This is a genomic window from Comamonas sp. C11, from assembly GCF_024496285.1.
Classification (GTDB): Bacteria; Pseudomonadota; Gammaproteobacteria; order Burkholderiales; family Burkholderiaceae_C; genus Comamonas; species Comamonas testosteroni_F.
Window position 1 is genome coordinate 5196703 of sequence record NZ_CP101743.1, and the last position, 56526, is coordinate 5253228.

Below are 56526 nucleotides of genomic sequence, written 5' to 3' on the forward strand. Positions count from 1 at the left end.
GGCAGCACCTGTGGCATTGCTACCGCAACCCCTTCAATCTGCTGCTGACGCTGCTGGCCGTGGTCTCCTATGTCACCGAGGACGAGAAAGCCACCATCGTCATCGCCAGCATGGTGCTGCTGTCCACGCTGCTGCGCTTTGTCCAGGAGGGCCGCTCCCGGCGTGCGGCCGCGCGTCTGCAGGCCCTGGTGAGCAACCGCGTCACCGTGCGCCGCAAGACCGATGCATCGGCCGCAGACTTTCGCGACAGCGGCGGAGGCCATGACACCTCGCTGTCCGAGCTGCCCATGCGCGAACTGGTTCCCGGAGACATCGTGGCCCTGTCGGCCGGCGACATGATCCCGGCCGACTGCCGCCTGCTGTCCGCCAAGGACCTGTTCGTGAGCCAGGCAGCCATGACCGGCGAATCGCTGCCCGTGGAAAAGGATGCGCGCACCTTGGCTGCCCTGCAGGCGGGCCAGTTGCTGGAAGCCGGCAACCTGCTCTTCATGGGCAGCAATGTAGTCTCGGGCACGGCCATGGCCGTGGTCGTTGCCACGGGCAACCAGACCTATTTCGGCACGCTGGCAGCGCGCATCACCCACCAGGACCGCACGGCCACGGCCTTCGAACAGGGCGTGAACAGCGTCAGCTGGCTGCTGATCCGCTTCGCGGCCGTGATGGTGCCCGTGGTGCTGTTCATCAACGGCTACACCAAGGGCGACTGGGGCGAGGCCTTTTTATTCGCGCTGTCGGTGGCCGTGGGCCTGACGCCCGAGATGCTGCCGATGATCGTCACCTCCACGCTGGCCAAGGGCGCCGTGGTGCTGTCGCGCCAGAAGGTAATGGTCAAGCGCCTGGACGCGATTCAGAACTTTGGCGCCATGGATGTGCTGTGCACCGACAAGACCGGCACGCTGACGCAGGACCGCATCGCGCTGGAGCGCCATACCGACGTGCAAGGCCGTCCCAGCGACGAGGTGCTGCAGTTCGCCTACCTCAACAGCTACTACCAGACCGGGCTCAAGAACCTGCTGGACCGTGCCGTGCTCGAGCATGTGGAGCTGCACACGCGGCTGCATGTCAACGAGGACTACCGCAAGGTCGACGAAATCCCCTTCGACTTCCAGCGCCGGCGCATGTCCGTGGTGGTAGCCGAGCGCGACCACCACCACGAGCTGATCTGCAAGGGCGCGGTCGAGGAAATCCTGCAGGCCTGCACGCATATCCGGGACAGCGGGCCAGACAGCGAGACCGTGCAGGCCCTCACGCCCGAGCGCCGCGAGCAGGTGCGCGCAGTCACCGAAGGCCTGAACAGCGAGGGGCTGCGCGTGGTGGCCGTGGCCATGAAGGAAGTGCCGCCCGACAAGAACACCTACGGCATCGCCGACGAGTCCGGACTGACCCTGATCGGCTATGTGGCCTTTCTCGACCCGCCCAAAGAATCCACCCAGGCCGCCATTGCTGCGCTGCTGCAGCATGGTGTGACAGTCAAGGTGCTGACGGGCGACAACGAGCTGGTGGCACGCAAGGTCTGCCGCGACGTGGGCCTGCAGGTGGACGAGGCGATTGTCGGCAACGACATCGAAGCCATGGACGAGGAGCAGCTGCGCCGCACGGTGGAGTCACACCTGCTGTTCGCCCGCCTGACGCCGCTGCACAAGGAGCGCATCGTACGAGCACTGCGAGCCAACGGCCATGTCACGGGCTTTATGGGCGACGGCATCAACGACGCGCCCGCGCTGCGCGCCGCCGATATCGGCATCAGCGTCGACAGCGGTGTGGACATCGCCCGCGAAGCGGCCGACATCATCCTGCTGGAGAAAAACCTGATGGTGCTGGAGCAGGGCGTGCTCGAAGGACGCCGCACTTTCAGCAATATGCTCAAGTACATCCGTATGACGGCCAGCTCCAACTTCGGCAATGTGTTCTCGGTGCTGATCGCCTCGGCCTTCATCCCGTTCCTGCCCATGCTGCCCATGCAGCTGCTGATGCAGAACCTGCTCTACGACCTGTCGCAGATCGCCATTCCCTTCGACAACGTGGATGAGGAAATGGTGGCCAGGCCGCTGCGCTGGGACCCTCAGGACCTGGGCCGTTTCATGCTTTTCTTCGGCCCCATCAGTTCGCTGTTCGACGTGCTCACCTTCGCGCTGATGTGGTTCGTCTTCCACGCCAGCACGGCCGCAGAGCAAAGCCTGTTCCAATCGGGCTGGTTCGTGGTGGGACTGCTGACGCAGACGCTGATCGTGCACATGATCCGCACGCCCAGGATTCCCTTTGTGCAAAGCCGTGCCTCCTGGCCCTTGCTGGCCGCCACGGCGGCCATCATGGCCACTGGCATCTTCCTGCCCATGGGCCCGCTGGCGGAGAATTTCAAGCTGCAGGCCCTGCCGCTCGGCTATTTCCCCTGGCTCATCGTCATATTGCTGGCCTATGCTGTGCTGACCACGCTGCTCAAGCGCGTCTATATCCGCAAGTACGGCTGGTGAGCTCCGAGCCGCTTCGCATCTGCCCCGCAGGGGGATGCAGCAGCCCGGGCCGCATGTTTCATGAACCCAGGCATTGATCAACCGGCAATAACAATCACAACTTCATGCAATCCCTACAGAACTTCAATCTGCTCGCCACGCTGAACACAGTGCTGTGTCTTCTCGTGGCCTTTGTCTGCGGCAGCATCATCGGCCTTGAGCGCCAGATACGCCAGCGCACGGCTGGCCTGCGCACCAATACCCTGGTGGCCGTGGGCGCTGCCGTGTTCGTCGACCTGGCCATGCGCGTCTCGGGAGCAGACGGCGCCACGCGCGTCATCTCCTATGTGGTTTCGGGCGTGGGCTTTCTGGGCGCGGGCGCCATCATGAAGGAAGGCGCCAACATCACGGGGCTGAACACCGCCGCCACGCTATGGGGCTCGGCCGCCGTGGGCGCCTGCGCGGGCGCGGGCCTGCTGCCCGAGGCCGGCCTTGCCACCTTGTTCGTGCTGGCCAGCAACACCTTGCTGCGCCCCGTGGTCAACTACATCAACCGCCATCCCGTGGCCGAGCATGCCAGCGAGGCCACCTACTATGTCTATGTGATCTGCGGCCAGCAAGCCCAGGCCGATGTGCGCGAAGGCATGCAGGAGCTGCTGGAAGCGGCCAACTACCCGGTGCGCACGGTGGAAAAGCACGAGATCCCACCGCACAATACCGAAATCGAGGCCGAGCTGTTCGCCACGGCCGTGCATGCCGAGGAGCTGGACCAGGTGGTCACGCAGATCGAAGCCTTGCCCGGCGTGCTGCAGGCCTTCTGGAACGCCGGACCGCAGAATAATTGACCCCATGAGCCGCTACGCGGCTTCCCGCTGCACCTCGCCCCCAAGGGGGACGACGCCCTCGCCTCGTGGCGGCCCCGCCTGGGCGGCCCCGCCACGAGGCGGCTCTTGCTCGGCGTCTCTGGCATTGGCCGTGCCAGTTCTTGGCCACGCCGGTTTTAGCGGCAGCGCTTACGTGGCCGAATCGTCTGCGGGGACCTGCAAGCCCAGATGGCGGTAGGCTGCCTGCGTGGCCATGCGCCCGCGCGGCGTGCGCTGCAAAAAGCCTTGCTGGATCAGATAGGGCTCGATCACATCCTCGATGGTGCCCGATTCCTCGCCGATACTCGCGGCGATATTGTCCAGGCCTACCGGGCCGCCGTCGAAGCGATGCACCACGGCCTCGAGCAGCTTGCGGTCCATGATGTCAAAGCCCTGGGGGTCCACATCGAGCATGGCCAGCGCCTTGTCGGCAATCTCGCGCGTGATGCGGCCGTCGCCCTTGACGTCGGCATAGTCGCGCACGCGGCGCAGCAGGCGGTTGGCGATACGCGGCGTGCCGCGCGAGCGGCGCGCAATCTCGAAGCAGCCTTCCTCGTCAATCGGCGCATTGAGCAGGCCTGCGCTGCGCTTGACGATGCGCGAGAGTTCCTCGGAGGTGTAGAACTCCAGCCGCGCCACGATGCCGAAGCGATCGCGCAGCGGGTTGGTGAGCATGCCGGCGCGCGTGGTCGCGCCCACCAGCGTGAAGGGCTGCAGGTCAAGCTTGATGGAGCGTGCGGCCGGGCCTTCGCCGATCATGATGTCGATCTGATAGTCCTCCAGCGCCGGGTAGAGGATTTCCTCTACCACCGGGCTCAGGCGGTGAATTTCGTCGATGAACAGCACATCGTTGGGCTCGAGATTGGTGAGCAGCGCCGCCAGATCCTTGGGTTTTTCCAGCACCGGGCCGCTGGTCTGGCGCAGGTTCACGCCCAGCTCCGCCGCGATGATGTGGGACAGCGTGGTCTTGCCCAGGCCCGGCGGGCCGAACAGCAGCACATGATCAAGGGCCTCGCTGCGCTTCTTGGCGGCGCCAATAAAGATCTCGAGCTGCTCGCGCGCCTTGGCCTGGCCCACATATTCGTCGAGCTGCTTGGGACGCAGGGCGCGCTCCAGCGCCTCTTCGCCCTGGGACGAATGCCCGGCCGAGACCATGCGCGGCGCAACCGCCTCGGGGTCGGCGGCCGCGCTTCTGGCCTTGCGTGCAGGTGCGGGGCTGGCCGCAAATTCGTCCACATGAATCGTCATGGCGGCAATTGTGCCCCAAGCCAGGTCGGAGCACTGATTAAAAATACAGGGGAAAACAAAATCCCACAGTTGCAGCTCCCACGTTGATGGCCGGCCCCGGGCTTTGCGCACAATGGCGGCAAAGACCTCAGGAGCTTTTTCATGCGTATTCACACCCTGGCCTGTACGGCCGCCCTGTTTTGCCTGTCCGTCTCGGCCCAGGCCGCGCTCAAGCCCGGCGATGCGGCCCCGAGCTTCAAGACGCCCGCCGCCGTGGCCGGCAAGGCCTTTGACTTCGATATGGCCGAGGCGCTCAAGAAAGGACCGGTGGTGCTGTATTTCTTCCCCAAGGCCTTCACCCAGGGCTGCACGCTGGAAGCCCATGCCTTTGCCGAAGCCACGCCCCAGTTCGCTGCCATGAAAGCCACGGTGGTGGGCATGTCGCATGACGATATCGACACCCTCAAGCGCTTTTCCACCGAGGCCTGCCGCGACCAGTTTGCCGTGGCATCGGACCCGAAGGCCGTCACCATCAAGGCCTATGACGCGGGGGCTGCCGCCAACCCGGCCAGGGCCGACCGCATCTCCTATGTGGTGGGCCAGGACGGCAAGGTGAAGTTCGCCCTTGTCAGCAGCGACCCGCTGGCCCATGTGGTGCAGACCAAGGCAGCCGTCAAGCAGCTGCAGGGGAAATAGGCCCGGCCCTCGATCACTGTGCCAGCCAGTTCCCGATCTGGCTGCTGAAGGTCCGGTCGAAGCGGCTGTAGACGTCGGAGCCGCCGCTGACCGTGCACGAGCTGCTGCCGCCTGACAACGTGCCCACGACGCGTCCGCCCGCAAACATGGCCGAGCCGCTGCTGCCGCCTTCGGTCACGCCCTTGCTCCAGCCAACGTTCACAAAATCGCTCTGGGCATTGCCTGGGTTGCAGGTGATGCTGCCGGCGCTCAAGCTGCAGTTTCGGTAGCTCTGCACCTGGCCTTCGCTGTATTTGAGCAAGTCTCCCTGCGGGTGATGCAGGCCGTATATGGCCGTCCCCGTCACCGCCGTTCCTCTCGCATCCCAGCCGGCCAGAGTCGCACCGGCGGGCGCTGCGTCATTGAGCCGCATCAGCGTGGCATCGTGCGCCGCCGTCGCATACAGCAAGGTGGCACCGCGCTGCAGCGCCGTGGTCTGGGCAGTGGGCTCGAAGCTGTTGCAGCTGGCCGAGCGGAAGAACCAGTCCGTGCGCAGCGAGGTGGCCGATGCCTGGGTCGAGATGCAGTGATTGGCCGACAGGAAATACGGCGTTAAATCGCGCCGCGTGTTGTTCAGCAGAGTGCCCGTGCAGTAGTAATAGCGATTGTCGGAGCCCACATAGGTCATGCGCGCCACGGCATTGCGCTCGGTGGCGTACTGATCGGCGCAGCTGGCATCGAGCTCGCAACCCGCGGCATCGCCCACATTTCTGGGCACGAGGCTGTCGCGCAGCTCCAGCTCCGTGGGCAGGGCCAGGTTGACATAGGCATGGGTGAGCGTGGGAATGGCAATGCGCAGCTGCGATGTCGACAATCCTGCAGGCAGTCCAATCTCCAGCGTGACCTCATCGGCTCCCAGATCGGGGGTCCACCAGATGCCGGCCGCCCGGGTGTCGCCGTCGGCGCGGCGGTTGCGCGCAATGGCCTCATTGATGGCCTGGCCCGTGGTCTCGAACCCGGTCTTGCTGCGATCCTTGCGGTACAGCCTGAGTTCGGCGGCATCGGGCATGGCATCGACCACCAGGCCCAGCCGCAGGCCATGGGCGCCGGCCGAGGTGATGCTGATCGCCGCCACCTGCCCTCCATCCGGGGTCTGGGACCAGTGCAGCGCGCGCGCCATATCGCCTGTGGACTGCAGCGAAGACAGCTCGCGCGGCGCCCCGATCTGCATGGGCAGGCCGGGCATGGGCATGACCGGCGAAGGTGCGTCACTCCACTGCGGCAATGCCAGGCTGACGGCCTTGGGCCGCACCGCCACGGATGCCACCGCCACGCCTTTGGTCGCCGCCGCAGCCTGGGCAGCAGGTACGACCAGTGAATCCAGCACATTGGCCGTGGGCGGACCCGAAGGGGGACTGGCCTCTGGCGAGCCGCCAATGATCGCACCATTGCCGCCTCCGCTCCCTCCGCCAGGGCCGGGCCCGGGGTCCGGAGCACTGCCTCCCCCCCCACCGCCTCCGCAAGCGGTCATCAGCACCACCAGCATCAAGCTGGCGCATCGAGAGGGAATGCGCCTACCCTGTGTCCACCCATGCATAACGTGTTCTCCAAGACCGGCACAGGGCCAGCGATGCTATTTGGTCAAAGCCTTGAGCGCGAGCTTAATGCCCTCGCTCACCCCTACGTCGGGTGGGAGTTTCTTGAGGGCTGCCGAGGCTTCCTTGTCCGAGTAGCCCAGCGCCATCAGTGCCTGCAGGATATCGTTCTGGTCGTTGTTGTTGGCAAACAGCGACTGCGCACCGGTATCCGCGCCGATCTTGCCCTTGAGCTCCAGCAGCAGGCGCTCGGCGGTCTTCTTGCCGATGCCGGGCACCTTGACCAATCGCCCTGCTTGCTGCTGCGATACCGCGTCCGCGAGATCATCGATGCTCATGCCGCTGAGCACGGCCAGTGCCATGCGTGGTCCTATGCCGGTGATCTTGATGAGTTCGCGGAAAGTCTGACGTTCGCGGGCCGTTGCGAAGCCGAACAGCAGCTGGGCGTCTTCCCGCACCACAAAATGGGTCAGCAAGGCTACCTTGGCACCATTGGCGGGCAGGTTGTAGAAGGTGCTCATGGGCACCTGGACCTCATAGCCCACGCCGGCGCAGTCCACCAGGACTTCGGGCGGGTTTTTTTCCAGCAGCGTTCCAGTCAATTTGCCTATCATTGAAATCCTTTGCCGCACCGTGCGGCGATTCTTTTGAGAAATTATCCGCGTGATCCTGCGCCATACCTTCACACCCCATAACAATACGCGCCTGACCCATCTCTGCGGCCCGGCAGATGCGCATCTGCGCACCATCGAGATCGCGCTGGGCGTCAAGATCGCTCACCGTCACGAGCAGTTCAAGATCGACGGCCCCAAGGCCAAGGCCAATGAAGCACTGGAGCTGCTTCAGGCTCTCTATGAGATCGCCGACTATGTGATTGCCGAGGATACGCTGCAGCTCATGCTGGCCGGCGATGTCGAGATGCTGGAAGCCGACCTGACGGCTCCGCAATTGACTACGCGCCGCGCCGATCTGCGCGCCCGCACGCCCAATCAGGCGCTGTATCTGGAAAATATCGCCAATCACGACATCAGCTTCGGCATCGGCCCGGCCGGCACGGGAAAGACCTATCTGGCCGTAGCCTGCGCCGTGGACGCGCTGGAGCGCAGCGCCGTGCAGCGCATCGTGCTGACCCGACCCGCCGTGGAAGCCGGCGAACGCCTGGGCTTTCTGCCCGGCGACCTGACGCAGAAGGTGGACCCCTATCTGCGCCCGCTGTACGACGCGCTCTACGATCTGATGGGTTACGAGAAGGTGCAGAAGGCCTTCGAGCGCAATGCGCTGGAGATCGCACCGCTGGCCTTCATGCGCGGACGCACGTTGAACAACGCCTTCGTGATCCTGGATGAGGCGCAGAACACCACGCCCGAGCAGATGAAGATGTTTCTGACCCGCATCGGCTTTGGCGCCAAGGCCGTGGTCACGGGCGACGTGAGCCAGGTCGACCTGCCCAAGGGAGCGCCCAGCGGACTTGTCGATGCCGAGCGCGTGCTCAGGCGCGTCAAGGGCATCTCCATCAACCACTTCACCAGCGCCGACGTGGTGCGCCACCCGCTGGTGGCGCGCATTGTGGACGCCTATGACGCACGCGGCCGCGTGTCCGAAGGCACTTCGGCCCCCAAGCACCGCAGCAGCCCTCGCACGGCACGTCCGCTGCCAACAGCAGACGAGCTTTAATCAAAATTAATAGCTACTAGCGCTTACTATATAAGGGCTAAAAGCCAAAATGACCTTGAATCAACTGCAACTATCGCTGCAATTCGGCCCCAGCGCCGAGGCCGCCGCCCACCGCGAACTGCTGAGCCGCAGCCGCGTCACGCGCTGGATCCGCCATGCGCTGGCCGTGGATGCCGAGATCACGGTGCGCATCGTCGATGCCGAGGAAGGCCGCAAGCTCAACCGCGAGTACCGCCAGAAGGACTACGCGACCAATGTGCTGACCTTCGACTATCAGCAGGAGCCGACCGTGATGGCCGATCTGGTGCTCTGCGCCCCCGTGGTGGAGCGCGAGGCACAGGAGCAGAACAAGAGCCTGGAAGAGCATTACGCCCATCTGCTGGTGCATGGCACGCTGCATGCCCAGGGCTGGGATCACGAGACCAGCGAGGAAGACGCGGAAGAGATGGAGGCTTACGAGACCGACATCATGAAGGAGATGGGTTACGAAGACCCTTACGCCAAGTAAGTCACGACAACTCCGGCCATGATCATCCCCCACTGGAGCCGCCCCCTGGCCTGGCTGCTGGCCTGGGCCCTGGTAGCCATTGCGGGCGCAGGCTGGCTCGTGCATGCGCGGTTGCTGGCCTTGGAGGATGCATTCGTGACGGATGCGCGCATCGTGCACCGGCTGCTGAGCCAGCGCGCCGTGCAACACGATGCGGTGATGGCCATGCTGCCCCTGCTGCAGCCACCTGCGGAAGACCAAAGTGCCAAGGTAGCCCTGCCGCTGCCGCGCCTGCCTGCTGCCTATCCGCAGATCATCGAGGTACTGCGCCGCCTGCCGGACAGCAGTTGGCCGGCTGACTGGCCCCATGACCTGGGTGCCGCGCTGGATATGGCCGAGGCGCGCTCGCTGCAAAGCGGCCATGCCGAACTGGCCCGGGCCGACCTGCCCAGAGGCCGGGTATGGCTGGCGCTTGCTGGCCCAGCCGCCGACCACGCCCTGCTGCTGGATCTGCATGCCACCATTCCCTGGGACGAGTGGCCCATGGATGCCCAGACCAGTCCAGTGCGCGTGCGGCTTCAGTATCAGGGACAGGTCTTTACCGTGCAGGCCGGGCGGCAACTGGAGCGCGGCTGGCATTACGACTTTCACAAGCTGCTGGCCTCGCAGAGCCAGCCTTTCGATGTGATGCTGGAGCGCGACGTGGGCTGGAGCGAGCTGCCCTGGGCCATCATGCTGGCCTGGGCGGCGGCCAGCGCTGCAGCAATGGCCGCGCTGCGCACCCTGCGGCGCCAGCGCGTGGCCACACGCCGGGCAGAAGAGCTGTTGCGTCTGGGCCAGGTCGCCCGCCTCAACCAGCTCGGCGAACTGGCCGCGGGTATGGCACATGAACTCAACCAGCCGCTGACCGCGCTGCTGGCCAATACCCAGGCGGCGCAGCGCCTGCTGGGCGATGAGGAGCCAGATCTGGGCATGGCGCGCCATGCCATGAATCAGGCCGTGGCCCAGGCAAGGCGCGCCAGTGCCGTCGTGGGACGCCTGCGCCGCGTGGTCGAGCGGCCCGATCTGTCAGGTCAGGTCCAGACTCTGCCCCTTCCCACCGCCGTGCATGATGCACTGCACCTGCTGGAGCCCGAACTGCGCCGCCGCAGCATTGCCGTGCAGGTGGATGCACCCGCAGACCTGCCAGCCGTGCGCGCCGAGCCTGTGGCCTTGCAACAGATCATCCACAACTTGGTGATGAATGCGCTGCAGGCCATGGAGCAGACCGAGCCCGGCCAGCGCCGCTTGCGCCTCACGCTGAGCCCCCAGGGCGCGCGAGTCCTGCTGAGCGTGCGCGACACCGGCCCCGGCGTCGCGCCCGAGGCGCGAGCGCGCTTGTTCACGCCGTTCTACACCACACGCTCCGGGGGCCTGGGATTGGGCCTGTCGCTGTCGGAAAGCCTGGCGCAGGCGATGGGAGGCGAGCTCACGCTGGCGTCCCCCTCTCCTTCGCCAGCCGACTGGCCTGGAGCCGAATTCCATCTGCTGCTCCCGCTGGCCCACCAGCCTTGAACGCGCCATGACCTCTTCCCTCTCGCCCTTGATTCACCTTGTGGACGACGATGCCGCCGTGCGCGACAGCCTGGCTCTGCTCATAGGTACGGTAGGCCTGCGCGTCCAGACCTGGGCCGATCCGCATGCCTTTCTCGCCGAATTCGACCGCAGCGACGTGGGCGCCATCGTGCTCGACGTGCGCATGCCTGGCACCAGCGGGCTGGCAGTGCTGGACAGGCTGGTGGCACAAGGGGTGGATCAGCCTGTGATCATGCTCACGGGCCATGGAACCGTGGAGATGTGCCGCCGCGCCTTCAAGGCCGGGGCTGCGGAATTCCTTGAGAAGCCGGTCGATGACGAGCTGCTCATCGAGGCGCTGCAAGCCTCCGTGCGCCAGCATGTGCGCTCGCGCGATCGCCACCAGGCCGACCGGCAGGCGCGCGAGCGTTATGCACAGCTCTCGAGCCGCGAATGCGAGGTGCTGGGGCTGATCGTGGAGGGCCTCACCAACAAGGAGATCGGCCGCGCGCTGTCGCTCTCGCCGCGCACGGTGGAGACCCACCGCGCCAACCTGTTCGCCAAGCTGGAGACCGACTCGCTGGCCATGCTCATCCGGCGCTACGCGGCCCTGGTCGAGGACGCCGCTCCGTAGTTCTACGGAGGTAGGCGCGTAGCCTGCCGCATGGACGCCCGGGTGGCGTTTTTCTACAGTTGCGTTCATACCCATCCACCCGGAAAAACGCATGAAGCACACTCTGACACTTGCCGCCCTGACTCTGGCCACCCTGACCGCCGGCACCGCCAGCGCCCAGGCCGTGCGCACGGAAAAGACTATGTCGCTGGAGCTGGCCAACCAGATCGCCGCCCAGTCCGTCGCGGCCTGCACCGCCAACAGCTATGCCGTGACCGCCACCGTGGTCGATCGCGCCGGCGGCGTGCGCGCCGTGCAGCGTGCCGACAATGCCGGCCCGCACACCGTGGAAGCCAGCCGCGAAAAGGCCTTCACCTCGGCATCGGCCAAGGCGCCAACGCTTGCCATCATGGAAAACTCCCAGAAGAACGCCGGTGCAGCCAACCTCAAGGACATCCCCGGCTTCCTGCTGCTGGGCGGCGGCGTGCCCGTGAAAGTGGGCAATGAGGTGATCGGTGCCGTGGGCGTGGCCGGTGCACCCGGCGGCCATCTGGACGACCAATGCGCACAGGCAGCCCTGGCCAAGGTGCAGGACCTGCTGAAGTAATCGGATCTAGGATTTTTCGTGAAATTTCAACGTATTGTCCCCCTGCTGATCCTGACTGTCGCTGGCAGCGCTTTTGCCGACGATAGCTACTACGGAGCCCTGCGAATCAATTCCGCACGCTATCAAGCCCACGACATGGACTCCAGCGCCCGCCCCGGCCTGGGCCAGTTCGTGCCTGGCGACGAGGCGAATACCGCAACAGGAGGCTCCCTGGCCCTTGGTTATCAGCTCCCGTCGAACTGGCGCGTGGAAGCCGAGTACACCCTGCCCAAGAACAATGAGTTCACCAGCGGCTCCACCCGCTTCCCCACCAGCTTCAACCACCACCAGATCCGCTCGCAGCGCCTGATGGTCAATGCATACAAGGATTTCCCCCTGAGCGCCCGGTTCTCGCTGTACGGAATGACCGGCCTGGGCCTGGCCCGTGTGGAGTCAAGCGGCTGGCAGGGCAATCCGGGCCGTCAGTACATCAGCGACACCCAGAACAATCTGGCGTACTCCGTGGGTTTTGGCGTCAGCTATTCGCCTATCCAGACGCTCAGCATCGACCTGGGCTGGCGCTATGTCGACATGGGCCAGGCCAAGAGCGGAGCCAACAACTTCGCCAACGTCCGCGGCCTGCAGGACGAGCAGATGCGTGCCAAGCTGACGGCCAGCGAAATCTCGATCGGCCTGCGTTACAGCTTCTGACCCGGTCCTCTCGAGCAAAAGAAAAGCGGCCTAGGCCGCTTTTCGCTGGTGCCTGACACCGTTACTCCACGCTCAGGCCAATGCTGCGCACCAGTTGGGCAACGCGCACATCTTCGGTCTTGATCTGTTTGGCAAACACTTGTTGGCCCTCACCCACGGGGGTGATGCCTTGCTGCAGCAGGCTCTTGCGCAGCTCGGGGTCCTTGAGCGCCTTGTCCGTATCCTGGGCGATGGCCTGGACCACGGCAGCGGGCGTGCCCTTGGGTGCGAACAAACCGAACCAGGCACCAGCCTCAAAGCCCTTGTAACTCTCGGCCAGGGCCTGCACCTGGGGCAGCAGGGCGTGTCGCTGCAGACCGGACACGGCCAGCGCCGTGAGCTTGCCGCTCTGGATCTGGGTGAGCGCCGGAGCGATCGCAATCAGCATCACATCGACCTGGCCGGCCAGCACATCCTGCAGGCCCTGAGGGCCGCCGCGATAGGGAATATGCGTGGCGAAAAAGCCTGCGCGCTGCTTGAACTGCTCCATGGCCAGATGCTGGGCGCCGCCCGTGCCCGAGGAGGCATAGTTGATCTTGCCCGGGTGGGTCTTGGCATAAGCCACAAAGTCCTGCAAGGTCTTGAAGCCCTTGCGGGGATTGGCCACCAGCACGAAGTCGGATTGGCCCAGCTTGGTCACCGGCACCAGGTCGTTCTTGACGTCATAGGGAAGGTTGCGCTGCACATTCGGCATGATGGTGATGGCGCTGTCGCCGCCCACCAGCAGGGTGTAGCCATCGGGCTGGGCCTTGACTACGGCATCCACGGCCGAGACACCGCCGGCCGCGCCCTTGTTTTCCACCACGATGGCCTGCTTCCAGTCCCTGCCCACCAGATTGCCCACCTGACGGGCCAGCAGATCCGGGGCGCTGCCGGGGCCGTTGGCCACCACCAGCCTGACGGAGCGAGCCGGAAACTCCGGCTGCTGAGCCATGGCTGCGCCCGATACACAGCTTGCAGCCAGCATGGCCCAGGCGGTGCGGGAAAGGAAACGGGGCAGATTCACGGCAAAACTCCTTAACTAAGGAGTTGATTGTCAAAACAATCACTTATTCCTCAAAATACCGTTTTCACATTCTTTTATTTCCAAAAATAATTAACTGCGCAAGAAGCGATACAGGCCATCGCCTAAGATCACGCACACAACAAGGCGCAAAGCCGATTCCCGGAATCAGGAGACAAGAACATGGAGAACCTGGGCCACCTCGCCCTTTTGCTGGCCGCAGCTTTCACGGCCGGCGCGCTCAACGCGGTCGCCGGTGGCGGCAGCTTTCTGACCCTTCCCGCGCTGGTCTTCACCGGCGTGCCGCCCGTGATTGCCAATGCCACGGGAACCGTGGCCCTGCTGCCGGGCTATATGGCCGGCGCCTGGGGCTTCAAGGACGATATGCAGTCCCCGCCGGGCCTGTCCATGAAACAGGTGGTGGCTCTGTCCCTGATCGGCGGCTCCGCCGGTGCGGCGCTGCTGCTGTTCACGCCCGACGCCACCTTCCGCAAGGTCGTGCCCTGGCTGCTGCTGGCCGCCACCGCCATGTTTGCCTTCGGGCCGCAGCTGCGCGCCTGGGCTGCGGGCAAGAACGCAGCCCATGCCACCCCATCGGTGGCCAAGGCCGCTGCAGGCATGCTGATCGTGGCCATCTATGGCGGCTACTTCAACGGTGGCCTGGGCATTTTGCTGCTGGCCTTGTTCGGCCTGCTGGGCCAGACCTCGCTCAACGCCATGAACGGCATGAAGAACCTGGTCTCAGCCCTGCTGACGGCGATTGCCGTGGTGATCTACGCCGTGGGCGGCATTGTGGAATGGAAGCAGGCCCTAGTCATGATGGTGGCCGCCACCCTGGGCGGCTATCTGGGCGCCCGCGTGGCGCGCAAGATTGCACCCCATGTCCTGCGCTGGGGCATTGTGGCCACGGGGCTGGTGATGGCAGGGCTGTTCTTCGCCAAAGGCTGAAGCGCCGCCCAAAGCAAAAAGCCTTCTCGTGACCGAGAAGGCTTTTTTGTGAGCACGCAGCGCTTGATAGATAAACGCTACAGGCCAACTTGACTGATATTTTCAGAGCAGACGAGCCTTGACCGTCTTGCCCTTGACCTTGCCTGCATTGAGCTTTGCGCAGGCCGCCGAAGCAATCTTGCGATCCACGGCCACATAGGTGGAAAAGTCGTTGACGCTGATCTTGCCGATCTGCTCGCGGCTATAGCCGAAGTCGGCGCACATGGCGCCCATCACGTCGCCGGCGCGGATCTTTTCCTTGCGCCCGCCGATGATCTGGATGGTCATCATGGGCGGCAGCAGCTCGCCACCGGCGGCAGGCGTGAGCTCGTCCACGGGGAAGAATTGCGAAGCACGGCCTTGCAACTGCTCGATCTTGCCAACGCTGCCCATCTCGTCCATGCTGACCAGATTCAGCGCCAGCCCTTCGGCATCGCCACGGCCGGTGCGGCCGATACGGTGGATATGGACCTCGGGGTCGGGGGTGACATCCACATTGATGACGGCAGACAAGTCGGCAATGTCCAGACCGCGCGCCGCCACATCGGTGGCGACCAGCACGCTGCAGCTCTTGTTGGCAAACTGCACCAGCACCTCGTCGCGCTCGCGCTGTTCCAGCTCGCCGAACAGGGCCAGAGCGCTGAAGCCCTGGGCCTGCAGCTCGCTCACCACATCGCGGCATTGCTGCTTGGTATTGCAAAAGGCAATGCTTGATTCGGGACGGAAGTGCGCCAGCAGCCTGGCCACCGTGCCCACTTTTTCTCTAGCACCGACTTCGTACCAGCGCTGCGCGATCTTGCCCGCGCTGTGCTGGGTCGCAACCTTGACGGTCTGCGGATCGCGCATGAAGCGGCTGGCCAGCGAGGCAATGCCATCGGGGTAGGTGGCCGAGAACAGCAAGGTCTGACGATCCGCCGGACATTGGCGCACCACGGTTTCGATATCGCCGAGAAAACCCATGTCCAGCATGCGATCGGCCTCGTCCAGCACCAGGGTCTTGAGGTTGCCGATGTTGAGCTTGCCGCGCTCCATCAGGTCCATCACGCGTCCAGGCGTGCCGACGACGATGTGAGCGCCGTTTTCCAGCGAGGCGATCTGGTTGCGCGAGGGCACGCCGCCATAGACGGTGACGACCTTGATATTGTCCTGCGCACGCGCCAGGCGGCGGATTTCGGTGGCGACCTGGTCGGCCAGCTCGCGCGTGGGGCACAGCACCAGGGCCTGGACGGCAAACCAGCGCGGGTTCAGGCGGTCGACCATAGGCAGGCCGAAGGCAGCCGTCTTGCCGCTGCCGGTGCTGGCCTGGGCGATCAGGTCCCTGCCCTGCAGGGTCAGCGGCAGGCTGGCGGCCTGGATGGGCGTCATCTGCGCATAGCCGAGCTGCTGGAGGTTGGCCAGCATTTCGGGGGACAGGGGCAGCGCCGAGAAAGCGGTGGAATCAGAGGCCTGGGCGGCGCTGGTGGAGGTATTCATGGGAGCGGATTATCCCGGGCCTGCGCCACAAAAGCCTTGAGCCATCGCTATTCACGGTGCCATTTGCGGGTTGCCCCTCTTCAATCCGGGGCAGACATGCTCCTAGTCTGAAAGCGCGGTCTTCATGGGCCGCCTCTGTTTGAAGCCAACCACAGACCCTCACATGCACCCTAGCCTTACCCGCAAGTTCTGCGTCGCCGCCGCGCTGGCCGCCAGTCTGACCTCGACCCAGGCCGCAGAGCTGGATCCCCAGCCGCTCAAGCCCCAGCTGCAGCAGCTGATCGCCAAGATATATCCGCAGCTGCGCGGCATCTACGAAGACCTGCATGCCAACCCCGAACTGGGTTTCCAGGAAACGCGCACCGCCGCCAAGCTGGCTGCCGAAATGCGCAAGCTGGGATTTGAAGTCACCGAGGGCATTGGCAAGACCGGCCTGGTCGCCATCTATCGCAATGGCGCGGGTCCCACCGTCATGGTGCGCACCGAGCTGGACGCCCTGCCCATGGAGGAAAAAACCGGCCTGCCCTATGCGAGCAGGGCCAAGGCCCAGTACAACGGCAAGGAGAGCTTTGTCGCCCATAGCTGCGGCCACGACATGCATATGACCAGCTGGCTGGGAACGGCCCAGGCGCTGCTGGGTCTGAAGAATCAATGGAAGGGCACGCTGATGTTCGTGGCCCAGCCGTCCGAGGAAACCGTGACCGGTGCCAAGGCCATGCTCGCCGATGGCCTGTTCCAGAAGTTCGGCAAGCCCGACTATGCCTTTGCGCTGCATACCGGCTCCATGCCTTATGGCATGGTGGGCTATGTGGCAGGGCCGGCGACCTCCAATTCGGACTCGCTGGACATCACTTTCCATGGCCGTGGCAGCCACGGCTCCATGCCGGACAAAGGCATTGACCCGGTGCTCATGGCCTCGCGCTTTGTGGTCGATGTACAGGGCGTGATCAGCCGCGAGAAAGACCCCATGGAGTTCGGAGTGGTCACCGTGGGCGCCTTCAATTCGGGCAGCGCGGGCAATATCATTCCCGACCAGGCGCGGCTGCTGGGAACGATCCGCAGCTACAAGAGCGAGGTGCGCACCAGAATGCACGAAGGCATAGAACGCACAGCCAAGGCCGAGGCCGCCATGTCGGGGGCTCCTGCGCCCGAGATCAAGCTGGTCAAAGGCTCGGATGCCGTGGTCAACGACGCGGCACTGGTAAGCCGCACGGTCAGGCTGTTCAAGGCCGCGCTCGGCGACCGCAATGTGATCCCCATCTCGCCCATCACGGCCAGCGAGGATTTCTCGGACTTCATCAATCAGGGTGTGCCATCCATGTTCTACACCCTGGGCGTGTACGACCCCAAGAAGGTGGCCGAGGCCAGTCAGCCCGGTGGCAAGCCCCTGCCCTTCAATCACTCACCCTTCTTCGCCCCAGAACCCGAACCCACGTTCAAGACCGGCGTGGAAACCATGACGCTGGCCGTCATGAACGTGATGCAGTAACCGCAAGCCAGCCCCGCCATCGGGGCTGCCGTCACTGCATTTGCTGCAGATTGCCGATGCGCACCAGCATCTCGGTGAACATCTGCATGTCCGTGCGCAGATCCGGCAGCTCCTGATACTCCAGCGCATTGTGGGCCGTGTACTTCTTGCCGGGCATCGCCGGACCGAAGTTGATGGCGTTGGGCATGAGCTTGGCCGTGGTGCTGCCTGCGGTAGGCACGGGCCTGGCATCCAGCCCCGTGGTGTCGCCAAAGATATTGAGCAAGGTGCCCAGCCACGCGCCCTTGGGGTCGCGGGCCATCCAGTTGCCCTGGGTGTACTGCACGCTGACCGGCACCTTGGCCGTATCGCTCCAGCGGGCAATGCCCTGCTCCACCTCGGCGCGCAGCTGCTCGGGCGTCTTGCCCCGCGGCATGCGCGCATTGGCCGTCACCTCCAGCCTGCCATCAACAGGCTTGATGAGATTGGGCGATAGCGTGAGCGGCCCCATGAAATCATCGGCATAGGCAATGCCCAGTTGCCGGCCCAGATAGTCCAGGCCAAACACGCCATTGATATAGCGCACGGCCTGACTGTACTGATTGGGCTGCAGCAGCGCCGCGCCCTGCTCCGGCATCAGGCTCTGCTGCAGGAACAGCGCCAGGCGCGGCACGGGATTGACCCCTTCTTCAGGACGAGAGCCGTGGGCCGACGCGCCGGTGACCTTGACCGTGACCTGGCCTTCTGCGCGCTGCACGTCGATGGCGAACTTGCCCTGCGCCTCATGCCGATGCACAAAATCATCCTTCTCCTTCGAGAGCCGCTGCGCGATCAGATCCAGCGCAGCCGCATCGGTGGCGGAGACAGTGGCGGAGGCCGTCTGCGCAATCGAGTTGGCCGAGGCGGCGCCGCTCATGGCGGTGATGGCAGGCTTGGCGGCATCCACGGCGGCATCCGCAAACAAGGCCTTGAGCGCGCCCGTGCCCTTTTCAGCGACCACGGCCGGATACTTGCTGTCCAGCACGATGTTGTACTGGGGCAGCGCAGTCTTGCTCTGGTAGTACTTCATGGCATCGCCGCCGGTTTCCTCGGTGGTCTCTATCATCAGGCGAATGCTGCGCGAGAGCGGCAGACCGCTGTCCTTGACCGCCTTCATCGCATACAGGACGGTGGCGATAGAGCCCTTGTCGTCAATCGTGCCGCGCCCATAAAGCCGATCACCCACGCGGGTGACCTGGAAAGGGTTGATCTGCTTGCCGTCCAGTACCCATTCGGCAGGCACCACCGGCACCACATCGGCATGGGTCAGAATGCCGAACTCGGTCGCCTCGCTGGCGCGATTCGCCGCATTGGCCGGCAGCGTCACCTCAAAGATGCGGTTATCCACATTGCGAAAGCGCAGCCCGAATTCGGCAGCCATGGATGCAACGAGCTTGCCGAAGTCCAGGATGGCCGGACTTTCATGCGGAGGCACCTTGGGATCGCGCACCGTGGGCAGCGCCACCATGCGCTGCAGGCTCTCCAGTACCGCTGTCTCCTGCGTCAGACGGTTGTATACCCCCAGCAATCTGGCGATATCCGCGAGCTCGCCATCCGACAGCGTCTGGCCGCGCGTATAGCGCTGCACGGCCGTCGCCACGCCAGGCTCGACCCTGACAGCCTGCTGCACAAAGGCCTTGAAGGATTCGTGCGGGGTCGCAGCGGACGATGCAATCAGTGCGTCCAGCACGGGTTTCTTCAAGGTCTGCGCCTGGACGGGCAGGCTGGCGCCTGCCAGACCCAGAATCAGACCGGCGGCGATGAGGGACAAAGAGGGCTTGCAGGATTTCTTCATGGACAGCTTTTTTTGATCTCGTGGTGATGAATGTGGTCTCAGGCCGGCTTCGCCTATTCCTGAGGCTCCATGCGCATGGGGATGGTCACGGGCCCGTCATTGACCAGATGCACCTGCATGTCGGCGGCGAACTCTCCGGTCTGAACCTGAGCGTGGGCCACCCTGGCCTGGTCCACAAAGTATTCGTAGAGGCGTCGGCCTTCGTCGGGCGCGGCGGCGGCGGTAAAGCTGGGGCGATTGCCGCCTCTGGTGTCGGCCGCCAGCGTGAACTGGCTGACCACCAGCAGTCCTCCGCCAATGTCCTGCAGGCTTTTGTTCATCTTGCCTGCCTCGTCGCTGAAGATGCGCAGCTTGAGCATCTTGGCCAGCAACTTGTCGGCCTCGGCCTCGGTATCGCCGCGCTCGGCACAGACCAGCGCCAGCAAGCCCTGGTCGATCTGGCCCGTAATACGACCGTCGACCTCCACGCGCGCCTGCTTGACGCGCTGAATCACACTCATCATGTACTGAAACCTTCCTTGGCCGTGCCTTGTGCTGCGCCGCCCAGCTCTCCGTCAGCCACTTCGCTGACCGTGTTCATGCCCATGGGCAGCAGCTCGATGCGGGCATAGAGGCCGGGAATGGCCTCCAGCAGCGCGACTTCAATCTCCGAGCGCAATTGTGCCGCCCGCTGCACGCTCCACTGGCCGGGAACATGCATATGGAAGTCCACAAAGCTGCGCTCCCCCGCCTGGCGGCTGGAGATGTTGTCAAAGCTCACACCCTCGTTGCGCTTGGCATAGCCGTCCAGCAACGTGTCAATCCTGAGACGCCGCGGCGCGTCCAGCGCCTGATCCATCAGTCCTTGCGAGGACTGCCAGACCAGTTGCACGCCCTGCACGCAGATATGCACGGCCACTGCCAGCGCCACCAGTGCATCCATCCACAGCCACCCCGTCAAGGCTGCGGCCAGCAAACCCACCACCACGCCCACCGAAGTCCAGACATCGGTCAGCAGATGCCGCGCATCGCCCTCCAGTGCCATGGAGCGGTATTTGCGTGAAGAGCGCAACATGACCCAGGCCAGCAGCCCGTTGAAGACCGTGCTGAGCACCGACAGCATCAGGCCCCAGCTCAACTGCTCCAGTGGTTGCGGGTTCCACAGCCGCGACAGCGCCGCCCAGGCAATCGCCAGGCTGGCGCCTATGACCAGCACTCCTTCGAAACCGGCCGAGAAGTACTCCGCCTTGTAATGTCCATATGGGTGCTCGGTATCCGCGGGTCGCTTGGCCACGGTCACCATGGTCAGCGCAAACATGGCACCGGCCAGATTCACAAAGGACTCCAGCGCATCGGACAACAGCCCCACCGACCCGGTCAGCCACCAGGCCAGTGTCTTGAGCACAATGGTGAGCAGCGCCACCACTACGGAGAGGCGCAGCAAGTTGTGCGGCTGCAGCCATTGTGAATGTGTTGAAACGTCAGATTTGGACATGTTCAGGTTCTAGGGCCTCTATATAACCAAGCGCTTTGATGTATCAATAGTCTTTGCAAGTTGTCTATAAAGCAATTCAGAATCCCTTATCGTGATGGACATCTCATGTTCGAGGCTGACCTGATTCCTATATAAATACTCCCAGAAAAAAGGGAGGCGCATGCCTGATACGTTGATAGCACAGCAACCGAGGGATGAGGACGCCATTCTTCGACTGGTGGCCGATACAGCGCCCGCTATGCTGGCTTATTTTGATGCCGACACACGCGCCTGTCGCTTTGCCAACGCGCGCTATGCAGAGCACTTTGGTCACACCATGCAAAGCATAGTGGGCATGGATGTGCGTGACATTGTGGGCGAGCTGGTCTGGACACAGATCGAACCTTATCTGGACTCCGTGACCGTCGACAACACACAGACGCTGCGCTACACCCGTCAGGTCGAAAACGAGATTGGCCGGCTGCAGCACATCGAGGCAGTACTGCGCCCCCATGAAGAAAAAGGCGTACTCAAGGGCGTTGTGGCGCTGATGACCGATGTCAGCCACCACCATCTGGCGTCACAGCAGATACGCGACAGCGAAGAGCGCATGCGCAAATTCGCAGCGATCACCACCGAGGCCATCGTGCTGCATCGTGACGGAATCATCACGGACGGCAATGACGCACTTGCCCGGCTGGTTGGCTACTCGCTTGACGAGCTGCGCGGCACGCCGGTTCTCGACTACGTGGCACCTGAAGCGCGCCTGCGGGCGCTGCAGAACATGCGCAGCGAGCGAGAAGATCGCCTCGAGTCCGTGATCATTCACAAAAACGGCCAGCTCATCCCCGTCGAGATAGAGGCTTCCACCATGCCAGGAGAAAAGGACAGGCATCGCATCGTCCTGCTGCGCGACCTGACCGCAAACCTCCAGACCCGCCAGCGCATGGACTATCTGACCCAGCATGACCTGCTGACACATCTGCCCAACCGGGCACGCCTCAACCATTTGCTGGCCGACGCCATCGCCAGGGCTGCCGGCGAGCAATCGCGGCTGGCGGTGCTGTCGCTGGACCTGGACCAGTTCAAGGCAGTGAATGATTCGCTCAGTCATCAGGCAGGGGATCTGCTGCTGTGCGAGCTTGCAAAGCGGCTCCGAAGCACTGTAGGTGCTCAGGACATCGTGGCCCGCACCGGCAGCGACGACTTTGTGGTCGTGCTGCCCGACAACCCCGGCCTGCTGGAGACGGAGGCCCTGCTGACGCGGCTTCGGGCCACGGCAGAGGCTCCCTACCTGATCGAAGGGACTCAACTGGTGATCTCCGTGAGTGTCGGCATCGCCATGTATCCCAAGGACGGGAAATGTCCGGCGTCCCTGCTGAGCAATTCCGAGGCCGCCATGCAGATGGCCAAGAGTCACGGCCGCAGCTTCTCCCAGTTCTACACTCCTGCGCTCGAAAGCCGGGCCACACGCATGCTGATGCAGGAGCAAATGCTGCGCAACGCCGTGGAACGCGGTGAGTTCGAGCTGCATTACCAGCCGCAGACCCTCATGCAGACGGGCAAGCTTTCAGGCTTCGAAGCCCTGGTGCGCTGGAAGCACCCGCACCGTGGGCTGGTCTCGCCCGACGAGTTCATCGGCTTTGCCGAAAACCGGGGGCTGATCGCAGCAGTGGACCGCTGGGTGCTCTATCAGGCCTGCCGTCAAGCCCGTGCCTGGCAGCAGCAAGGATTCCCCCCCATCCCTGTGGCAGTCAACCTGTCGGCGCAGGAATTCCGCCAGCGCGATGTCGTCAAGGAAGTGGCGCAGGCACTGGCCGACACGGGGCTGGACGCCAGCTATCTGCATATCGAGGTCACAGAAACCACGCTGATGCTCTCGGGCAACCAGATGCAGCAGACTCTGCATGCCCTCAAGGCACTGGGCGTGGGACTGGCGATCGACGATTTCGGCACCGGCTACTCGTCTCTTGCCTATCTGCGCAAGCACCCCATAGACCGGCTCAAGATCGACCGTTCGTTCGTGACCGATCTGCCCCACAACCCGGATGCAGCGGCCATTGTCAATGCCATCGTGCAGATGGGCCAGAGCCTGCATCTGGAGATTCTGGCCGAGGGTGTGGAAAGCACTGAACAGCTGCAACTTTTGAGAGAGATGGGCTGTGCCATGATGCAAGGGTTTCTCGTGTCAGCGCCATTACCTGCCGAGCAGGCTTCGGCATGGATGTCGCAACACTGTCAACTGCTACAAAGACAATAGTGCATGGCCTCGAATACACCGACACCCTCTCATAAAAGCAGCAGCATGTTTCATACAGATGCCCCTCAGGCATTGGCCCATGTTCAGCAGCTGTACCGCGAGCAAATCGACCATCTGCGAGCTGCCATGCAGCGTTTCGTGGCGGGTGAAACTCCGGCTGCGCCCATCCATGCCTACTACCCGTTTGTACGCATCAAGACCACCACGGTGGCGCAAGCCGATACCAAGCTGACCTACGGCTTTGTGGAAGGCCCCGGCACCTACGAGGCCACGCTGACCCGGCCCGACCTGTTTGCCAGCTACTTCGGCGAGCAGCTGCGCCTGCTGATCCTTCACCACCAGGTCCCCATCGAAGTAGGCCTCAGCGACAAACCCATCCCCATCCATTTCTCGTTCGCCGACAACGACCATATCGAAGGCTCGCTCTCGCTAGAGCGCCGCATGCTGATGCGCGATGTGTTCGATCTGCCGGATCTGGAATCCATGGACGACGGCATCGCCAACGGCACCTGGCGCGCGGCGGCCGGCGAGGCCCTGCCTCTGTCGCTGTTCACCGCGCCGCGCGTGGATTACTCGCTGCACCGCCTGCGCCACTACACAGGCACGGCCCCCGACTGGTTCCAGAACTTCGTGCTGTTCACCAACTACCAGTTCTACATCGACGAATTCATCCGCCTGGGCCATGCCGAAATGGCCAAGGAGGACAGCGAATACATCGCCTTTGTCGAGCCCGGCAATGTGGTGACCCGCCGCGCGGGCCTTCCCGCGGAAGCCGTCGACGAGCTCGGGAATGCGCCGCCGCGCCTGCCGCAGATGCCGGGCTACCACCTGGTGCGCGCGGACAACAGCGGCATCACCATGGTCAATATCGGGGTGGGCCCGGCCAATGCCAAGACCATCACCGACCATATCGCCGTGCTGCGCCCTCATGCCTGGATGATGCTGGGCCACTGCGCGGGCCTGCGCAACAGCCAGCAACTGGGCGACTATGTGCTGGCTCACGCCTATGTGCGTGAAGACCATGTGCTGGACGAAGAACTTCCTCTGTGGGTGCCGATCCCGGCGCTGGCCGAAATCCAGGTCGCGCTGCAGCAGGCCGTGGCCGACGTGACGCAGATGGAGCGTGTCGACCTCAAACGCATCATGCGCACCGGCACCGTGGCCAGCACCGACAACCGCAACTGGGAGCTGCTGCCCGACAACCTGCCTCAGCGCCGCTTCAGCCAGAGCCGCGCCGTGGCGCTGGACATGGAATCGGCCACCATTGCCGCCAACGGCTTCCGCTTCCGCGTGCCCTATGGCACTTTGCTGTGCGTCAGCGACAAGCCGCTGCACGGTGAGATCAAGCTGCCCGGCATGGCCAACCATTTCTATCGCGAGCGTGTGGATCAGCACCTGCGCATCGGCATGCGTGCCGTCGACATACTGCGCGAAGGTGGCTCCGACCGCCTGCACAGCCGCAAGCTGCGCAGCTTTGACGAAGTGGCCTTCCAGTAAAGCCCAGCCATGCCGGAGACCGACCAGTTTTCCATGACATTGATGGTGGCCGTCAATTTGATGACGGTCGCTTTTGCACTGCCATGGTTTATGGGTCAGCAAATGAGCCGGGCAACCAGAAATGCTCAGCAATTCCTGCTGTTGCAGGGGCTGGCCTGGCTGCTCGTCTTCTGCGCCGGGCATGTACTACCCTTCACATGGAATGCGCTGCTGTCGATCTCCAGTGCCGCTGTTGCAACCAGTGCGCTGTGGCAGCTGCACAAAGCACTCAAGGGCTGGCTTGGACCTCGCAACAAGATACTCACCCGTTCCCTGGCCGTGCTGTGCCTGCTGACACTTGCGGGCGTGCTGGTTCTGATTGAGAGCAAGCCCTACCGGCTGGCCTGGTTCAATGTCGGCTACGGCTTGAGCCTTGCCACTCTGGTCTGCCTGAGCTTATCGCCGCAAACCAACTCCGCCACTGCCTGGCGATACCTGCTACTGGGTGCAGGCCTTTGCGTCGCAAGCATTCTGGTTATACGCGGCTACTTCACCTTGCACGCTCCCTGGCTGCACAGCTTTGCAGAGGAACCCAGTCCACATATATTGCTTTCGTGGCTGATCCCCATGGGTTCCGCCATTCTTTTCGTATCGATCCTGATGGCCTGCCGTGACGAAGAAGTCCGTCAGCGATCCGCAAACTCACCAGAGGACAGCCTGACCGGCCTGCCGCTGCGCCAGGCCATCAAGAACCAGGCCCGCGTCATGCTTAACAGAGCTCGGCGCGAAGGCCTGCCGCTGGCCTTGATTCTGATCGACATGGATCACTTTTCCCAGGTCAACAGCCGCCATGGCTATCAGGCTGGAGACGCGGCGCTGCAGCTCATGTCACGCACTCTGCGAAAGCAGATGCGCGGCGACGAGGTCGTAGCCAGATGGAAGGGGGAATCCTTTTGCCTGCTGATTCATGCCGACCAGTTGGGTGTCATGTCGCTGCTGACTCGCATCCAGTCCGCATTCCAGATCGGCGCGCAGTACGAACTGCAGATGGATCTGGACTTCAGCGCGGGTTGTGCCCTGGTCCCCTCCGCCTGGAAGAGCCTGAGCCTCAACGAGCTGGCCAGTCATGCCGGCGCCGCCCTGCAACAGGCCAAAAATCAGGGCCGGGGAAGGGTGGAATGCTCCACTCTGACGCCTCCGCCCGACGAGGATCATGCACCCTCCGACCTGGCTCCGCTGACCTGATTCAGCACTCGGCCTTGATCAGATCGGACGCCTTCTCGGCAATCATGATGGTCGGCGCATTGGTATTGCCGCTCACGATGCGCGGCATGACCGAGGCATCGACCACGCGCAGCCCTTGCACCCCATGCACCCGCAACCGTGCATCGACCACATCCTTCGCGCCAGGCCCCATGCGGCAGCTTCCCACGGGGTGATAGATGGTGTCGGCGTAATTGCGGATGAACTGCTCGATCTCCGCATCGCTGCGCGCCTGTGCCGAATGCTCCAGCTCCCGCCCCTCGAAACGAGCCAGCGCAGGCTGCCCGAGAATTTCGCGCATGCGGCGTACACCGCACACCATGCGCTGCATATCGTCGGCCTCGGCAAAGAAGGCCGGGTCTATGAGCGGCATGGCTCTGGCATCGGCACAGGCCAGCTTCACGCTGCCCCGACTTCTTGGCTGCAGCAGACATACATGGCAGGAATAACCGTGGCCCAGCACCGTCTTGCGACCATGGTCGACCAGCTTGCCCACCACAAAATGCAGTTGCAGATCGGGCGCGTGCTCCTGCGGCCGGCTGCGGATAAAACCGCCTGCCTCTGCAAAGTTGCTGGTCAGCATGCCCCTGCGCTCATGGCGCCAGCGTCCTATGCCCTGCCAGACATTCCTGAGGCCGGCAAGCGACAGACCAAAGCTGTCCGTCATCTGCGGGCCGTCCACCACTTGCACCACATCGGGGTGGTCATGCAAATGCTCGCCGACACCGGGAAGGTGATGCACGACATCAACGCCTGTTTGCTGCAGATGCTCGCCCGGCCCTATGCCCGAGAGCATCAGCAACTGCGGCGACTGCAGTGCGCCGGCACAGAGCAGCACCTCGCGCCGGCAGCGCAGTTCCCGGGTCTGACCACCCTGCACATACTCCACTCCGACAGCTCGGCGACCTTCCATCAGCACCCGCAGCACCTGCACTCCGGTCAGGATTTCCAGATTGGGCCTGCTGCCTCGCACCGGGGTCAGATAAGCCTTGGCCGCACTGCAGCGCTCGCCATTGCGGTGCGTGACCTGGTACAGGCCTACTCCCTCCTGAATTTCACCATTGAAATCGTGGTTGTGCGCATGGCCGGCCTGCACGCCCGCCCGCACAAAGGCCTGCGCCAGCGGGTTCGGATCGCAGAGATCGGAGACATGCAAAGGGCCGCTTGCGCCATGCAGAGCATCTGCACCGCGCGTATTGCATTCGGCCTTCAGAAAATAGGGCAGAACATCGCTCCAGCCCCAACCTGGATTGCCCTGAGCGCTCCAATATTCGTAGTCCGCAGGCTGGCCACGCAGATAGATCATGGCATTGATGGAGCTGGAGCCGCCCAGCACCTTGCCGCGCGGCTGGTAGCCTCGCCGACCATTGAGACCGGCCTGCGGCACCGTGCTCATGGCCCAGTTGAAGTTTTTCTGCTTGGCCATCAGCGCCAGCCCTGCCGGGCAATGGATCAGCACGCTTTTGTCTTCGCCACCAGCCTCCAGCAAGGTCACGGTGACCTGCGGGTTCTCGCTGAGTCTGGCGGCCAACACCGCACCAGCGGAGCCGCCTCCCACCACCAGATAGTCACGCATGTCGGCACTCCTTTTGCCGCGAATTCTGACCAGCGGTCTGCAGCAGCGAAACGAGAAATAACACGGTCGTGCAGAAAAACCTGTCACCGTTATGACTCCTAACACGCCAACCATGCCCGACTAGGGTCAAACCCGGTCAGAACCGGGATAACATTTTCCAGTTCAATCGCACTTATCTGAATGGAGACAAAAAATGGCAATCCAAACCGTAGGCATCATCGGCGCCGGCACCATGGGCAACGGCATCGCGCAGGCTTGCGCCGTGTCTGGCATCGACGTGGTGATGGTGGACATCTCCGACGCCGCCGTACAAAAAGGCCTGGCCACCGTGGCCGGCAGCCTGGACCGCCTGATCAAGAAGGAAAAGATCAGCGAAGCCGACAAAAACGCAGCGCTGGCACGCATCAAGACCTCGACCAGCTACGACGATCTGAAATCGGCCCAGTTGGTGATCGAAGCCGCCACCGAGAACTACGAGCTCAAGGTCAAGATCCTCAAGCAGCTCGATACCCTGCTGGCACAGGACGTAATCGTTGCCACCAACACCTCGTCCATCTCCATCACCCAGCTGGCGGCCGCCACCCAGCGTGCCGACAAGTTCATCGGCATGCATTTCTTCAACCCCGTGCCCATGATGGCCCTGGTGGAGATCATCCGCGGCCTGCAGACCAGCGACGCCACCCACGATGCGGTCAAGGCCTTGTCGGAAAAACTGGGCAAGTCGCCCATCACCGTCAAGAACGCTCCCGGCTTTGTGGTCAACCGCATTCTGGTGCCCATGATCAACGAGGCCTTCCAGGTGCTCAGCGAAGGCACGGCCTCGGCCGAGGACATCGACGCCGGCATGAAGCTGGGCTGCAACCAGCCGATTGGCCCGCTGGCCCTGGCCGACATGATCGGTCTGGACGTCTGCCTGGCCGTGATGGAGGTCTACCTCAAGGAATTCGGCGACAGCAAGTACCGCCCCTGCTTCCTGCTGCGCGAAATGGTGGCCGCCGGCCGTCTGGGCCGCAAGACCGGCCAGGGTGTTTACACCTACTAAATCGCCGGCCTTCAGGTCTTGTGCGCGACTGCAGCGGCTGCGACAGCCGTCTAAGGTTGCAGCAGGAGACCTGCCATGCAAATCGACCAGCCCAGCCCTCCACCCGAGGGCTGCATTTCCTGTGAAGTCCGCGGCCATGTGCTGCTGATAGGCATCAACCGTCCGGCCAAGCGCAATGGCTGGACGCCGGCCATGTTCCAGCAACTGGGAGAGGCCTATACCCGACTCGACGACGAGCCTGAGCTGCGCGTAGGCCTGCTCCATGCTTTCGGCGATCATTTCACGGCGGGGCTGGATCTGCCCGTCATCGCCGAATTCATGAAAAGCGGCCAGAAGGTCATCCCTGCAGGTCTCGTGGAGCCTCATGACTATGGCCTGCCCGGCTATCGCCGCCGCACCAAGCCCATGGTCGCCGCCGTCAAGGGCATCTGCTTTACCGTCGGCATAGAACTGATGCTGGGCGCCGATATCGTCGTCGCTGCCGACAGCAGCCGCTTCGCACAGATGGAAGTGCAGCGCTGCATCATGCCCACGGGCGGCGCCACGCTGCGCATGCCCGAACGCGCCGGCGTGGGCAATGCCATGCTGCATCTGCTGACCGGCGACGCCTTCGATGCGGCCGAGGCCCTGCGCTGCCACTTTGTGCAAAAAGTCGTGCCTGCTGGCAAGGAACTGGACGAGGCTTTTCGCATTGCCGAGCGCATCGCCGCCCAGGCGCCGCAGGCCGTGGTGGCCACGCGCCTCAATGTCCTCAAGGCCATAGAGCTGGGCCAGGCCGCTGCCGTGGCCGATTTCATTCCCGTGCAGCAGCGCCTGGCCAACAGCGAGGACGCCGCCGAAGGCGTGCGCTCCTTCATCGAGAAACGCCCAGCCCGTTTTACCGGTCGTTAACCCCAAGTCCAAGAGGTGATGATGAGTTTGAAGTCTTTTACGCGCAAAACGCTCGCCCCGCTTGCGCTGACAGCTATGGTTTCTGCAGTCCATGCGCAGGCTGCCGCACCCGCGTTGCCCGACCCGGCCAGCACCAGCGTGCAGGCCATGGGCTGGATGCAGGGCTTTCCGCCCGCTGCCGACAAGCTCATCACCTTCGACAATCCCGTGGGCAATACCTTTCCCCGCATACGCTGGACCTTCTCGCATATCCGCGAAATCACGCCCACGGCCAATGTCTGGCGCGGCCCGGGCGCTCCCAGCGCCCTGCGCTCGGCTCCGGTCGACATCGAGCAAGTGCGCTTCAAGGTCATGGGCACAGGCGAGGAGCTGACGTTTGCCCAGGCACTGGAGCGCAACTACACCGACGGCATTCTGGTCATGCACAAGGGCCGCGTGATCTATGAAAAATATCTGGGCGCGTTGGAGCCGCAGCGCCCGCACCTGGCCATGTCGGTCACCAAGTCCTTTGTCGGCACCCTGGCCGCGCTGCTGGCCCATGAAGGCACCATCAAGCCCGAGGCACCGGTGACCGACTATCTGCCCGAGATGAAGAACACCGCCTATGGCGACGCCACGGTGCGCCAGGTGATGGATATGACGATCGGCGTGAAGTACTCCGAGAACTACGCCGACCCCAAGGCCGAAGTCTGGGACTACGCCCGTGCCGGCGGCATGATGCCCCAGGGCAAGGACTATGCCGGCCCCAGGAGCTTCTACGAATTTCTGCAGACCCTGCAGAAAGAGGGCGAGCATGACCAGGGCTTTGCCTACAAGACAGTCAACGCCGAAGTCCTGGCCTGGATCGTGCGCCGCGCCAGCGGCAAGCCTCTGGCCCAGCTGCTGTCCGAGCGCATCTGGAGCCGCATCGGTGCCGAGCAGGACGCCTACTTCATGGTGGATCGCATAGGTACGGAATCGGGCGGCGGCGGCCTCAACACCACGCTGCGCGACCTGGCCCGCTTCGGCGAGCTGATGCGCAACGAAGGCCGCGCCGCCAGCGGCCAGCAGGTGCTGCCCAGGGCCGTGGTTCAGGACATCCGTCGCGGCGCCGACCCGGCCAAGTTTGTCAAGGCCGGTTATGCCACGCTGCCTGGCTGGTCGTATCGCAATATGTGGTGGGTCTCGCACAACCCCAACGGGGCCTATATGGCGCGCGGCATTCACGGTCAGGCCATCTACATCGACCCCAAGGCCCAGATGGTGGTGGTGCGCTATGCCTCCCACCCGATTGCGGGCAATGCGGGCATAGACCCGACCAGCCTGCCCATGTACCAGGCGCTGGCCGATGCGCTGACCGCCCGTTAGGCACGAGACAGCTTCAGCCGCGACAGGCTCCGCTCACGGAGCCTGTTTGCATTGCTCCGAACCTCTGCACTGTCTCCTGCGGCTTGGCGATCTGCAAATTAAATTGCACACAATTTAATTGTCTGCAATAATTCACCCCATGCGATCCGATGACGACCTTCTCCCCGACAGCTCCGAGCTGTTGCGCCTGGACAATCAGGTCTGCTTTGCGCTGTACTCGGCATCGCTGGCCATGACCAAGCTCTACAAACCCTTGCTGGATGCCATAGGCCTGACTTACCCTCAGTACCTGGTCATGCTGGTGCTCTGGGAAGGCGACCAGCTCACGGTCTCGGAACTGGGCGAGCGCCTTTACCTGGATTCAGGCACGCTGACGCCCTTGCTCAAGCGACTGGAAAGCACAGGCCTGCTGGCACGCCAGCGCGATGCACAGGACGAGCGCCGCGTGCGCATTGCCCTCACGGATACCGGCCGGGCACTTCGCGCCGAGGCCGAAAAAATACCTGCCTGCGTGCTGCAGAGCACGCAGTGCACCCTGCCCGAATTGCAGGCTCTTACGGGCCAGCTCGGCACACTGCGCGCAAGGCTGGCACCACGCCGCAGCCACTCCTGACGATTTCCTCCACCCGCCCGCATTGCCGGGCACTCTCGCAAAGGAAGACACCATGGCCCAACTCGACAAGGTTCTCTACACCGCCCACGCCCACACCACCGGCGGCCGCGAAGGCGCTTCGCGCACCGATGATGGCCGCCTGGACATCCAGCTGAGCTCGCCCGGCGGCGCCGGCAAGGGCACCAACCCCGAGCAGCTGTTTGCCGCCGGTTACTCCGCCTGCTTTATCGGCGCCATGAAGGCCGTGGCCGCTCGCCAGAAGCTGGCCCTGCCTGCCGACCTGTCGGTAGACGCAGAAGTCGATCTGGGCCCCGTGGGCGAAGTGTTCGGCATCGCCGTTCGCATGAAGATCAGCCTGCCCGGCATGGACAAGGCTGCGGCCCAGCAACTGGTGGACGCCGCTCACAAGGTCTGCCCCTACTCCAACGCCACGCGCGGCAATATCGGCGTGACGCTGACCATCGCCTAAAGCGACTCAGGCCACAGGGCACCGGGCGCTGCCGCATAGCGCCCGGTGTCCAGTTCGAAGACGCCTTCCAGCGTCAGCGGCCCGGCAATATCGGCCGTCTCATAGCGGGCCAGCGCCAGCTGCCTTGCCTCGAAAACCGGCAAGTCCTGGGTCAGTGCCAGCAACTTGTCCACAGCCTCTCGCAGCGGTAGCCGCCTCGCATAGTGGCCCAGGGTCACATGGGGAACATAGCGCCAGCCCGGCGCGGGCTCCAAGGGCACCAGCGCCGTATGCAGGCGCTGCAAGCATTCTTGCCCCCGCCCGATACCGAGATAAGGCACGGTAGTGAAGCTGCCTGCTCCCGCGAGCTGCACGGAAAACGGACTCATTCCTAAACTTTGCAGCACGGCGACATCGGCGCGCAGCGCCAGCCGGTCATATTCCCGCGCCGCATGCTCGTCCCCGCCCCGGCACAGCCCCCTATAGGCCAGCGTGACATGCGGCTGGCGCGCATGGCGCGGCAGCAAGGCATCACCGAGTCTGGATCTGGCCTGCTGCAGCAAGGACTCCAGACCATGGCCTTGCAGCATCACCACCCAGACGGCGCACCACGGGCAGCCTTTGTGCCACTCGGCAAAATCCCGGTCCTCGCAGGGCTGTGAAAGTGCTTCGCTCTCTTGCATGCGGGCAGTGTGCCAGCTTAGGCAACATGCGCGGCACCCGCACTGTTTTCCAGGGATTTCCGGCCGCCAAGATCAACCTGAGAGTCGGCAGCAGCTATCAAATCAAAAGCAATTTTGCCGACGTATGCGCTATGCCGTCCGGTTCGCAAGAGCCTGTTTGAGCCTGACAATGCGGGGATGAGCGATACCCAAGACCCTTCTCACCCCTATGCAGACCTCACGCCGGACTGCGTGATCGATGCGCTGTGCAGCACGGGCCTTATGCCGGACGGGCGGCTGACGGCGCTGAGCTCCTATGAAAACCGCGTCTATCTGGCCCACCAGGACGAGGGCGACAAGGTCGTCGCCAAGTTCTACCGCCCGGGACGCTGGAGCCGTGCCCAGATCGAGGAAGAACATGCCTTCTCCCAGGAACTGGCGGCTGGCGAGGTTCCCGTGGTGGCGCCACTGGCGCTGCAAGGGCGGACCGTGCATGAGCATGCGGGCTTTCTGTTCAGCATCAGCCCCTGGCGCGGGGGGCGCCGCCCCGAGCTGGACGACTGGGAGGTACTGGAATGGATAGGCCGGTTTCTGGCCCGCATCCACACCGTGGGGGCAACCCAGCCCTTCACGCATCGACCGGCGCTGAACCTGAAAAGCTTCGGCTACGAATCCATGCACTATCTGCTCGAGCATGAGGTCGTCGCGCTCGAAGTGCGCAGCCGCTGGCAGCAGGCTTGCGAAAAAGCTCTTTCATTGATAGCGCCATCCGCAGATGGATTAAGCGCTGCAGGCCATTTTGGCTTGCATTCTGCGACGCAGATTCGGCTGCATGGCGACTGCCACCCGGGAAACATTCTCTGGACGCCGCTGGATGACGAAGGCCACGGCGGCCCTCATTTTGTCGATCTCGACGATGCACGCAGCGGTCCCGCCGTGCAGGATCTGTGGATGCTGCTCTCGGGCGACCGCGGCCAGCAGACCCAGCAGCTGTCGGCCCTACTCGAAGGCTATGAGCAGTTCCGCAGCTTCGACCGGCGCGAGCTGGCATTGATCGAGCCGCTGCGCACCCTGCGCCTGCTGCATTACAGCGCCTGGCTGGCGCGCCGCTGGCAGGACCCGATCTTTGCCATCAACTTCCCCTGGTTCGGCAGCACCGACTACTGGCAGGGTCAGGTGGACATGCTGAACGAACAGATAGAAGCCATGCAGCAGGAGCCGCTTTACGCGTAAGGCGGCCGCTAGCAGCGCCCCTGCAAGCGGCATTCGGGCACGAGCTGCCCGCGCGCATCGCGCCATTGCACGGCATCGCCGCTCTGCACCGGGGCAGCGGGTGGCACTGGCTGCACCTCTGGCGTCTGCGGGCGATTGGGATCATGCAGCACGGTGGAGGATCCCACCCCGACACCCACGCTGGCACCACCCACGCCGGTGGAAGCGCCGACACCGGCGCTTCCCAGTACCTGCCCGCGCTGGTTGACGCCTACGCCCACACCGACAGGCCCGACGCCCGTACCGACGCCTGCGCTGAGACCGCCGCTGCCAAGGCCCACGCCCACGGAAAACGGCCCCACCGGAATCCCGACGCCCACGCCAGCTCCTACGGAGCCGCAGGCGGGCAAGGCCAGCACCAGAGCTGCGGCGCAGACCGTGCCCAGGATTCTGTGATGACCGGGCTTGATGGTGACTGGCATGGAATTCATCTCACTGACTCTCACTGACGTTTGACAGCCGCATTGTCACCGGCCGTGCCCGCAAAAAGGTTATCAATCAGCAGCTCGACCAGCGGCTTGAGGGCCAGCTTCTGCGAGCCCTCGGAGGCCAGCAGGTTGTTGTGCACCAGCGCCATCCAGAACGGGCTGGCCAGCAGCTGGGCACTGCGGCTGACCGAGCGGGTCCTGAGCTCCCCCTCTTTCACGGCCAGCGCCAGCAAGTCCTGCACATAGTTCTGCCAGGCATCAAAAGCCAGCTCTTTGTACAGTCTGGCCAGCTCGGGCGCATGCCGTGCCTCGCTGAGCACCAGACGTGCCAGCATGCCGCGCTCGCTGCTGTCCACCGCCTCCAGCGTCGGCAGCAGACTGCGGCGCAGAAAGGCACGCACCGTCTCGCCCTTGCGTCGCCTGAGCGGCTGATAGACGGCCGAGTGCCGCAGTGCGTGCTCCACCACGCCCCGCAGCAGCTCGTCCTTGGATGGGTAGTAGAGATACAGCGTGCCCTTGGCCACCTGCGCGCGGCAGGCAATACGCTCCATGGTGCTGCGTGCCACGCCGCACTCCACGAACTCGGCCAGCGCGGCCTCTGCAATCTGCTGACGGGTCTGCGCTGTCTTGTTGAGACTCGGTCCACGCGTGCGCCGCTGACGCTTTGCCGGTGTGCCGATATCCGGGTCTGCACAAGGGGCAGCCGCCGCACCATCCGCCATGCGCTGACATCCTTTTCTAGAATTCATAAAATTGACCAATTAGTCATTTTTAATAATTCTAGGTCAAGCCGACTAGCCCACACCGGACATGCGGATGACTGCCCCACCCATGCATTTCCCAATGCAATCCCGTCTGAGTCCCTATGCCTGGGTCTGCTTTTCCATGTGCGTCGGCGTCATGGGAACGGCGCTTGCCAGCCCGCTCTACCCCCTCTACCAGCAGGCCTGGGGGCTGCAGCCCAGTCATATCACGCAGATCTTCGTGACCTATATGCTGGGCGCCTTGATCAGCCTGCTGTTCCTGGGCCGTCTGACCAATCTCTTCGGTTTTCTCAAAGTGCTGCGCCTGGGACTGATGGTGATGACCGTGGGGGTCATCGGCTCGGCCCTGTCCTGGAATGCCTGGAGCCTGGGTGCTTCCCGCTTCATCATCGGCCTGGCCTCGGGCCTGATCACCACCTCGGCCTCCATAGGCATGACCCAGCTCAACAATAAGGGGGACCTGCAGCGTGCTGCAGCGACCACCAGCCTGACGATTGCCTTCGGCTTCGGCCTGGGGCCCGTGGTTGGCGGCCTGATGGCGCAATGGGTGCCTTTCCCCCTGGTCAGCAGCTATCTGCCGCCCATCGCACTGAGCTTTCTGGGCATCCATGCACTGTTCAGGATCAAGCTGCCTGCAGCCACTGCGCCCGTTCACAGCACGCCCGGCCTGACGCTGAAAGATGTTCTGCCCAGCATCTCCCAGCCGCGCAAGCCTTTTCTCTACCACTATGCGCTGGGCTGCATGGCGGCGTTTTCCGCCTTCGGCATGTTCAGCCTGTTTGCCGCCATGGCCCCCAGCTTCATGGCCCAGATGCTGCCCTGGCACGGACCTGCGGTCTCGGGCCTGTCCATCGGCGTCATCCTGTTTCTGTCGGCCGGCATCCAGCTCATCGCCCGGCCCTATCCCACCAAGCGGCTGATCATCATCGGCTTCTTCGCCCTGGCGGCGACCAATGCCCTGCTGGTTCTCAATCTGTTTGCCGGCTCGCCATGGCTGTTCGCATTGAGTGTGCTGAGCATGTCCTGCGGTCATGCACTGTGCAATCTGTCGGGCATGGCCGTGGTCAACAAGGTCTCCAAGCCCGTCAACCGCACGGGCCTGCTGTCCACCTATCTGGTCGTGGGCTATGTAGGCACCATCGTCCCCATCCTGGGCATGGGCTGGCTGTCCGACCATATCGGGCTGAGGGGTGCACTGATAGCCTTCTGTGCCTGTCTGGGCCTGCTGTCGACATTGCTGGGCCTCATCAGCACAAGGGCACGCGTGCTGCCCGTGCCGCGCCAGTGAACACGGCTATCTGAAATGCGGGCCGGCCCCCTGCGCCGCCAGACAGTCATGGTCGTTGCGCAGCGGGCAGGCCTGCAGAGACAGGCAGCCGCAGCCTATGCAGGAGTCGAGCTGATCCCTGAGCTGGGTCAGCATGGCAATGCGTGCATCGAGCTGTGACTGCCAATGCAGGGACAGACGGCTCCAGTCGGCCTTGCCGGGCACGCGGTTGGCCGGCAGATGGGCCAGTGCCTGCGCAATCTCGGCCAGGGGCACGCCCATGCGCTGAGCCACCTTGATCACGGCCACCCGTCTCAGCACCGCTCGCGCATAGCGGCGCTGGTTGCCCGCAGTGCGCGCACTCTCGATCAAGCCCTGCCGCTCATAGAAATGCAGGGCCGATACCGCCACCCCGCTGCGGCTGGCGACCTCTCCCACGCTGAGGTCCGGCATTCCCTCGGCCTCGGCCACCAGGCCGTTTCCGCATCCATTCATATCGCCAGTCTCTTCACACTGCACAGTCACCTCCCGCTGCATTCCCGTTGTCCCTGTCTGGCCCGCCATGACCGCAATCCTTTGTGGTCATACAAACCTCTTGACCTCAAGCTTAGTTGAGGTTTAACAATTCCAGCAGCTTTCGGAACAAAGGCCTGCCGCTGACGGGCCCCGCCGGACAAGCCTTGCCTGAAAGACTTTCATGGACGCCAAGCCCAGTTTCATTGCCCAAACCTCTGCCTCGCAAACACACTATCTGCAGCCCGCCGGTCTCTATGACAGCCTGCCCAATGGCTACACCCATGTGGTCACCGTCCAGGAGCCGCTGCGCTGGCTCTTCGTTTCGGGCCAGGGCGGAGAAAACGCCCTGGCAGAGCTGCCCGACAGCTTTGCCCAGCAGGCCGCGCAGGCTCTGTCCAACATCCAGACCGCCCTGGCCGCCGGCGGCGCGGACATGGGCCATGTGCTCAAGCTCACCGTGCTCATCGTCGATCATTCGCTGGAGCGCTTCGAGCACTGGCAAAGCGCCGTGAGACAGCATTGGGGCAGCGGCGAGCCCGGCGACAGGCGGCCGCGCTTTCCGGCCTGTACGCTGATTCCCGTGCCCAAGCTGGCCCTGCCCGGCATGCTGATCGAGGTGGAGGCCACGGCGGCCCTGCCCAAGGAGATGGACGCCAAAGCCGCCATTTCCACCTGACTCCCTTGCATCTGAGCGCCTCATGAAAACCACAACACCAGCGGCCACCACAGTCCTCTCCAGAACCACCCTGCTGCTCATGGCCACGGCCTGCGGTCTGTGCGCGGGAGCCAATTATTTCAACCAGCCCTTGCTCAACTCCATGGTCCAGCATCTGCAGATCAGCGATGCCCAGGCCTCCAGCACCGTGACCATGGCCCAGGTCTCCTATGGCCTGGGGCTGCTGTTCCTCGTGCCGCTGGGCGATATGCTGGAGCGCCGCCGCCTGGTGCTGAGCCTGATGCTGCTGGCCGCCTGCGGCATGCTGCTGTCGGGCATCAGCGGCCTGGCCGGCAGCTTCGCGCTGCTCGCCGCCGGCACCCTGATGGCCGGCGTGTTCTCGGTGGCCGCCCAGGTGCTGGTACCCATGGCCGCCGCCTTTGCCGCCCCCGGCGCCAGCGGGCGTGCCGTCGGCCTGGTCATGAGCGGACTGCTGATCGGCATTCTGGCCTCGCGCAGCGTGGCGGGGATTCTGTCCGATCTGGGCGGCTGGAGCACCGTCTACTGGGTGGGGGCCATCAGCACCGCCTTCATGGCAGTGCTGCTGGCACGGGCCCTGCCCAAGGCGGCACCCGCCGCTCCCGTCAGCTATGGCGAAGTCATGAAGTCCCTGGGGGATTTGCTGCGCCGCCATCCGCGCCTGCGCAGCCGTGCGCTGATCGGCGGCACCGGCTTTGCCACCGTGAGCGTGCTGTTCTCCACCATGGCGCTGCTGCTGGCAGGGCCGGGCTTTGAACTCTCGGACCTGATGATCGGCCTGATAGGCATCGTGGGCATTGCCGGCGCGCTGATGGCCAATGTGGCCGGACGCATGGCCGACAAGGGACTGGAGCAGTCCGCCACACTGGCCGGCGCCATTCTGATGCTGCTGGGCTGGCTGTGCCTGTGGCTGGGCGGCAGCAGCATCTGGTGGTTTCTGCTGGGTCTGCTGGTGGTCGACGGCGCCCTGCAGGCCCTGCACATCAGCAACCAGAACGTGGTCTATGCATTGGCGCCCGAGGCCCGCTCGCGCATCAATGCCGTCTATATGACCACATACTTTCTCGGTGCCTCCCTCGGCTCGGCACTGGGCTCGTGGGCCTGGCTGACCTTTGGCTGGACCGGCACCAGCCTCATGGGCGGCCTGCTGGGCCTGCTCACCCTGGCCATGGTGCTCTGGGATCGCAGCCTGCTTGCACGTTCACGCAGCTAATCAATTTTGATAGCTGGTAGCTCCCTACCCATAAGCGATACAGCCATAAATCATAAAAATCCCCGCAGAGCCACCACTCTGCGGGGATTTTTATCGGGGTAACCGAACCGCTCAGGCCAGCAGCGCGTTCACACGCTTGACATAGGCGGCCGGATCTTCGGGCATGCCGCCTTCGGCCAGCACGGCCTGGTCGAACAGAATCTGGGCCAGATCGTTGAAGTGGACGGAGCCGTCCAGCTTCTTGACCAGGGCGTGATCGGGGTTCACTTCCAGCACCGGCTTGGACTCTGGCGCGGCCTGGCCGGCCTGCTTGAGCAGGCGGGCCAGTTGCAGGCTCATTCCGCCGTCGCTGACCACCAGGCAGGCTGGCGAGTCGACCAGGCGGCTGGTGGCGCGCACGTCTTCGGCACGGTCCTTGAGTGCTTCCTTGAGCTTGGCCAGCACGGGCTTGAAGGCTTCGGCGGCTTCCTCGGCGGCCTTCTTCTCTTCCTCGTTCTGCAGCTTGCCCAGATCCACGGCGCCCTTGGCCACGGACTGCAGCGGCGTGCCGTCAAAGTCGTGCAGATAGTTGAGCGCCCACTCGTCCACGCGATCGGTCATCAGCAGGACTTCGATGCCCTTCTTCTTGAACACTTCGAGCTGAGGGCTGTTCTTGGCCGCAGCCAGGGTGTCGGCCGTGATGTAGTAGATCGCGTCCTGACCTTCCTTCATGCGTGCCTTGTAGTCGGCAAACGAGGTGTTCAGGCCTTCATGCGTGGTGGTGGCGAAACGCAGCAGCTTGGCAATGCGCTCCTTGTTGCCGAAGTCTTCGCCCAGGCCTTCCTTGAGCACGGCGCCGAACTCGTTGTAGAACTGCGTGAACTTGCCTTCCTTGGCCTTGTCCTCTTCGCTGACGACATCCTGCACGCCATCCGCAGCATCAGCTGCGGCTTCATGCCTGTCGTGCCGCGCCAGGTCTTCCAGCATCGAGAGCACGCGCTTGGCCGAGCCGTCGCGGATCAGGCGTACATCGCGGCTTTCCTGCAGCAGCTCGCGGCTCACGTTCAGCGGCAGGTCGGCAGAGTCGATCACGCCCTTCACAAAGCGCAGGTATTGGGGCATCAGCGCCTCGGCATCGTCCATGATGAAGACGCGCTTCACATAGAGCTTGATGCCGGCGTGCTTGTCACGCTGGTACAGGTCGAACGGGGCCTTGGCCGGGATGTACAGCAGCTGCGTGTACTCGGTATTGCCTTCGACACGGTTGTGGCTCCAGGTCAGCGGGTCCTCGAAATCATGGCTGATGGCCTTGTAGAACTCCTTGTACTGCTCTTCCGTGATGTCCTTCTTGGCGCGGGTCCACAGGGCGCTGGCCTTGTTCACGGTTTCCCATTCGCCGGTCTTGACCATCTCGCCGGGCTGATCGTTCTCGCCGTCCTTCCACTCCTCCTTTTCCATCAGGATGGGCAGGCTGATGTGGTCGGAGTATTTGGAGATGACCTGCTTGAGCTTGTAGCCGTTGAGAAACTCCTGGGCGTCGTCGCGCAGGTGCAGGATGATGCTGGTGCCGCGCTGGGCGCGCTCGATCTGCTCGATCTCGAAGTCGCCCGTGCCGCCGCTGATCCAGCGCACGCCGGCCGATGCCGGCGCACCGGCACGGCGGGTTTCCACGGTGATCTTGTCGGCCACGATGAAGCCCGAGTAAAAGCCCACGCCAAACTGGCCGATCAGCTGCGAGTCGGCCTTCTGGTCGCCGCTGAGCTTTTCCATGAAAGCCTTGGTGCCGCTCTTGGCAATCGTGCCCAGATTGTCGATGGCCTCCTGCTCGCTCATGCCGATGCCGGTATCGGTGATGGTCAGCGTGCGGGCAGCCTTGTCAAAGGAAACGCGCACTTCCAGCTCGGGCTGATCGCCGTAGAGGCTGGCGTCCCCCAGCGCTTCAAAGCGCAGCTTGTCGCAAGCATCCGAAGCATTGGAGATCAGCTCGCGCAGGAAGATTTCCTGGTTGGAATACAGCGAATGCGTGACCAGGTGCAGCAACTGGGCCACTTCGGCCTGGAAGGAATGAGTTTGCTTTGTCATGTCTTTGTGAGCGAAAAACTGAAATCAAAAGCCGCCCGGAGATCCTCTCAAGGCGATTCGCAGTCATAGCTAGGGCCTGCCCCTGATATTTCAAGGGCTATTCGCGCAAGAAAAAAGCGCAAGCACTTATTCCAAAAGAATAGCTGCTTGCGCCTATCAATAAAGGGCCAGAGGCCAATTTCACTGAAAAACTGGCGCACCCCAAGCAAGAGACACCGAGGAAGGGCCTGGGCGGCCCCGCAGCCCCGCACCGAGGGTGTCGTCCCCCTCCCATAGCGCGCAGCGCGTAGAGAGAGAAGGGGGGAAGCCGCAAAGCGGCTCAGGGGGAGCTTAGAAACTCTCGTGTGGAGCCAGATAGCGCCATTGGCCGGTGGGCAGATTGCCCAGGGTCACCCCTCCGATGCGGATGCGCTTGAGGCCCACAACCTTGAGGCCGACCTGCTCGCACATGCGGCGAATCTGGCGCTTCTTGCCTTCGGTCAGCACAAAGCGCAGCTGCTCGGGGTTTTGCCAGTCCACCTGTGCGGGCTTGAGCGGCTGCTCGTCCAGCGACAGGCCGTGGCGCAGCAGGGCCAGCTTTTCCTCGGGGAAGACGGACTGAACATCCACGTCGCGGTCGCCGAAGGTCACGCGCACCAGGTATTCCTTGTCGACTTCCGAGTCCTCGCCAATGATCTGGCGCGCCACGCGGCCGTCCTGCGTCAGCACCAGCAGACCCACGGAGTCGATGTCCAGACGGCCGCAGGGAGCCAGGCCCTTGAGTTGGCTGAAGTTGAAGCGCGTCTTGCTGCGGTCTTCGTTCCAGCGGTTCTCGTTGGTGATCAGCACCACGGCAGGCTCATGTCCGTCCTCGGCCTGACCGCTGACATAGCCCATGGGCTTGTTCAGCAGGATGGTGACCTGCTGGTCCTGCCGCTCCTGAGCCTTCTGGTCGATCTCGATCCTGTCGCCGGGCACCACATTCTGGCCCATGGTCGCGACTTCGCCGTTGACCGTGACCCAGCCGTTTTCCACCCACTCGTCGGCCTCGCGGCGCGAGCACATGCCCATGTCGGCAATGCGCTTGTTGATGCGGATGGCTCCGGGACGATCGTCCTGGCGCGCTTCCACTTCGGGCGCACGCTTGACGGGAATTGCGCGATCCGAGCCATCGGCTGCGGGGCGATAGGTGCGAATACCGGTGGTGGGCCGGCGTGTGGCCTCCGACACAAACGAGCCGGGGATATGGCGCTTTTCAGGCTCGCCACCACGCTCGTCGCGGCGTTCGCCACGGCGCTCGTCGTTGCGGCGGTCGTTACCGCGGCGGTCGTCACCGCGACGGGCATCCCCGCGACGGTCGTCACGATCAAAGGAACGGCCTTCGGGACGGTCACCGTAGCCACGGTTCTGTGGACGATCACCAAAGTCGCGGCCTTGCGGGCGATCGCCACCACGGCGCTCGCCATCACGGGGCTGGTATTCGCGGCGGCCACCTTGAGAGCGGTCTGGGCGACCAAAACCACGGTTTTGCGGACGGTCACCAAAGTCACGACCCTGAGGACGCTCATCGCGGCGACCTTCAAAGCGATCACCGCCACGACGTTCGCCGTCGCGTGGACGGAATTCACGGCGCTCGGCACCTTCGGAGCGCTCAAAACGGCCCTGTTCAGGACGGCCAAAACCGGACGAACGTGGACGGTCGCCAAAGTCACGACCGACTTGCGGACGGTCATCACGGCGGTCGTCACGGGGACGAAATTCACGACGCTCTCCGCCTTCGGAGCGCTCAGAGCGGCCCTGGTCGGGACGGCCAAAACCGGACGAACGTGGACGCTCACCAAAGTCACGGCCGCCTTGAGGGCGGTCATCACGGCGGTCGTCACGGGGACGAAACTCGCGGCGCTCGCCGCCACGCTCGCCACCGCGATCACCATCACGCGACTCGCCATAGGGGCGGAAACCGCGGTCACCGCCGCCAAAGCGGCGCTCGCCGCCTTCGGCAAAGCGGTCATCGCGATCGGCGCGGGGACGGCGCTCGTCGCGCTGCGAGAAGCCGCCTCGACGCTCATCGTCGTCACGAGCAGGACGGCCGCCGTCCGGGCGACCAAAGCCGGAAGTGCGGGGGCGCTCGTCGCGCTCACGCTGAGGGCGGGCGCCACGTTCGCCACGCGGGCCTTCACCGCGCGGGCCGCGATCGGTACCGCCAGCGGGCCTGGAGCCACGGGCTGCCGCAGGCTTTTCGGCCTTGGCTGGCTTGGCCGGTGCACGCAAAACAGGGCGCGCCGACGAGGAATCCGAGGGCGCAGAGGAATTGCCAGCACCAGGGGCGCCGGACTCTTTAGGAGGTTTGACTGACATTTGGACGTAATTGTCTCGCGACGCGCGGGCGCGAGGCGAGAGTTATCCACAATTCCAGCGCGGAGCTAGGTTATAGGACGTCCCTCAGGCAAGCGCCTTGCGAGACGCACAGAACTCACCATGCCGCAGCGCTTCCAGGTCCAGTACGCGCAGGCCGCCATACTCGATCTGTATCACGCGCTCGCGCTGCAGCACGGACAAGGCCTCGTTCACACGCTGACGTGACAGGCCGACCAGATTGGCCAGCTCCTGCTGGGTGATGCGCAGAATCTGCCCCACGCCGGGATAGAGCAAGGGGTTGAACAAGGCAGCCAGAGTGCGCGCCACGCGCAGATCGGGGTTGCTCATGCGGTCGATCTCGCGCGCCGCGATGAACTGGCCCAGGCGCTCGTTGAGCTGGTTCATCACAAAACGATTGAAGCCTATGGAGTGATCAAGCAGCCAGTGGAACATGTCTATGGGCAGGCCTCCCACAACAGTCTTGCGGATGGCCTGCACGTTGTAGCGATAGGGCTCGCGCTTGATGACCGTTCCCTCGCCAAACCAGCCACCGGGAGGCAGACCGGCCAGCGTCATGCTGACTCCGTCGGCGCTTTCGGTGTTCATCTTGAGCAGGCCGTCGACCACGCCAAACCAGTAGGTAGGCGGGCGACCGGTGCGGCAGACATAGTCGCCCGGCTCGGCATCGCCGACAAGCAGCACGCGTGCCACATTTTCACGCTCTATGGGCAACAGAACAGGCCACCAGGGAATGCCATCGAGTTCTGAGCTCAAAGGCTTGCGCCGCCTTTGATGCAGGGACAGTTCTTGACTCATGCCCAGAAGCATTGCCAAAGCCGCGCTGGCGCAACAGCGGGATTTCCACGAGGCAGTAAATGCGCCATTTTCAGCAGCATTTGTTACAGCGGATTTTCACTATGCAGGCTTTCCCTCAAATTGTCGTCAAACAGACATCCTGACGTCAAAGTCGCTCATAGCATGTCTGCAAGACTTTCGTGAAGGGTAGCCGCGGCGGCTCCAACCCCAACCAAGAGGATCAGGCATGACAACCACGTTCCCGCAATTGCTGCTCAAGCACGCGACAGAACGCCCCGATGCGCCCGCCCTGCGCGAGAAAGAGTATGGCATCTGGCAAACCTGGAGCTGGCGCGAAGCCGCACAAACCGTACGCCACATGGCCTGCGGCCTGCGCGCGCTGGGGCTTGAAAGTGGCCAGAATCTGGCGTTCATCAGCGATAACCGGCCCCATGTCTACATGGGCTTTCTGGCCGTTCAGGCCTGTGGCGCAGTGCCCATTCCGCTGTACCAGGATGCCGTGGCCGCCGAGATGCGCTTTGTGATGGAGGACGCTGAGATCGCGTTTGCCTTCGCCGAGAACCAGGAACAGGTGGACAAGCTGCTGGAAGTTCGCGAGAGCGTTCCCGGCATTCGTCACATCATCTATGACGATCCGCGCGGCCTGCGCAAATATGATCAACCCGGACTCATCAGCACCGAGGAGCTGCTGGCCAAGGGCAAGGAATGGGATGCACAGCACGCGGGAGCCTATGAGGCCATGGTCCAGGCCGTCTCGCCAGGCGACGTCTCGGTCATCCTCTACACCTCGGGCACCACAGGCAAGCCCAAGGGGGTGTGCCAGACCCACGCCAGCTTTGGCGAATCTGCCCGCGGCGGCGTGCAGACCGATGGCCTCAATGCCTCGGACAATGTGATCTGCTATCTGCCGCCGGCCTGGGTGGGAGACCATCTGTTCTCGTTTGCGCAATGGCTGGTGGCGGGCTTCACCATCAACTGCCCGGAATCCGCCTCGACCATCGCCATCGACCTGCGCGAGATCGGCCCCAGCTACTACTTTGCTCCGCCGCGCATATTCGAGGGCATGCTGACCTCGGTTTCCATTCGCATGGAAGATGCCTCGCCGCTCAAGCAGTGGATGTATGCCAAGGCCATGGAGGTGGCACGTCGCGTAGGCTCGGACATCCTGGACGGCAAGAACGTCAGTGCCATGGATCGCCTCAAATACCAGTTGGGCAGCTTGTTCATCTACGGGCCGCTGCGCAATGCTCTGGGCCTTTCGCGCATCCGCGTGGCCTATACGGCAGGCGCTGCCATCGGCCCCGAGCTGTTTCGCTTCTTCCGCTCCATCGGCATCAACCTCAAGCAGCTCTACGGTCAAACCGAAACCTGTGCCTATGTCTGCCTGCAGCGCGACCGCCAGGTGGAGCTCTCCAGCGTGGGCCAGGCCGCACCGGGCATCGAGCTCAAGATTGCCGACAACGGCGAGGTGCTGGTCAAGGGTGTGTCCGTGCTCAAGGAGTACTACAAGCGCCCCGACGCCACGGCCGAGGTGATCGACGCCAGCGGCTATTTCCATACCGGCGATGCCGGCGTGATCGATGCCAACGGCCAGTTGCGCATCATCGACCGCGCCAAGGATGTGGGCAAGACCAGCCGCGGCGCCATGTTCGCGCCCAACTACATTGAGAACAAGCTCAAGTTCTTCCCGCATATCAAGGAAGCCGTGTGCTTCGGTCATGGCAAGGACGAGGTCTGCGCCTTCATCAATATCGACTACGAGGCCGTGGGCAACTGGGCCGAGCGCCAGGGCCTGCCCTACGGCGGCTATGTGGACCTGGCCAGCAAGGCCAAGGTGCTGGAGCTGGTGGCCGACTGCATAGACAAGGTCAACGCCGACCTGGCCAGCGAGCCCGGCATGGCCGACACCCAGGTGGCGCGCTTTCTGGTACTGCACAAGGAGCTGGACCCCGATGACGACGAGCTGACCCGCACCCGCAAGGTGCGCCGCAACTTCATCGCCGACAAGTACGGCGTGCTGGTGGAGGCGCTCTACACCGGCAAGCAGCAGCAGTTCATCGAGACTCTGGTGAAGTTCGAGGACGGCCGCACGGGCAGCGTCAGCGCCACGCTGACCATCGTCGAAGCCAAGCTCCACCCGGCTGCCGCCTGAGAGGAATTTTCATGAATACAAGAACCAGCGGCGACGTGATCCTGGACATCAAGAACATCAGTCTGCGTTTCGGCGGCGTCAAAGCCTTGACCGATATCTCGTTCAATGTCAAAGAGCACGAGATTCGCTCCATCATCGGCCCCAACGGCGCCGGCAAGAGCTCCATGCTCAACTGCATCAACGGCGTCTACACGCCGTCCGAAGGCTCCATCACCTTTCGCGGCCAGACCTTCAGTCATATGAACAGCCGCCAGGTGGCCGAGATGGGTGTCGCACGCACCTTCCAGAACCTGGCGCTGTTCAAGGGCATGAGCGTGATCGACAACATCATGACCGGCCGCAACCTCAAGATCAGGAGCAACATCCTGATGCAGGCCCTGCGCATCGGCCCTGCACAACGCGAGGAAATGCAGCACCGCGAGTTCGTCGAGCACATCATCGACTTTCTCGAAATCCAGGCCTATCGCAAGACTCCCGTGGGCCAGCTTCCCTATGGCCTGCAAAAGCGCGTGGATCTGGGCCGTGCCTTGGCCATGGAGCCTCAGGTTCTGCTGCTGGACGAGCCCATGGCCGGCATGAACGTGGAAGAGAAGCAGGACATGTGCCGCTTCATCCTTGACGTGAACGAAGAGTTCGGCACCACCATCGTGCTCATCGAACACGATATGGGCGTGGTCATGGACATTTCGGACCGTGTCGTGGTGCTGGACTATGGCAAGAAGATCGGCGACGGCGCTCCCGATGAAGTACGCAACAACGAAGACGTGATCCGAGCCTACCTGGGCGCAGGCCACTGAAGGAGCAGTCATGGGATTTTTCTTAGAGACATTGTTCGGCGGCCTCATGGTGGGCACGCTGTACGCACTGATCGCCATCGGCTTTGTGCTGATCTTCAAGGCCTCGGGCGTCTTCAACTTTGCGCAAGGCGCCATGGTGCTGTTTTCGGCCCTGGCCATGGCGCGCTTCTCGCAGTGGATTCCCGGCTGGCTGGGCCTGGAGCCGGGGCTGCTCGGCAATCTGCTGGCCATCGTCGTCACCCTGGCTCTGATGGTGGGCGTGGCCTGGGTGATCGAGCGTCTGGCCCTGCGCCATCTGGTCAACCAGGAGCCCATCACCTTGCTGATGGCCACGCTGGGCATTGCCTATTTGCTCGATGGCCTCGGCCCCATGGTCTTTGGCAGCGAGGTCTACAAGATTGATGTCGGCATGCCCAAGGACCCGGTCTTCATCATGGACAGCCTGTTTCAGGGCGGCGTGATGATCAGCCTGGAAGACCTGTATGCGGCCTGCATTGCAGCCATCCTGGTGATCTGCCTGAGCCTTTTCTTTCAGAAGACCAAGACCGGACGCGCGCTGCGCGCCGTGGCCGACGACCACCAGGCCGCTCAGTCCATCGGCATTCCGCTGTCGCGCATCTGGGTCATCGTCTGGTCGGTGGCCGGCGGCGTGGCTCTGGTGGTCGGCATCATCTGGGGCAGCAAGCTGGGCGTTCAGTATTCGCTGTCGCTGGTGGCTCTGAAAGCCCTGCCCGTGGTGATTCTGGGCGGCCTGACATCACTGCCCGGCGCCATCATCGGCGGCCTGATCATCGGCGTGGGAGAGAAGCTCTCCGAGGTCTACATCGGCCCCATGGTGGGAGGCGGCATCGAGACCTGGTTTGCCTATGGTCTGGCCCTTTGCTTTTTGCTGGTACGGCCCCAAGGTCTGTTCGGCGACAAGATCATTGACCGCGTCTGAACGGGGAGAACAAGAATATGTTTTATCGTGAAAACGGCCAGTTCAAGACCAGCTACGCGGCAGATCAGCAGATCTTCGGCGTCGCCCAGGACCGCTGGGTCATCCTGCTGGTGCTGGCCTTCGCCTTCCTGGCCATCCCCTTCATTGCCAGCGACTACACCTTCCAGGCGATTCTGATTCCCTTTGTCATCATGTCGCTGGCGGCGCTGGGACTCAACATCCTCGTCGGCTACTGCGGCCAGATTTCGCTGGGTACCGCCGCCTTCATGGCCGTGGGTGCCTATGCGGCCTACAACCTGCAGGCCCGCATTGAAGGCATGCCTTTGCTGTTAGCACTTCTCGGCGGTGGCGTGGTGGCCATGGCGTTCGGCGTGGTGTTCGGCCTGCCCAGCCTGCGCATTCGCGGCCTGTATCTGGCCGTGGCCACGCTGGCCGCCCAGTTCTTTGTGGACTGGCTGGCGACCCGCGCGGCCTGGGTGACAAACAACTCCTCGTCCGGCTCCGTCAGCGCCAAGCCCCTGGCCATTCTGGGCTGGGCCATCGATACGCCCATGGAGAAATACCTGCTCTGCCTGGCAATCCTGTGCCTGCTCGGTCTGGCCGCCAAGAATCTGGTGCGCAGTTCGGTAGGTCGTGAATGGATGGCCATGCGCGACATGGACGTGGCCGCTGCCGTGATCGGCATCCGCCCCACCTACGCCAAGCTATCGGCCTTTGCCGTGAGCAGCTTTATCGTCGGCGTGGCCGGTGCGCTCTGGGGCTTTGTCCACCTTGGTGCCTGGGAACCCGCTGCCTTCAGCCTGGATCGTTCGCTGCAGCTGCTGTTCATGATCATCATCGGCGGCCTGGGCTCTGTGGTGGGCAGCATCTTCGGCGCCGCCTTCTTCGTGCTGCTGCCCCTGCTGCTCAACCAGGTGCCCCACTGGCTGGGTCTGCCGCTGTCCACGGCCACGGCAACCTATCTCGAGCACATGATTTTTGGTGCGCTCATCGTGTTCTTCCTGATTGTGGAACCCCACGGATTGGCCAAGCTCTGGGCCACGGCCCGTCAGAAGCTGCGTGTCTGGCCATTCCCGCATTGATATGAAACACCTCCTGAGTCGCTACGCGCCTTCCTCCTCTCTCGCTTCGCGGGAGGAGGAAGACATCCTCGCGGCGGGACGGCCCTTGCTCGATGTCTCTGAGATGGCTGTTGCCAAATCCAAAGACAGTTTCCAATGCCTGAGCCCTAGCTCTTATTAATCAAGACACCACAGAGTGCCTGTCCGGGACCCCGTCCCATACAACCCAAGGAGACAGTTGATGATGTTCAAGAAGATTGCGATTGCCGCCGCCACCGTGGCAGCCGGCATGGGTGGTTTGATGGCCTCGCCTGCGGCTCAGGCCCAGGAGCAGTTCGTGCCTCTGCTGGTGTATCGCACGGGCCAGTTCGCGCCCCTGGGTATTCCATGGGCGGACGGCAAGCAGGATTACCTCAAGCTGGTCAATGCCAAGGGTGGCGTCAACGGTGTGAAGATCAAATTCGAGGAATGCGAAACCGCCTATGACACGGCCAAGGGCGTGGAATGCTACGAGCGCCTCAAGAACAAGGACGGCGGCGCCTCCGGCTTTGACACTCAGTCCACGGGCATCACCTTTGCCGTGACCGACAAGGCTCCTGGCGACAAGGTGCCGGTAGTCACCCCAGGCTATGGTCTGTCCCAGTCCGTGGACGGCAAGGTCTTCGAGTGGAACTTCCCGCTGCTGGGCAACTACTGGACGGCCGCCGACTCCATCGTGCAGGACATTCTGAAGAAGGAAAAAGGCAACCTCAAGGGCAAGAAGATCGCATTGGTCTATCACGACTCGCCTTATGGCAAGGAGCCGATTCCGCTGCTGGAAAAGCGCGCCGCCAAGGATGGCTTTGAGCTGATCAAGCTGCCCGTGACTGCCCCCGGCGTGGAGCAAAAATCCACCTGGCTGCAGATTCGTCAGAACCGCCCCGACTATGTGCTGCTGTGGTCGGCCGGCGTGATGACGCCTACGGCCGTGCGTGAGGCGCAGGCCACGGGCTACCCGCGCGAGAAGATGTATGCCGTCTGGTGGGGCGGCTCCGACCATGACGTCAAGGACATCGGTGCCGGCGCCAAGGGCTACAACACAGTGACCATCCACAACACGGCCGAGAGCGACAAGGTGCATGGCGACATCAAGTCCATGCTCTACGACAAGGGTCAGGGCACGGCCAAGGACGCCAAGGAACTGGGCCAGCTGGCACATACCCGCGGCATGGTGATCTCCATGCTGCAGGTAGAGGCCATCCGCACCGCTCAGGAAAAGTTCGGCAAGGGCAAGGTCATGACACCCGAGCAGGTGCGCTGGGGCCTGGAGAACCTGAACATGACGCAGGAACGCCTGAACGAGCTGGGCTTCGGCAAGATCATCCGCCCCTTCAAGACCAGCTGCGACAACCACCTGGGCGCCGACTGGGCCCGTATTGCGACCTGGGACGGCGCCAAGTTCAAGGTGACTTCCGACTGGTACCAGGCCGACAAGTCCATGGTCGATCCGCTCTACAAGGAGTTCGCGGACAAGTACGCCAAGGAAAAGAACATCAAGGTAAGGACCTGCACCCCCTGAGGCGCTTGGCGCCTTCCCCCTCACTGGCGCCAAGCGCCTGAGGGGGACGACATCCTCGCTGCGGCGCGGCCAGCCCAGGTCCTTGCTTGATGTCTCTGACCAAGGCTCACTTCGTCGCAACCGGGTTTATAAAAATCAGCCTCAAGCGCTTATCCATGAAGTGCAGACAGCTATCTATTTTGAGTTACCAGGTGACCGCATGACCGATATCGCGCACACAGTTTCCACTTCCGCCCAGACCGCACCGCTGGTGGAAGTCAATGGCATCGAGGTCATCTACAACCATGTGATCCTGGTGCTCAAGGGCGTTTCGCTACAAGTACCCCACCAGAGCATCGTGGCCCTGCTGGGCGGCAATGGCGCGGGCAAGACCACAACGCTGCGCGCCATCTCCAATCTGCTCAAGGGCGAGCGCGGTGAAGTCACCAAGGGCGGCATCACGCTGGAGGGAGAGCAGATCGCCAACCTCTCGCCGGCCGACCTGGTCAAGCGCGGTGTGGTGCAGGTCATGGAAGGCCGGCACTGCTTTGCCCACCTGAGCATTGAAGAAAACCTGCTGACGGGCAGCTACACCCGCACGGACAAGGGCGAGATTGCCGCCAATCTCGAGAAGGTCTACAACTACTTCCCGCGCCTCAAGACCCGACGCACCAGCCAGGCCGCCTATACCTCGGGCGGCGAGCAGCAAATGTGCGCCATCGGCCGCGCACTGATGAGCAACCCGCGCATGGTGCTGCTAGACGAGCCCTCCATGGGCCTGGCACCGCAGATCGTGGACGAAGTGTTCCACATCGTCAAAGACCTCAACAGCAAGGAAAAAGTCACTTTCCTGCTGGCCGAGCAGAACACCAACATGGCGCTCAAATACGCCGACTACGGCTACATCATGGAAAGCGGGCGCATCGTCATGGACGGCTCCGCCAAGGATCTGGCCAGCAACGAGGACGTCAAGGAGTTCTACCTGGGCGTGGGCGGCGGCGAGCGCAAGAGCTTCAAGGACGTCAAGAGCTACAAGCGAAGGAAAAGATGGTTGGCTTGATGGCGGCCCCCTGAGGCGCTTCGCGCCTTCCCCCGAAGGGGACGACCGCCTCGCTGCGTGGCGGCGCTTGCTCGCTGTCTCTGGCTTGGTGCGCGCCAGTTTTTAGCTTGCGCCCATTGACTTCCGTTTTGCTTGCAGATTTTCTCTACAGGATTTGCCATGAGTGATTTCTACGATGCCCTGGAAACCCGCAGCCCCGAACAGCGCGAAGCCGACTGCATGGCCAGCCTGCCGCTGCAGATTGCCCATGCACAGCAGCGCTCCAGCGCTTTTGCCGAAATTCTCAAAGGTGTGGATGCATCCCGTATCACCAGTCGCGCAGCGCTGGCCACCTTGCCTGTGACGCGCAAGAGCGAGCTGCTGGAGCGCCAGGCCGCACAGCGTCCGCAGCAGATTTTTGGCGGATTCAATGCCATAGGCCTGGGGCATGACATGCCCAGGCTGTTTTCCAGCCCCGGTCCCATCTACGAACCCGAAAGCCGCCGCCCCGACTACTGGCGCATGGCCCGCTCCATGTACGCCGCAGGCTTCAGGACTGGCGAGCTGGTGCACAACTGCTTCAGCTATCACTTCGTGCCTGCTGGTTCGATGATGGAAACCGGTGCCCAGGCCCTGGGCTGCACGGTGTTCGCGGGCGGCACGGGCCAGACCGAGCAGCAGGTGCAGGCCATGGCCGATCTGCGGCCCGCAGCCTATGTGGGTACGCCCAGTTTTCTGAAAATCATTGTGGAAAAGGCCCTGGAGATGGGAGTGAAGCTGCCCAGCCTGACCAAGGCCATGGTCAGCGGCGAAGCCTTCCCTCCCTCGCTCAGCCAATGGATGCGCGAGCATGGCATAGATGCCTACCAGAGCTATGGCACGGCCGATCTGGGCCTGATTGCCTATGAGACCAGCGCCCGTGAAGGTCTGGTGCTGGACGAGGGCGTGATCGTGGAGATCGTGCGCCCCGGAACCGGCGACCCTGTGGCGGAGGGCGAGGTGGGCGAGCTGGTCATCACCACGCTCAACCCCGACTATCCGCTGATCCGCTTTGGCACGGGTGACCTCTCGGCCTATCTTCCGGGAACCTGCCCCACGGGTCGCACCAATGCCCGCATCAAGGGCTGGATGGGCCGTGCCGACCAGACCACCAAGGTGCGCGGCATGTTCGTGCATGCCAAACAGGTGGCCGAGGTCGTCAAGCGCTTTCCGCAGATCGTCAGGGCCAGGCTGGTGGTGACGGGTGAGATGGCCAACGACCAGATGCAGTTGCTGGTTGAAACCACGGAAACCGCACCGGGCTTTGCCCTGCAGGTGATCGACGCCTTGCGCGAAGTCACCAAGCTGCGCGGCGAAGTGCAGATGGTGTCTCCCGGCAGCCTGCCCAATGACGGCAAGGTGATCGAAGACGCGCGCTCCTATCAGTGAAGCTCTGGAGAGCTACCGGCATTCGGCTGGCTCTGCGGCCTAAAGGTTTTGCACTGGGACTTGAGCTTGGCCAAGCCCCTGCGCATGTGTCGCCAATACGCGACAGGCAATCGGTTTGCTTTAACGCAAACGCAATGTGATCGCCCGCTCCATCAAGGGATAACACTTAGAAAATAACAAAAACCCCACAGATTAGCGCTACCTAGAATCCGGCTTTACGTCACGACAAGCCAACCGTCTTGGTCTGCTTGCACATTATTTTTAGGGAGACACTATGAAAACTATTTTCAAGATCGCCACCATCGCTCTGGCCGCCACCGCCGCCATCAGCAGCCATGCCGACAGCTACCCTGCCGCTGGCAAGACGATCACGATCATCGTGCCTTTCACGGCAGGCGGCCCCACCGACAAGGTGGCACGCGACCTGGCCGAATCCATGCGCAAGCAGCTGAACAACGCCACCATCGTCATCGACAACGCAGACGGTGCCGGCAGCACGATTGGCACGGCCAAGGCAGCACGCGCACGCAATGACGGCTACACGCTGCTGCTGACGCATATCGGCATGTCCACCATCCCGACGCTGTACCGCAAGCTGTCCTTCAACGTGCTCAACGACTTCGAGTACGCCGGCATCATCAACGATGTGCCCATGACACTGATCGGCCGCCCCACCCTGCCCGCCAAGAACTTCGCCGAAGTCAAGGACTGGGTCAGCAAGAACCAGGGCAAGGTGAATCTGGCCAACGCCGGCGTAGGCTCGGCCTCGCACCTGTGCGGCCTGATGTTCCAGGCCTCGCTGCAGCAGGACATGACGCCGGTGCCCTACAAGGGTGCGGCTCCTGCGATTGCCGACCTGATGGGCAACCAGGTGGACCTGCTGTGCGACCAGACCACCAACACCACTTCGCAGATTGCCGCCAAGAAGGTTCAGGCCTATGCCGTGACCACTGCCAAGCCGCTGACCACGCCTGCACTCAAGGACCTGCCCACACTGCAGTCCCTGGGCCTGAAGGACTTCAACGTGACTATCTGGCACGGTCTGTACGCCCCCAAGGGCACGCCTGCCGATGTGGTGCAAAAGATCAACGAAGCCATGAAGGCTTCGCTCAAGGACCCCGAGTTCATCAAGCGCCAGGAAGCCCTGGGTGCCGTGATTGCCACCGACGACCGCACCAACCCTGCGGGCCACAAGAAGTTTGTGGAAGCCGAAATCGCCAAGTGGGGCAAGGTCATCAAGGCCGCCGGCATCTACGCCGACTGAGAACGCACGATCCGTTCAACGCAAAAAGCCTGCATCTGCAGGCTTTTTTGTTGGGGCGGCCAGAAGGCGACTGGACTTACCAGGTCACTTCCTTGCCATCGGCGGCGCTGCGCCTGAGCATGTCGACAAAAGGCACGATGCGCTGGCCCAGGGCCACGCCATCCTGATTTGCAGGCACGGCATCCTCCTGCGCTTCGTCTTGCGGCTGCGCACGTCTGGCCGCATCTTCGGCGGCGGCAGCCTCCAGCGCGACGATGGCGGCCGGAATCTGCTCCACGGTGATGATTCCATGCACCTCATCGGGCGACTTGCCGATGATTTCCAGCAGCTTGCGGCCGTTGGCGTCCAGCATGATGAGGTCTGCCGTGGCACGCGATTTGAATTTGTAGGGCATGGAGCGGTTCCTTCAACGGTAGATGTATTCGCGGTTGAAAGGATAGCCGCTCTGCGCACCCGCCATCGCACCGCTGCGCAGATCGCCATCGGGTTTGCTGCACAGCATCTGATGCAACGCAATCCAACCATGCTCGAAGCCCATGGCCGAGCCCGCCAGATAAAGACGATAGGCACGCAAAGCCTTGGCGGCTTTTTCCTCGTCATACTGGGCTTGCAAGATGATTTGAGCTTCGCCCAGCCTGGCCTCCAACCCATCCGACCAGGCCCAAAGCGTGCGCGCGTAATGCGGGCGCAAGTTCTCGGTATCCACCATTTCCAGTCCGCTGGCCGCCAGATCATGCAGCACGCGGCTGACATGCATGAGTTCGCCCCCGGGAAAGATGTAGCGGTTGATGAACTCGCCCATACCGGCACCCAGCTCCACATTGCTGACACCGCCCGCCGTGATGCCATGGACCAATGCAAGACCGCCAGGCTTGAGCATGGAATAAATGGTTTCGAAGTATCCCTGCAGATTGGCGCTGCCCACGTGCTCGAACATGCCGACCGAGCCGATCTTGTCGAACGGCTCCACATCACCCATTTGCCGGTAGTCGCGCAACTCGACCCGGACCTTGCCCTGCAGGCCCTTCTCGGCGATCAGGTGCTGCACATGCTCGAACTGGTTGCGCGACAGCGTGATGCCATGGGCTTGCACGCCGTAATGCTCGGCCGCCCAGAAGATCAACCCGCCCCAACCGGAACCGATATCCCAGAAGCGCTCGCCAGGCTGGAGCTTGAGCTTTTTGCAGATGTGATCGAGCTTGGCCTCCTGCGCCTGGGCCAGGCTCATGCCCTGCTCCTTGTAGTACGCGCAGGAATAGACGCGGCGCGGATCCAGCCACAGCGCGTAGAAGTCATCGGAAAGATCGTAATGAAACTGAATCTGCTCGGCATCACGCGTCAGCGTGTGCATGGCCAGCGATCTGGCCTTTGAAACCGTCTGCCCCAACCACGAGGGTGTATGGCTGACCGGGTCGCCGCGCAGCAGCCCGGCAGCAGCAGCCATGATGTCGCGGGAACTGCCCTTGACCTCCACCCAGCCTTCGACGATGGCCGAGCCGATCGAGCCGATCTGGCCGTCCAGCAGCGCCGCAACAGCCTTGGGGGAGCGAAAAATGAGTTGAACCGCACTGCGTTCAGACCCGATGCGCTCGCCCGATGGAAGTTCTACCGATGCCGTCACAGGAAGTCTTGCTAGCAGCGGCTCCAATGTGCTCAACAGGTTTTTCATGAAAACCATTGTTCACATCGACTATGGCAGGGTCAAGACGGGAAACTTCTCCAAACCCAGAACGGCCTTGGGTCCGAAAAGACCTCAGCTACTGGCCTTCACCAGTTTTTCATAGGCTTTGAGAGTGCCGGGGGCTATAGACTGCAGCACTTGCTCATAGGCCGTCTTGTGACGCGCCAGCAAGCGCATGGAGGCAACGGTGCGGCTGCGGCAGAACCAGTGGCAGGTGTGTTGCATCAGCATAAGCTCGGCTGTCATGGTGAAAGCTCGGCGCTTGCGCTCTTCCTCGTCAGTCGCATCCCCCACACGGGCAGCCGCCAGTGCCTGGGCATGAAGCTTCATGGTCTCGCGCACATCCATGGTGGCCGACGGCAAAACCCGAGCCATATAGGGCAACGCCAGCGGCAGGGTGCTTGCACGCGTCTGCTCGGCCGGCAAGGTGGCGAATTCATCCGCAAAACGCTGAAACTGGCTCACCAGACTGCTCTCGGTATTGGCCAGCACGGGCCAGATCTGTTCACGCCTTTGCGCATCCTTCTCGCCGATGACACGCAAATATCCCTCCATCAGATTGGCCATGAGCTTCTCGATCTGAAAGCGTGCCAGATGCTGCGCCAGAAGCTGGGTGTGCTGACGCTGCTCCTGCTTCTTGAGCACGTAGAGCACGGTGGTGACAATGATGGCGAGCGTTAGAAAATCCATGAAGCGAAACCAGACAGGCGGACAAGCGCAATGAGAAAAAGGATGAGTGTAGTCAGCCTGAGGGCTTTGCTGGGAATTAGTGCCGCAATTGCAGGCCTGACGGGCTGCAGCAGCGCCGGCTATTACTGGCAGGGTTTCAAGGGACAGATGCAGATTCTTCAGGCCGCACGGCCTATTGATGAATGGCTCGCCGGGGAAAGTACCTCCGCAGGACTGCGTCAGCGCCTGCAGACCGCGCAACAGATGCGCCGCTTCGCCAGCCGGGAGCTGGCTCTGCCCGACAACGCCAGCTACACCCG

General features: G+C 63.1%; 51 protein-coding genes (2 of these 51 cut by a window edge). 32 read left to right on the forward strand and 19 right to left on the reverse strand.

Annotation, left to right across the window (positions count from 1 at the left end; all coding sequences use genetic code 11):
- Positions 1-2471, forward strand: partial view of a magnesium-translocating P-type ATPase gene (gene mgtA, locus NOX35_RS23985; RefSeq protein ID WP_256494990.1) — the 3' portion only. Its footprint begins 277 nt before the window's first position; only the last 2471 of its 2748 coding nucleotides appear in the window; the start codon falls outside the window, past its left edge; the stop codon is at positions 2469-2471.
- Positions 2472-2575: 104 nt separating this feature from the next.
- Entirely contained in the window at positions 2576-3295 is a 720-nt protein-coding gene (locus NOX35_RS23990) for an MgtC/SapB family protein (RefSeq protein WP_182284718.1), read from the forward strand.
- A 168-nt stretch (positions 3296-3463) separates the two neighbouring features.
- On the opposite strand, the gene ruvB is transcribed toward NOX35_RS23990, so the two are convergent.
- Positions 3464-4561, reverse strand: coding sequence for a Holliday junction branch migration DNA helicase RuvB (ruvB, locus tag NOX35_RS23995; protein WP_256494991.1), 1098 nt, complete (start codon positions 4559-4561; stop codon positions 3464-3466).
- 141 nt (positions 4562-4702) lie between these two features.
- Between ruvB and NOX35_RS24000 the strand changes: the two genes are divergently transcribed.
- The gene (locus tag NOX35_RS24000) at positions 4703-5236 is read left to right on the forward strand and encodes a peroxiredoxin (protein WP_256494992.1); all 534 of its coding nucleotides are present in this window, start codon (positions 4703-4705) and stop codon (positions 5234-5236) included.
- A gap of 13 nt (positions 5237-5249) precedes the next feature.
- Here the strand turns inward: NOX35_RS24000 and NOX35_RS24005 are convergent, their stop codons facing one another.
- Positions 5250-6812, reverse strand: coding sequence for a serine protease (locus NOX35_RS24005; protein ID WP_256494993.1), 1563 nt, complete (start codon positions 6810-6812; stop codon positions 5250-5252).
- Between the two features lie 36 nt (positions 6813-6848).
- Entirely contained in the window at positions 6849-7424 is a 576-nt protein-coding gene (gene ruvA, locus NOX35_RS24010) for a Holliday junction branch migration protein RuvA (RefSeq protein WP_003068733.1), read from the reverse strand.
- Between the two features lie 49 nt (positions 7425-7473).
- Here ruvA and NOX35_RS24015 point away from each other — a divergent pair, with 49 nt between their 5' ends.
- From NOX35_RS24015 to NOX35_RS24040, 6 genes are all read left to right on the forward strand, one after another.
- Positions 7474-8484 carry a PhoH family protein gene (locus NOX35_RS24015; RefSeq protein ID WP_182284723.1) on the forward strand — a complete coding sequence of 337 codons (1011 nt, stop codon included), beginning with the start codon at positions 7474-7476 and terminating at the stop codon, positions 8482-8484.
- Positions 8485-8533: 49 nt separating this feature from the next.
- Positions 8534-8992: an rRNA maturation RNase YbeY gene (ybeY, locus tag NOX35_RS24020; protein ID WP_182284724.1), complete on the forward strand. Its 459-nt coding sequence runs from the start codon at positions 8534-8536 to the stop codon at positions 8990-8992.
- An 18-nt stretch (positions 8993-9010) separates the two neighbouring features.
- Entirely contained in the window at positions 9011-10525 is a 1515-nt protein-coding gene (locus tag NOX35_RS24025; protein ID WP_182284725.1) for a sensor histidine kinase, read from the forward strand.
- A gap of 7 nt (positions 10526-10532) precedes the next feature.
- Positions 10533-11159 carry a response regulator transcription factor gene (locus tag NOX35_RS24030; RefSeq protein WP_182284726.1) on the forward strand — a complete coding sequence of 209 codons (627 nt, stop codon included), beginning with the start codon at positions 10533-10535 and terminating at the stop codon, positions 11157-11159.
- A 91-nt stretch (positions 11160-11250) separates the two neighbouring features.
- Positions 11251-11745 (forward strand): heme-binding protein, encoded by a 495-nt coding sequence (locus NOX35_RS24035; RefSeq protein WP_182284727.1) that lies wholly within the window; start codon positions 11251-11253, stop codon positions 11743-11745.
- 18 nt (positions 11746-11763) lie between these two features.
- Positions 11764-12435: an outer membrane protein gene (locus NOX35_RS24040; protein ID WP_256494996.1), complete on the forward strand. Its 672-nt coding sequence runs from the start codon at positions 11764-11766 to the stop codon at positions 12433-12435.
- Positions 12436-12496: 61 nt separating this feature from the next.
- Here the strand turns inward: NOX35_RS24040 and NOX35_RS24045 are convergent, their stop codons facing one another.
- The gene (locus tag NOX35_RS24045; protein ID WP_182284729.1) at positions 12497-13480 is read right to left on the reverse strand and encodes a tripartite tricarboxylate transporter substrate binding protein; all 984 of its coding nucleotides are present in this window, start codon (positions 13478-13480) and stop codon (positions 12497-12499) included.
- A 180-nt stretch (positions 13481-13660) separates the two neighbouring features.
- On the opposite strand from NOX35_RS24045, the gene NOX35_RS24050 reads away from it, so the two are divergent.
- Complete coding sequence (locus tag NOX35_RS24050) at positions 13661-14425, forward strand: sulfite exporter TauE/SafE family protein (protein WP_182284730.1); 765 nt, start codon at positions 13661-13663, stop codon at positions 14423-14425.
- Positions 14426-14527: 102 nt separating this feature from the next.
- On the opposite strand, the gene dbpA is transcribed toward NOX35_RS24050, so the two are convergent.
- Positions 14528-15937 (reverse strand): ATP-dependent RNA helicase DbpA, encoded by a 1410-nt coding sequence (dbpA, locus tag NOX35_RS24055; RefSeq protein ID WP_256494997.1) that lies wholly within the window; start codon positions 15935-15937, stop codon positions 14528-14530.
- A gap of 163 nt (positions 15938-16100) precedes the next feature.
- Between dbpA and NOX35_RS24060 the strand changes: the two genes are divergently transcribed.
- Positions 16101-17426, forward strand: a complete 1326-nt coding sequence (locus tag NOX35_RS24060) for an amidohydrolase (RefSeq protein ID WP_182284732.1) — start codon at positions 16101-16103, stop codon at positions 17424-17426.
- 31 nt (positions 17427-17457) lie between these two features.
- Here the strand turns inward: NOX35_RS24060 and NOX35_RS24065 are convergent, their stop codons facing one another.
- From NOX35_RS24065 to NOX35_RS24075, 3 genes are read right to left on the reverse strand one after another with little or no spacing between them, the layout of a single operon-like run.
- Complete coding sequence (locus tag NOX35_RS24065; RefSeq protein WP_256494998.1) at positions 17458-19239, reverse strand: dipeptidase; 1782 nt, start codon at positions 19237-19239, stop codon at positions 17458-17460.
- Between the two features lie 53 nt (positions 19240-19292).
- On the reverse strand, positions 19293-19742 hold the full coding sequence (gene dtd, locus NOX35_RS24070; protein ID WP_256495000.1) for a D-aminoacyl-tRNA deacylase: 450 nt from the start codon (positions 19740-19742) through the stop codon (positions 19293-19295).
- Positions 19739-20713: a cation diffusion facilitator family transporter gene (locus tag NOX35_RS24075; RefSeq protein WP_256495002.1), complete on the reverse strand. Its 975-nt coding sequence runs from the start codon at positions 20711-20713 to the stop codon at positions 19739-19741. Before NOX35_RS24075 ends, dtd begins: the two co-directional genes overlap by 4 nt.
- Before the next feature lie 160 nt (positions 20714-20873).
- Between NOX35_RS24075 and NOX35_RS24080 the strand changes: the two genes are divergently transcribed.
- Genes NOX35_RS24080 through NOX35_RS24090 form a run of 3 tightly spaced genes read left to right on the forward strand, consistent with a single transcriptional unit; the run spans position 20874 to position 25673 of the window.
- Positions 20874-22952 carry a bifunctional diguanylate cyclase/phosphodiesterase gene (locus NOX35_RS24080; protein WP_256495003.1) on the forward strand — a complete coding sequence of 693 codons (2079 nt, stop codon included), beginning with the start codon at positions 20874-20876 and terminating at the stop codon, positions 22950-22952.
- 45 nt (positions 22953-22997) lie between these two features.
- A complete protein-coding gene (locus NOX35_RS24085) occupies positions 22998-24449 on the forward strand; it encodes an AMP nucleosidase (RefSeq protein WP_182284737.1) in 1452 nt (483 codons plus the stop codon).
- Positions 24450-24458: 9 nt separating this feature from the next.
- Positions 24459-25673 carry a GGDEF domain-containing protein gene (locus NOX35_RS24090; protein ID WP_256495007.1) on the forward strand — a complete coding sequence of 405 codons (1215 nt, stop codon included), beginning with the start codon at positions 24459-24461 and terminating at the stop codon, positions 25671-25673.
- A 1-nt stretch (position 25674) separates the two neighbouring features.
- On the opposite strand, the gene NOX35_RS24095 is transcribed toward NOX35_RS24090, so the two are convergent.
- Positions 25675-27267 carry a GMC family oxidoreductase gene (locus NOX35_RS24095; protein WP_182284739.1) on the reverse strand — a complete coding sequence of 531 codons (1593 nt, stop codon included), beginning with the start codon at positions 27265-27267 and terminating at the stop codon, positions 25675-25677.
- 193 nt (positions 27268-27460) lie between these two features.
- Between NOX35_RS24095 and NOX35_RS24100 the strand changes: the two genes are divergently transcribed.
- From NOX35_RS24100 to NOX35_RS24120, 5 genes are all read left to right on the forward strand, one after another.
- Positions 27461-28309 (forward strand): 3-hydroxybutyryl-CoA dehydrogenase, encoded by an 849-nt coding sequence (locus NOX35_RS24100; RefSeq protein ID WP_182284740.1) that lies wholly within the window; start codon positions 27461-27463, stop codon positions 28307-28309.
- 75 nt (positions 28310-28384) lie between these two features.
- Positions 28385-29200, forward strand: coding sequence for a crotonase/enoyl-CoA hydratase family protein (locus NOX35_RS24105; protein ID WP_256495008.1), 816 nt, complete (start codon positions 28385-28387; stop codon positions 29198-29200).
- Between the two features lie 21 nt (positions 29201-29221).
- Positions 29222-30547: a serine hydrolase gene (locus tag NOX35_RS24110; protein WP_182284742.1), complete on the forward strand. Its 1326-nt coding sequence runs from the start codon at positions 29222-29224 to the stop codon at positions 30545-30547.
- A gap of 139 nt (positions 30548-30686) precedes the next feature.
- Positions 30687-31160: a MarR family winged helix-turn-helix transcriptional regulator gene (locus NOX35_RS24115; RefSeq protein ID WP_182284743.1), complete on the forward strand. Its 474-nt coding sequence runs from the start codon at positions 30687-30689 to the stop codon at positions 31158-31160.
- 52 nt (positions 31161-31212) lie between these two features.
- Positions 31213-31629: an organic hydroperoxide resistance protein gene (locus tag NOX35_RS24120; protein ID WP_182284744.1), complete on the forward strand. Its 417-nt coding sequence runs from the start codon at positions 31213-31215 to the stop codon at positions 31627-31629.
- Here NOX35_RS24120 and NOX35_RS24125 read toward each other — a convergent pair.
- Positions 31626-32291 (reverse strand): 2'-5' RNA ligase family protein, encoded by a 666-nt coding sequence (locus tag NOX35_RS24125; RefSeq protein WP_256495009.1) that lies wholly within the window; start codon positions 32289-32291, stop codon positions 31626-31628. The genes NOX35_RS24120 and NOX35_RS24125 overlap by 4 nt on opposite strands.
- 177 nt (positions 32292-32468) lie before the next feature.
- On the opposite strand from NOX35_RS24125, the gene NOX35_RS24130 reads away from it, so the two are divergent.
- The gene (locus tag NOX35_RS24130) at positions 32469-33503 is read left to right on the forward strand and encodes a serine/threonine protein kinase (protein WP_256495010.1); all 1035 of its coding nucleotides are present in this window, start codon (positions 32469-32471) and stop codon (positions 33501-33503) included.
- 8 nt (positions 33504-33511) lie between these two features.
- Here NOX35_RS24130 and NOX35_RS24135 read toward each other — a convergent pair whose 3' ends face one another.
- Both NOX35_RS24135 and NOX35_RS24140 read right to left on the reverse strand, forming a co-directional pair.
- Positions 33512-33973 (reverse strand): hypothetical protein, encoded by a 462-nt coding sequence (locus NOX35_RS24135; RefSeq protein ID WP_182284747.1) that lies wholly within the window; start codon positions 33971-33973, stop codon positions 33512-33514.
- Between the two features lie 11 nt (positions 33974-33984).
- On the reverse strand, positions 33985-34692 hold the full coding sequence (locus tag NOX35_RS24140) for a TetR/AcrR family transcriptional regulator (RefSeq protein WP_256495012.1): 708 nt from the start codon (positions 34690-34692) through the stop codon (positions 33985-33987).
- Positions 34693-34813: 121 nt separating this feature from the next.
- On the opposite strand from NOX35_RS24140, the gene NOX35_RS24145 reads away from it, so the two are divergent.
- Entirely contained in the window at positions 34814-36022 is a 1209-nt protein-coding gene (locus tag NOX35_RS24145) for an MFS transporter (protein ID WP_182284749.1), read from the forward strand.
- 6 nt (positions 36023-36028) lie between these two features.
- Here the strand turns inward: NOX35_RS24145 and soxR are convergent, their stop codons facing one another.
- Positions 36029-36496: a redox-sensitive transcriptional activator SoxR gene (gene soxR, locus NOX35_RS24150; protein ID WP_182284750.1), complete on the reverse strand. Its 468-nt coding sequence runs from the start codon at positions 36494-36496 to the stop codon at positions 36029-36031.
- Positions 36497-36698: 202 nt separating this feature from the next.
- Between soxR and NOX35_RS24155 the strand changes: the two genes are divergently transcribed.
- Positions 36699-37193: a RidA family protein gene (locus NOX35_RS24155; RefSeq protein WP_256495013.1), complete on the forward strand. Its 495-nt coding sequence runs from the start codon at positions 36699-36701 to the stop codon at positions 37191-37193.
- Between the two features lie 22 nt (positions 37194-37215).
- Positions 37216-38424: an MFS transporter gene (locus NOX35_RS24160; RefSeq protein WP_182284752.1), complete on the forward strand. Its 1209-nt coding sequence runs from the start codon at positions 37216-37218 to the stop codon at positions 38422-38424.
- Positions 38425-38535: 111 nt separating this feature from the next.
- Here the strand turns inward: NOX35_RS24160 and htpG are convergent, their stop codons facing one another.
- The 3 genes from htpG to NOX35_RS24175 all read right to left on the reverse strand — a co-directional run bounded on the left by htpG (position 38536) and on the right by NOX35_RS24175 (position 43638).
- On the reverse strand, positions 38536-40485 hold the full coding sequence (htpG, locus tag NOX35_RS24165) for a molecular chaperone HtpG (RefSeq protein WP_182284753.1): 1950 nt from the start codon (positions 40483-40485) through the stop codon (positions 38536-38538).
- Between the two features lie 330 nt (positions 40486-40815).
- The gene (locus tag NOX35_RS24170) at positions 40816-42822 is read right to left on the reverse strand and encodes a pseudouridine synthase (RefSeq protein WP_256495014.1); all 2007 of its coding nucleotides are present in this window, start codon (positions 42820-42822) and stop codon (positions 40816-40818) included.
- An 84-nt stretch (positions 42823-42906) separates the two neighbouring features.
- A complete protein-coding gene (locus NOX35_RS24175) occupies positions 42907-43638 on the reverse strand; it encodes a Crp/Fnr family transcriptional regulator (protein ID WP_003068662.1) in 732 nt (243 codons plus the stop codon).
- Between the two features lie 226 nt (positions 43639-43864).
- Here NOX35_RS24175 and NOX35_RS24180 point away from each other — a divergent pair, with 226 nt between their 5' ends.
- The 8 genes from NOX35_RS24180 to NOX35_RS24215 all read left to right on the forward strand — a co-directional run bounded on the left by NOX35_RS24180 (position 43865) and on the right by NOX35_RS24215 (position 53856).
- Positions 43865-45790: a long-chain fatty acid--CoA ligase gene (locus NOX35_RS24180; protein ID WP_182284754.1), complete on the forward strand. Its 1926-nt coding sequence runs from the start codon at positions 43865-43867 to the stop codon at positions 45788-45790.
- A gap of 11 nt (positions 45791-45801) precedes the next feature.
- Complete coding sequence (locus NOX35_RS24185; RefSeq protein WP_003073630.1) at positions 45802-46587, forward strand: ABC transporter ATP-binding protein; 786 nt, start codon at positions 45802-45804, stop codon at positions 46585-46587.
- A gap of 10 nt (positions 46588-46597) precedes the next feature.
- Positions 46598-47527 (forward strand): branched-chain amino acid ABC transporter permease, encoded by a 930-nt coding sequence (locus NOX35_RS24190; RefSeq protein WP_063663698.1) that lies wholly within the window; start codon positions 46598-46600, stop codon positions 47525-47527.
- Positions 47528-47544: 17 nt separating this feature from the next.
- Positions 47545-48609: a branched-chain amino acid ABC transporter permease gene (locus NOX35_RS24195; protein WP_182284756.1), complete on the forward strand. Its 1065-nt coding sequence runs from the start codon at positions 47545-47547 to the stop codon at positions 48607-48609.
- Positions 48610-48829: 220 nt separating this feature from the next.
- On the forward strand, positions 48830-50146 hold the full coding sequence (locus NOX35_RS24200) for an ABC transporter substrate-binding protein (protein ID WP_182284757.1): 1317 nt from the start codon (positions 48830-48832) through the stop codon (positions 50144-50146).
- A 199-nt stretch (positions 50147-50345) separates the two neighbouring features.
- Positions 50346-51185: an ABC transporter ATP-binding protein gene (locus NOX35_RS24205; RefSeq protein WP_003068648.1), complete on the forward strand. Its 840-nt coding sequence runs from the start codon at positions 50346-50348 to the stop codon at positions 51183-51185.
- Positions 51186-51344: 159 nt separating this feature from the next.
- Positions 51345-52592 carry a phenylacetate--CoA ligase family protein gene (locus NOX35_RS24210; RefSeq protein ID WP_182284758.1) on the forward strand — a complete coding sequence of 416 codons (1248 nt, stop codon included), beginning with the start codon at positions 51345-51347 and terminating at the stop codon, positions 52590-52592.
- 274 nt (positions 52593-52866) lie between these two features.
- A complete protein-coding gene (locus NOX35_RS24215) occupies positions 52867-53856 on the forward strand; it encodes a tripartite tricarboxylate transporter substrate-binding protein (protein ID WP_003068642.1) in 990 nt (329 codons plus the stop codon).
- A 76-nt stretch (positions 53857-53932) separates the two neighbouring features.
- On the opposite strand, the gene NOX35_RS24220 is transcribed toward NOX35_RS24215, so the two are convergent.
- The 3 genes from NOX35_RS24220 to NOX35_RS24230 form a co-directional block, all read right to left on the reverse strand.
- Positions 53933-54250 (reverse strand): DUF1840 domain-containing protein, encoded by a 318-nt coding sequence (locus NOX35_RS24220; RefSeq protein WP_182284759.1) that lies wholly within the window; start codon positions 54248-54250, stop codon positions 53933-53935.
- Positions 54251-54262: 12 nt separating this feature from the next.
- Complete coding sequence (locus NOX35_RS24225) at positions 54263-55534, reverse strand: cyclopropane-fatty-acyl-phospholipid synthase family protein (protein ID WP_182284760.1); 1272 nt, start codon at positions 55532-55534, stop codon at positions 54263-54265.
- 75 nt (positions 55535-55609) lie between these two features.
- Positions 55610-56227, reverse strand: coding sequence for a hypothetical protein (locus NOX35_RS24230; RefSeq protein ID WP_182284761.1), 618 nt, complete (start codon positions 56225-56227; stop codon positions 55610-55612).
- A gap of 42 nt (positions 56228-56269) precedes the next feature.
- On the opposite strand from NOX35_RS24230, the gene NOX35_RS24235 reads away from it, so the two are divergent.
- Positions 56270-56526: the 5' portion of an aminopeptidase gene (locus NOX35_RS24235; protein WP_256495018.1), read on the forward strand. Its footprint extends 925 nt past the window's final position; 257 of the gene's 1182 nt are visible here — the first part of the coding sequence; its start codon is at positions 56270-56272; the stop codon falls past the right edge of the window.

What these genes read in the sequence shown, in the direction of transcription:
- NOX35_RS23990 (WP_182284718.1), top strand. Translation starts at nt 2,576, where the DNA reads ATGCAATCCCTACAGAACTTCAATCTGCTCGCCACGCTGAACACAGTG.
- ruvB (WP_256494991.1), bottom strand. Translation starts at nt 4,561, where the DNA reads ATGACGATTCATGTGGACGAATTTGCGGCCAGCCCCGCACCTGCACGC.
- NOX35_RS24000 (WP_256494992.1), top strand. Translation starts at nt 4,703, where the DNA reads ATGCGTATTCACACCCTGGCCTGTACGGCCGCCCTGTTTTGCCTGTCC.
- NOX35_RS24005 (WP_256494993.1), bottom strand. Translation starts at nt 6,812, where the DNA reads ATGCATGGGTGGACACAGGGTAGGCGCATTCCCTCTCGATGCGCCAGC.
- ruvA (WP_003068733.1), bottom strand. Translation starts at nt 7,424, where the DNA reads ATGATAGGCAAATTGACTGGAACGCTGCTGGAAAAAAACCCGCCCGAA.
- ybeY (WP_182284724.1), top strand. Translation starts at nt 8,534, where the DNA reads ATGACCTTGAATCAACTGCAACTATCGCTGCAATTCGGCCCCAGCGCC.
- NOX35_RS24025 (WP_182284725.1), top strand. Translation starts at nt 9,011, where the DNA reads ATGATCATCCCCCACTGGAGCCGCCCCCTGGCCTGGCTGCTGGCCTGG.
- NOX35_RS24030 (WP_182284726.1), top strand. Translation starts at nt 10,533, where the DNA reads ATGACCTCTTCCCTCTCGCCCTTGATTCACCTTGTGGACGACGATGCC.
- NOX35_RS24035 (WP_182284727.1), top strand. Translation starts at nt 11,251, where the DNA reads ATGAAGCACACTCTGACACTTGCCGCCCTGACTCTGGCCACCCTGACC.
- NOX35_RS24050 (WP_182284730.1), top strand. Translation starts at nt 13,661, where the DNA reads ATGGAGAACCTGGGCCACCTCGCCCTTTTGCTGGCCGCAGCTTTCACG.
- dbpA (WP_256494997.1), bottom strand. Translation starts at nt 15,937, where the DNA reads ATGAATACCTCCACCAGCGCCGCCCAGGCCTCTGATTCCACCGCTTTC.
- NOX35_RS24060 (WP_182284732.1), top strand. Translation starts at nt 16,101, where the DNA reads ATGCACCCTAGCCTTACCCGCAAGTTCTGCGTCGCCGCCGCGCTGGCC.
- NOX35_RS24065 (WP_256494998.1), bottom strand. Translation starts at nt 19,239, where the DNA reads ATGAAGAAATCCTGCAAGCCCTCTTTGTCCCTCATCGCCGCCGGTCTG.
- dtd (WP_256495000.1), bottom strand. Translation starts at nt 19,742, where the DNA reads ATGATGAGTGTGATTCAGCGCGTCAAGCAGGCGCGCGTGGAGGTCGAC.
- NOX35_RS24075 (WP_256495002.1), bottom strand. Translation starts at nt 20,713, where the DNA reads ATGTCCAAATCTGACGTTTCAACACATTCACAATGGCTGCAGCCGCAC.
- NOX35_RS24080 (WP_256495003.1), top strand. Translation starts at nt 20,874, where the DNA reads ATGCCTGATACGTTGATAGCACAGCAACCGAGGGATGAGGACGCCATT.
- NOX35_RS24085 (WP_182284737.1), top strand. Translation starts at nt 22,998, where the DNA reads ATGTTTCATACAGATGCCCCTCAGGCATTGGCCCATGTTCAGCAGCTG.
- NOX35_RS24090 (WP_256495007.1), top strand. Translation starts at nt 24,459, where the DNA reads ATGCCGGAGACCGACCAGTTTTCCATGACATTGATGGTGGCCGTCAAT.
- NOX35_RS24095 (WP_182284739.1), bottom strand. Translation starts at nt 27,267, where the DNA reads ATGCGTGACTATCTGGTGGTGGGAGGCGGCTCCGCTGGTGCGGTGTTG.
- NOX35_RS24100 (WP_182284740.1), top strand. Translation starts at nt 27,461, where the DNA reads ATGGCAATCCAAACCGTAGGCATCATCGGCGCCGGCACCATGGGCAAC.
- NOX35_RS24105 (WP_256495008.1), top strand. Translation starts at nt 28,385, where the DNA reads ATGCAAATCGACCAGCCCAGCCCTCCACCCGAGGGCTGCATTTCCTGT.
- NOX35_RS24110 (WP_182284742.1), top strand. Translation starts at nt 29,222, where the DNA reads ATGAGTTTGAAGTCTTTTACGCGCAAAACGCTCGCCCCGCTTGCGCTG.
- NOX35_RS24115 (WP_182284743.1), top strand. Translation starts at nt 30,687, where the DNA reads ATGCGATCCGATGACGACCTTCTCCCCGACAGCTCCGAGCTGTTGCGC.
- NOX35_RS24120 (WP_182284744.1), top strand. Translation starts at nt 31,213, where the DNA reads ATGGCCCAACTCGACAAGGTTCTCTACACCGCCCACGCCCACACCACC.
- NOX35_RS24125 (WP_256495009.1), bottom strand. Translation starts at nt 32,291, where the DNA reads ATGCAAGAGAGCGAAGCACTTTCACAGCCCTGCGAGGACCGGGATTTT.
- NOX35_RS24130 (WP_256495010.1), top strand. Translation starts at nt 32,469, where the DNA reads ATGAGCGATACCCAAGACCCTTCTCACCCCTATGCAGACCTCACGCCG.
- NOX35_RS24135 (WP_182284747.1), bottom strand. Translation starts at nt 33,973, where the DNA reads ATGAATTCCATGCCAGTCACCATCAAGCCCGGTCATCACAGAATCCTG.
- NOX35_RS24140 (WP_256495012.1), bottom strand. Translation starts at nt 34,692, where the DNA reads ATGGCGGATGGTGCGGCGGCTGCCCCTTGTGCAGACCCGGATATCGGC.
- NOX35_RS24145 (WP_182284749.1), top strand. Translation starts at nt 34,814, where the DNA reads ATGCAATCCCGTCTGAGTCCCTATGCCTGGGTCTGCTTTTCCATGTGC.
- soxR (WP_182284750.1), bottom strand. Translation starts at nt 36,496, where the DNA reads ATGAATGGATGCGGAAACGGCCTGGTGGCCGAGGCCGAGGGAATGCCG.
- NOX35_RS24155 (WP_256495013.1), top strand. Translation starts at nt 36,699, where the DNA reads ATGGACGCCAAGCCCAGTTTCATTGCCCAAACCTCTGCCTCGCAAACA.
- NOX35_RS24160 (WP_182284752.1), top strand. Translation starts at nt 37,216, where the DNA reads ATGAAAACCACAACACCAGCGGCCACCACAGTCCTCTCCAGAACCACC.
- htpG (WP_182284753.1), bottom strand. Translation starts at nt 40,485, where the DNA reads ATGACAAAGCAAACTCATTCCTTCCAGGCCGAAGTGGCCCAGTTGCTG.
- NOX35_RS24170 (WP_256495014.1), bottom strand. Translation starts at nt 42,822, where the DNA reads ATGTCAGTCAAACCTCCTAAAGAGTCCGGCGCCCCTGGTGCTGGCAAT.
- NOX35_RS24175 (WP_003068662.1), bottom strand. Translation starts at nt 43,638, where the DNA reads ATGAGTCAAGAACTGTCCCTGCATCAAAGGCGGCGCAAGCCTTTGAGC.
- NOX35_RS24180 (WP_182284754.1), top strand. Translation starts at nt 43,865, where the DNA reads ATGACAACCACGTTCCCGCAATTGCTGCTCAAGCACGCGACAGAACGC.
- NOX35_RS24185 (WP_003073630.1), top strand. Translation starts at nt 45,802, where the DNA reads ATGAATACAAGAACCAGCGGCGACGTGATCCTGGACATCAAGAACATC.
- NOX35_RS24190 (WP_063663698.1), top strand. Translation starts at nt 46,598, where the DNA reads ATGGGATTTTTCTTAGAGACATTGTTCGGCGGCCTCATGGTGGGCACG.
- NOX35_RS24195 (WP_182284756.1), top strand. Translation starts at nt 47,545, where the DNA reads ATGTTTTATCGTGAAAACGGCCAGTTCAAGACCAGCTACGCGGCAGAT.
- NOX35_RS24200 (WP_182284757.1), top strand. Translation starts at nt 48,830, where the DNA reads ATGATGTTCAAGAAGATTGCGATTGCCGCCGCCACCGTGGCAGCCGGC.
- NOX35_RS24205 (WP_003068648.1), top strand. Translation starts at nt 50,346, where the DNA reads ATGACCGATATCGCGCACACAGTTTCCACTTCCGCCCAGACCGCACCG.
- NOX35_RS24210 (WP_182284758.1), top strand. Translation starts at nt 51,345, where the DNA reads ATGAGTGATTTCTACGATGCCCTGGAAACCCGCAGCCCCGAACAGCGC.
- NOX35_RS24215 (WP_003068642.1), top strand. Translation starts at nt 52,867, where the DNA reads ATGAAAACTATTTTCAAGATCGCCACCATCGCTCTGGCCGCCACCGCC.
- NOX35_RS24220 (WP_182284759.1), bottom strand. Translation starts at nt 54,250, where the DNA reads ATGCCCTACAAATTCAAATCGCGTGCCACGGCAGACCTCATCATGCTG.
- NOX35_RS24225 (WP_182284760.1), bottom strand. Translation starts at nt 55,534, where the DNA reads ATGGTTTTCATGAAAAACCTGTTGAGCACATTGGAGCCGCTGCTAGCA.
- NOX35_RS24230 (WP_182284761.1), bottom strand. Translation starts at nt 56,227, where the DNA reads ATGGATTTTCTAACGCTCGCCATCATTGTCACCACCGTGCTCTACGTG.